The sequence below is a fragment of the Tabrizicola sp. genome (assembly GCF_022842145.1).
Lineage (GTDB): Bacteria > Pseudomonadota > Alphaproteobacteria > Rhodobacterales > Rhodobacteraceae > Tabrizicola.
The window spans coordinates 167,200-223,327 of the sequence record NZ_JALHQD010000004.1 but is presented as its reverse complement, the minus strand read 5'-3'; the positions used below and the strand labels follow the sequence as shown (position 1 = coordinate 223,327).

The 56,128-nt window shown below is 64.1% G+C and carries 52 protein-coding genes and 1 pseudogene (2 of these 53 running past the window's edge); 25 read left to right on the top strand and 28 right to left on the bottom strand.

All coding sequences use genetic code 11. From position 1 onward, the window contains the following. The 8 genes from Q0C42_RS12155 to Q0C42_RS12120 all read left to right on the top strand — a co-directional run. On the top strand, positions 1-283 hold the 3' end of the coding sequence (locus Q0C42_RS12155; protein ID WP_295075906.1) for an ABC transporter ATP-binding protein. The gene continues 464 nt to the left of window position 1, outside the view; the window shows 283 of its 747 coding nt (coding positions 465-747); its start codon lies beyond the left edge, outside the window; its stop codon occupies positions 281-283. A 24-nt stretch (positions 284-307) separates the two neighbouring features. Further along, complete coding sequence (locus tag Q0C42_RS12150) at positions 308-733, top strand: paraquat-inducible protein A (protein WP_295075902.1); 426 nt, start codon at positions 308-310, stop codon at positions 731-733. A 109-nt stretch (positions 734-842) separates the two neighbouring features. Next, positions 843-2,198 carry a DNA repair protein RadA gene (gene radA / locus Q0C42_RS12145; RefSeq protein WP_295075898.1) on the top strand — a complete coding sequence of 452 codons (1,356 nt, stop codon included), beginning with the start codon at positions 843-845 and terminating at the stop codon, positions 2,196-2,198. A gap of 34 nt (positions 2,199-2,232) precedes the next feature. After that, positions 2,233-2,874, top strand: a complete 642-nt coding sequence (locus tag Q0C42_RS12140) for a CvpA family protein (RefSeq protein WP_295075895.1) — start codon at positions 2,233-2,235, stop codon at positions 2,872-2,874. 82 nt (positions 2,875-2,956) lie between these two features. Continuing rightward, entirely contained in the window at positions 2,957-4,420 is a 1,464-nt protein-coding gene (gene purF, locus Q0C42_RS12135) for an amidophosphoribosyltransferase (protein WP_295075892.1), read from the top strand. Positions 4,421-4,467: 47 nt separating this feature from the next. Next, a complete protein-coding gene (locus Q0C42_RS12130) occupies positions 4,468-4,755 on the top strand; it encodes a hypothetical protein (protein ID WP_295075890.1) in 288 nt (95 codons plus the stop codon). 20 nt (positions 4,756-4,775) lie between these two features. Beyond that, on the top strand, positions 4,776-5,141 hold the full coding sequence (locus Q0C42_RS12125) for an iron chaperone (protein WP_295075887.1): 366 nt from the start codon (positions 4,776-4,778) through the stop codon (positions 5,139-5,141). Positions 5,142-5,210: 69 nt separating this feature from the next. After that, positions 5,211-5,867, top strand: a complete 657-nt coding sequence (locus tag Q0C42_RS12120; RefSeq protein WP_295075884.1) for an SDR family oxidoreductase — start codon at positions 5,211-5,213, stop codon at positions 5,865-5,867. 63 nt (positions 5,868-5,930) lie between these two features. Here Q0C42_RS12120 and Q0C42_RS12115 read toward each other — a convergent pair whose 3' ends face one another. The 6 genes from Q0C42_RS12115 to Q0C42_RS12090 all read right to left on the bottom strand — a co-directional run bounded on the left by Q0C42_RS12115 (position 5,931) and on the right by Q0C42_RS12090 (position 15,403). After that, positions 5,931-7,037 (bottom strand): cystathionine gamma-lyase, encoded by a 1,107-nt coding sequence (locus Q0C42_RS12115; protein ID WP_295075881.1) that lies wholly within the window; start codon positions 7,035-7,037, stop codon positions 5,931-5,933. 111 nt (positions 7,038-7,148) lie between these two features. Next, complete coding sequence (locus tag Q0C42_RS12110) at positions 7,149-8,048, bottom strand: NAD(P)-dependent oxidoreductase (protein ID WP_295075878.1); 900 nt, start codon at positions 8,046-8,048, stop codon at positions 7,149-7,151. A 30-nt stretch (positions 8,049-8,078) separates the two neighbouring features. Further along, positions 8,079-9,632, bottom strand: a complete 1,554-nt coding sequence (locus Q0C42_RS12105; RefSeq protein ID WP_295076312.1) for a trimethylamine methyltransferase family protein — start codon at positions 9,630-9,632, stop codon at positions 8,079-8,081. A 5-nt stretch (positions 9,633-9,637) separates the two neighbouring features. Next, positions 9,638-10,468, bottom strand: coding sequence for an oxaloacetate decarboxylase (locus Q0C42_RS12100; RefSeq protein ID WP_295075875.1), 831 nt, complete (start codon positions 10,466-10,468; stop codon positions 9,638-9,640). Continuing rightward, the gene (locus Q0C42_RS12095; RefSeq protein ID WP_295075872.1) at positions 10,465-12,903 is read right to left on the bottom strand and encodes an FAD-dependent oxidoreductase; all 2,439 of its coding nucleotides are present in this window, start codon (positions 12,901-12,903) and stop codon (positions 10,465-10,467) included. Before Q0C42_RS12095 ends, Q0C42_RS12100 begins: the two co-directional genes overlap by 4 nt. Before the next feature lie 73 nt (positions 12,904-12,976). Next, positions 12,977-15,403: an FAD-dependent oxidoreductase gene (locus tag Q0C42_RS12090; protein ID WP_295075869.1), complete on the bottom strand. Its 2,427-nt coding sequence runs from the start codon at positions 15,401-15,403 to the stop codon at positions 12,977-12,979. A gap of 169 nt (positions 15,404-15,572) precedes the next feature. Here Q0C42_RS12090 and Q0C42_RS12085 point away from each other — a divergent pair, with 169 nt between their 5' ends. From Q0C42_RS12085 to Q0C42_RS12070, 4 genes are all read left to right on the top strand, one after another. Continuing rightward, positions 15,573-16,418 (top strand): LysR family transcriptional regulator, encoded by an 846-nt coding sequence (locus Q0C42_RS12085; protein WP_295075866.1) that lies wholly within the window; start codon positions 15,573-15,575, stop codon positions 16,416-16,418. Positions 16,419-16,518: 100 nt separating this feature from the next. After that, on the top strand, positions 16,519-17,664 hold the full coding sequence (rffA, locus tag Q0C42_RS12080; RefSeq protein ID WP_295075863.1) for a dTDP-4-amino-4,6-dideoxygalactose transaminase: 1,146 nt from the start codon (positions 16,519-16,521) through the stop codon (positions 17,662-17,664). Positions 17,665-17,707: 43 nt separating this feature from the next. Further along, positions 17,708-18,250, top strand: a complete 543-nt coding sequence (locus Q0C42_RS12075) for a DapH/DapD/GlmU-related protein (RefSeq protein WP_295075861.1) — start codon at positions 17,708-17,710, stop codon at positions 18,248-18,250. Then, positions 18,247-19,152: a hypothetical protein gene (locus tag Q0C42_RS12070; protein WP_295075858.1), complete on the top strand. Its 906-nt coding sequence runs from the start codon at positions 18,247-18,249 to the stop codon at positions 19,150-19,152. Before Q0C42_RS12075 ends, Q0C42_RS12070 begins: the two co-directional genes overlap by 4 nt. Before the next feature lie 26 nt (positions 19,153-19,178). On the opposite strand, the gene Q0C42_RS12065 is transcribed toward Q0C42_RS12070, so the two are convergent. Then, the gene (locus Q0C42_RS12065) at positions 19,179-19,862 is read right to left on the bottom strand and encodes a GntR family transcriptional regulator (protein WP_295075855.1); all 684 of its coding nucleotides are present in this window, start codon (positions 19,860-19,862) and stop codon (positions 19,179-19,181) included. After that, a complete protein-coding gene (locus tag Q0C42_RS12060) occupies positions 19,859-21,202 on the bottom strand; it encodes a formimidoylglutamate deiminase (RefSeq protein WP_295075852.1) in 1,344 nt (447 codons plus the stop codon). Before Q0C42_RS12060 ends, Q0C42_RS12065 begins: the two co-directional genes overlap by 4 nt. A gap of 67 nt (positions 21,203-21,269) precedes the next feature. Here Q0C42_RS12060 and hutI point away from each other — a divergent pair, with 67 nt between their 5' ends. The 4 genes from hutI to Q0C42_RS12040 all read left to right on the top strand — a co-directional run bounded on the left by hutI (position 21,270) and on the right by Q0C42_RS12040 (position 26,583). After that, positions 21,270-22,475: an imidazolonepropionase gene (hutI, locus tag Q0C42_RS12055; protein ID WP_295075849.1), complete on the top strand. Its 1,206-nt coding sequence runs from the start codon at positions 21,270-21,272 to the stop codon at positions 22,473-22,475. Continuing rightward, a complete protein-coding gene (gene hutH / locus Q0C42_RS12050; protein ID WP_295075846.1) occupies positions 22,468-23,994 on the top strand; it encodes a histidine ammonia-lyase in 1,527 nt (508 codons plus the stop codon). The genes hutI and hutH overlap by 8 nt, the downstream gene beginning before the upstream one ends. Before the next feature lie 81 nt (positions 23,995-24,075). Next, complete coding sequence (gene hutU / locus Q0C42_RS12045; protein ID WP_295075843.1) at positions 24,076-25,761, top strand: urocanate hydratase; 1,686 nt, start codon at positions 24,076-24,078, stop codon at positions 25,759-25,761. Positions 25,762-25,947: 186 nt separating this feature from the next. Then, positions 25,948-26,583, top strand: a complete 636-nt coding sequence (locus Q0C42_RS12040; protein ID WP_295075840.1) for a sulfotransferase family protein — start codon at positions 25,948-25,950, stop codon at positions 26,581-26,583. A gap of 62 nt (positions 26,584-26,645) precedes the next feature. Here the strand turns inward: Q0C42_RS12040 and Q0C42_RS12035 are convergent, their stop codons facing one another. Continuing rightward, complete coding sequence (locus Q0C42_RS12035) at positions 26,646-27,281, bottom strand: YdeI family protein (protein WP_295075838.1); 636 nt, start codon at positions 27,279-27,281, stop codon at positions 26,646-26,648. Positions 27,282-27,529: 248 nt separating this feature from the next. Between Q0C42_RS12035 and Q0C42_RS12030 the strand changes: the two genes are divergently transcribed. Further along, complete coding sequence (locus tag Q0C42_RS12030) at positions 27,530-27,697, top strand: hypothetical protein (RefSeq protein ID WP_295075836.1); 168 nt, start codon at positions 27,530-27,532, stop codon at positions 27,695-27,697. Positions 27,698-27,790: 93 nt separating this feature from the next. Here Q0C42_RS12030 and Q0C42_RS12025 read toward each other — a convergent pair whose 3' ends face one another. After that, entirely contained in the window at positions 27,791-28,741 is a 951-nt protein-coding gene (locus tag Q0C42_RS12025) for a PHP domain-containing protein (protein WP_295075833.1), read from the bottom strand. Between the two features lie 202 nt (positions 28,742-28,943). Here Q0C42_RS12025 and Q0C42_RS12020 point away from each other — a divergent pair, with 202 nt between their 5' ends. Further along, positions 28,944-29,228, top strand: coding sequence for a metalloregulator ArsR/SmtB family transcription factor (locus Q0C42_RS12020; RefSeq protein WP_295076309.1), 285 nt, complete (start codon positions 28,944-28,946; stop codon positions 29,226-29,228). Positions 29,229-29,231: 3 nt separating this feature from the next. Here the strand turns inward: Q0C42_RS12020 and Q0C42_RS12015 are convergent, their stop codons facing one another. The 8 genes from Q0C42_RS12015 to Q0C42_RS11980 form a co-directional block, all read right to left on the bottom strand. Continuing rightward, complete coding sequence (locus Q0C42_RS12015; protein WP_295075830.1) at positions 29,232-29,954, bottom strand: SDR family oxidoreductase; 723 nt, start codon at positions 29,952-29,954, stop codon at positions 29,232-29,234. Then, positions 29,951-31,633: a glycosyltransferase gene (locus Q0C42_RS12010; RefSeq protein WP_295075827.1), complete on the bottom strand. Its 1,683-nt coding sequence runs from the start codon at positions 31,631-31,633 to the stop codon at positions 29,951-29,953. Before Q0C42_RS12010 ends, Q0C42_RS12015 begins: the two co-directional genes overlap by 4 nt. Before the next feature lie 64 nt (positions 31,634-31,697). After that, positions 31,698-32,519, bottom strand: a complete 822-nt coding sequence (locus Q0C42_RS12005; protein ID WP_295075824.1) for a metal ABC transporter permease — start codon at positions 32,517-32,519, stop codon at positions 31,698-31,700. Then, on the bottom strand, positions 32,516-33,346 hold the full coding sequence (locus Q0C42_RS12000; RefSeq protein WP_295075822.1) for a metal ABC transporter permease: 831 nt from the start codon (positions 33,344-33,346) through the stop codon (positions 32,516-32,518). Before Q0C42_RS12000 ends, Q0C42_RS12005 begins: the two co-directional genes overlap by 4 nt. A gap of 147 nt (positions 33,347-33,493) precedes the next feature. Next, positions 33,494-34,345: a manganese/iron ABC transporter ATP-binding protein gene (locus tag Q0C42_RS11995; RefSeq protein WP_295075820.1), complete on the bottom strand. Its 852-nt coding sequence runs from the start codon at positions 34,343-34,345 to the stop codon at positions 33,494-33,496. Between the two features lie 7 nt (positions 34,346-34,352). After that, positions 34,353-35,249, bottom strand: a complete 897-nt coding sequence (locus Q0C42_RS11990; RefSeq protein ID WP_295075817.1) for a metal ABC transporter substrate-binding protein — start codon at positions 35,247-35,249, stop codon at positions 34,353-34,355. An 88-nt stretch (positions 35,250-35,337) separates the two neighbouring features. Beyond that, complete coding sequence (locus Q0C42_RS11985; RefSeq protein ID WP_295075815.1) at positions 35,338-36,360, bottom strand: AbrB family transcriptional regulator; 1,023 nt, start codon at positions 36,358-36,360, stop codon at positions 35,338-35,340. A gap of 289 nt (positions 36,361-36,649) precedes the next feature. Further along, positions 36,650-38,278, bottom strand: coding sequence for a hypothetical protein (locus tag Q0C42_RS11980; RefSeq protein WP_295075813.1), 1,629 nt, complete (start codon positions 38,276-38,278; stop codon positions 36,650-36,652). Positions 38,279-38,524: 246 nt separating this feature from the next. Here Q0C42_RS11980 and Q0C42_RS11975 point away from each other — a divergent pair. Then, positions 38,525-39,735, top strand: a pseudogene (locus tag Q0C42_RS11975) (CHAD domain-containing protein). A gap of 318 nt (positions 39,736-40,053) precedes the next feature. Here the strand turns inward: Q0C42_RS11975 and Q0C42_RS11970 are convergent. After that, positions 40,054-41,070, bottom strand: coding sequence for a GlxA family transcriptional regulator (locus Q0C42_RS11970; protein WP_295075811.1), 1,017 nt, complete (start codon positions 41,068-41,070; stop codon positions 40,054-40,056). Positions 41,071-41,250: 180 nt separating this feature from the next. On the opposite strand from Q0C42_RS11970, the gene Q0C42_RS11965 reads away from it, so the two are divergent. From Q0C42_RS11965 to Q0C42_RS11945, 5 genes are all read left to right on the top strand, one after another. Then, on the top strand, positions 41,251-41,685 hold the full coding sequence (locus Q0C42_RS11965) for a carboxymuconolactone decarboxylase family protein (protein ID WP_295075809.1): 435 nt from the start codon (positions 41,251-41,253) through the stop codon (positions 41,683-41,685). Between the two features lie 77 nt (positions 41,686-41,762). After that, complete coding sequence (locus Q0C42_RS11960) at positions 41,763-43,166, top strand: FAD-binding oxidoreductase (RefSeq protein ID WP_295075808.1); 1,404 nt, start codon at positions 41,763-41,765, stop codon at positions 43,164-43,166. Then, complete coding sequence (locus Q0C42_RS11955) at positions 43,166-43,687, top strand: hypothetical protein (RefSeq protein WP_295075806.1); 522 nt, start codon at positions 43,166-43,168, stop codon at positions 43,685-43,687. Before Q0C42_RS11960 ends, Q0C42_RS11955 begins: the two co-directional genes overlap by 1 nt. Positions 43,688-43,753: 66 nt before the next feature. Continuing rightward, entirely contained in the window at positions 43,754-44,113 is a 360-nt protein-coding gene (locus tag Q0C42_RS11950; protein ID WP_295075804.1) for a cytochrome c family protein, read from the top strand. A 489-nt stretch (positions 44,114-44,602) separates the two neighbouring features. Continuing rightward, positions 44,603-45,538, top strand: coding sequence for a GNAT family N-acetyltransferase (locus tag Q0C42_RS11945; protein WP_295075802.1), 936 nt, complete (start codon positions 44,603-44,605; stop codon positions 45,536-45,538). A 46-nt stretch (positions 45,539-45,584) separates the two neighbouring features. Here the strand turns inward: Q0C42_RS11945 and Q0C42_RS11940 are convergent, their stop codons facing one another. The 7 genes from Q0C42_RS11940 to Q0C42_RS11910 form a co-directional block, all read right to left on the bottom strand. Continuing rightward, positions 45,585-46,139 carry a hypothetical protein gene (locus Q0C42_RS11940; RefSeq protein ID WP_295075800.1) on the bottom strand — a complete coding sequence of 185 codons (555 nt, stop codon included), beginning with the start codon at positions 46,137-46,139 and terminating at the stop codon, positions 45,585-45,587. 436 nt (positions 46,140-46,575) lie between these two features. After that, positions 46,576-47,598, bottom strand: a complete 1,023-nt coding sequence (locus tag Q0C42_RS11935; protein ID WP_295075798.1) for a GlxA family transcriptional regulator — start codon at positions 47,596-47,598, stop codon at positions 46,576-46,578. 218 nt (positions 47,599-47,816) lie between these two features. Beyond that, positions 47,817-48,896, bottom strand: a complete 1,080-nt coding sequence (locus tag Q0C42_RS11930) for an ABC transporter ATP-binding protein (RefSeq protein WP_295075796.1) — start codon at positions 48,894-48,896, stop codon at positions 47,817-47,819. Between the two features lie 4 nt (positions 48,897-48,900). Then, positions 48,901-49,722, bottom strand: a complete 822-nt coding sequence (locus Q0C42_RS11925) for an ABC transporter permease (protein ID WP_295075794.1) — start codon at positions 49,720-49,722, stop codon at positions 48,901-48,903. Next, the gene (locus Q0C42_RS11920; protein ID WP_295075793.1) at positions 49,719-50,564 is read right to left on the bottom strand and encodes an ABC transporter permease; all 846 of its coding nucleotides are present in this window, start codon (positions 50,562-50,564) and stop codon (positions 49,719-49,721) included. The genes Q0C42_RS11925 and Q0C42_RS11920 overlap by 4 nt, the downstream gene beginning before the upstream one ends. Before the next feature lie 67 nt (positions 50,565-50,631). Then, positions 50,632-51,753, bottom strand: a complete 1,122-nt coding sequence (locus tag Q0C42_RS11915) for a spermidine/putrescine ABC transporter substrate-binding protein (RefSeq protein ID WP_295075791.1) — start codon at positions 51,751-51,753, stop codon at positions 50,632-50,634. Between the two features lie 126 nt (positions 51,754-51,879). Beyond that, positions 51,880-52,773 (bottom strand): LysR substrate-binding domain-containing protein, encoded by an 894-nt coding sequence (locus Q0C42_RS11910; RefSeq protein WP_295075789.1) that lies wholly within the window; start codon positions 52,771-52,773, stop codon positions 51,880-51,882. Positions 52,774-52,869: 96 nt separating this feature from the next. Between Q0C42_RS11910 and Q0C42_RS11905 the strand changes: the two genes are divergently transcribed. Continuing rightward, a complete protein-coding gene (locus tag Q0C42_RS11905) occupies positions 52,870-53,646 on the top strand; it encodes a creatininase (protein ID WP_295075788.1) in 777 nt (258 codons plus the stop codon). 137 nt (positions 53,647-53,783) lie between these two features. Here Q0C42_RS11905 and Q0C42_RS11900 read toward each other — a convergent pair whose 3' ends face one another. Next, positions 53,784-54,998 carry a M24 family metallopeptidase gene (locus tag Q0C42_RS11900; protein ID WP_295075786.1) on the bottom strand — a complete coding sequence of 405 codons (1,215 nt, stop codon included), beginning with the start codon at positions 54,996-54,998 and terminating at the stop codon, positions 53,784-53,786. Positions 54,999-55,823: 825 nt separating this feature from the next. Further along, a protein-coding gene (locus Q0C42_RS11895; RefSeq protein WP_295075784.1) for a hypothetical protein crosses the window boundary here: on the bottom strand, positions 55,824-56,128 show its 3' portion. Its footprint extends 145 nt past the window's final position; only the last 305 of its 450 coding nucleotides appear in the window; its start codon lies off the right edge, out of view; it ends in the stop codon at positions 55,824-55,826.

The window sequence follows — 56,128 nt, the reverse complement described above, 5'->3', positions numbered from 1 at the left end:
CGAGATCATCTTCTTCGACGAGCCGACCACGGGCCTTGACCCGATCATGGCCGGCGTCATCAACGACCTGATCCGCGAGATCGTGACCGAGATGGGCGCCACGGCGATGACCATCACCCATGACATGTCCTCGGTCCGGGCGATTGCGGATAACGTGGCGATGCTGCACGGCGGGGTGATCCGCTGGTCCGGGCCGGTCTCGGACCTGGACGCGACGGAAGATCCTTACGTGCAGCAGTTCATCCACGGCCGCGCCGAGGGACCCATCGCCGCCATCCGCTAGAGAAGCCAGCCAGGGGGCACGGCCATGAAATACCTCAACCTCGCCCTCCTCGTCCTCTTCCCCATCGCCTGGTTCGCGCCGCTTCTGCGCGCCGCCCTCTTGCCGGTGTTCGGGATGGACGAGATCAGCGTGATCACCGGCCTTCAGTCCCTGTGGGAATCCGACGCCGCCCTGGCCCTCCTCGTCACCTTCCTCGCGATCTTCGCGCCTTACGCCAAGACCATCGGCTTGGCGCTTTTGCACTGGAACCTCCTCAGCCCCAGAACCCTCCCGGCGCTGGAAATCCTGGGGAAGCTCGCGATGGCCGACGTCTTCCTGATCGCGCTTTACATCGTCATCGCCAAGGGTGCAGGCCACGTCACCGTCGAGACGGCCTGGGGCCTTTACCTCTTCACCGGCTGCATCCTGGCGCAGGTCCTGATTTCCTGGAAAACGAAGCCGACCACGTAAGTCGCGGCCCCAAGTTCCTCGTTCACGGAAATCGACTGGAACCTTCCCCAAGATTCTTGTCGCCCTGACGCCTTGATACTGCCCAAAACACCGGTCACTGTCCCGCATCATGAAACAGAATGCCTCGTTCACCTGCACTGTCTGCGGTGCCGCCTATCGGAAATGGGCCGGCAAATGCGACGCCTGCGGTGGGTGGAACACCATTGCGGAAGAAGCCCCCCTGTCCACCGGCCCCAAGTCGCTTGGCGCCAAGGGCCGGATGATCCCGCTTTCGGACCTTGCGACCGAGGAGGCAGCACCGCCCCGCGCGTCGTCCGGCATCGACGAGCTGGACCGGGTTCTTGGCGGCGGTCTTGTCCCCGCCTCGGCCATTCTGGTGGGCGGTGACCCAGGCATCGGCAAATCCACGCTTTTGCTGCAAGCCACCGCAAGCTTCGCCCGCAAGGGTTTGAAATGCCTTTACATCTCCGGCGAAGAAGCCGCGGCCCAGGTTCGGATGCGCGCACAACGCCTTGGCCTGACCGATGCCGCCGTCCAGCTCGGCGCCGAGACCAACCTTCGCGACATCCTGACCACGCTGGATGCAGAACGCCCCGCCCTGGCAATCATCGACTCGATTCAGACGATGTGGCTGGACAGCGTCGAGGCGGCTCCAGGTTCCGTGTCTCAGGTCCGCGCCGCAGCGCATGAGCTTGTCACCTTTGCCAAGCGCCGCGGCGTGGCGATCATCCTCGTCGGCCACGTCACCAAGGACGGCCAGATCGCCGGCCCGCGCGTCGTCGAGCACATGGTCGACACCGTCCTTTATTTCGAGGGCGAGCGTGGCCACCAGTTCCGCATCCTGCGCGCCGTCAAGAACCGCTTCGGACCTGCGGATGAAATCGGCGTCTTCGAGATGACCGGTGGCGGCTTGGCCGAGGTGCCGAACCCCTCGGCCCTGTTCCTGGCCAACCGCGACCAGCCGGCCCCGGGATCTGCCGTCTTCTCCGGGATCGAGGGCACCCGCCCCGTCCTGACCGAGATCCAGGCCCTCGTCGCCCCATCCACCCTTGCGAGCCCGCGTCGTACGGTGGTCGGGCTGGACAGCGGCCGCGTCTCCACCATCCTCGCCGTGCTTGAGGCTCGCTGCGGCATTCCCTTCGCCGGGCTGGACGTCTTCCTGAACGTCGCCGGCGGGTTTCGCGTCTCCGAGCCCGCCGCAGACCTAGCCGTCGCCGGGGCGCTTCTTTCGGCGCGCGAGGACGTGGCGATACCGCCCGACATGGTGCTTTTCGGAGAAATCAGCCTTTCCGGGGCCTTGCGCCCGGTCGGCCAGACCGAAAACAGGTTGAAAGAAGCCTCGAAACTTGGTTTCTCACAGGCAACCGTGCCGTCCCATTCGAAAATCGAAGGGGCCGCAGGGCTGACGGTCAGGCAGATGCCTGATCTGACGGCGTTTGTGGGCGAAATGTTCGGGGCAGGATAAGCCCTTGCAAAGAATGGGAACGGGGACGTAAGCGATGGAAAACCTGACCGCAGTCGACGGTGGTGCGGCGCTCATCATCATCATATCGGCCATTCTCGCCTTCTCGCGCGGTCTGGTTCGCGAGCTGATGGCGATTATCGGCTGGATCGGGGCGGCCATCGCCGCCTACTACTTCGCCCCCGGCGTCCAGCCGCTGGTCAAGGAACTGCCCGTCGTGGGCGAGTTTCTGTCCGACAGCTGCGAACTTTCGGTGGTCGCCGCCTTCGCCGGTGTCTTCGTCGTGGGCCTGATCATCGCCGCGCTTTTCACCCCACTGTTCTCTGGCGCCGTCCAGCGGTCGGCCCTCGGCGGGATCGACCAGGCGCTTGGCTTCCTGTTCGGCGCGGCGCGCGGCATCCTGTTGATCGCGATCGCCTTCATCGTCTACGACCGCGTCCTGTCGGGACAGGAAATCGCGATGATCGACAACTCGCGCACGGCGCTTGTCTTCGCCAACTTCCAGGCCCAAATCGACCAGAACATCCCTTCGGACGCACCGGGCTGGATCGTGGACCGCTACAACGACCTGACCAATGTCTGCGCACCCGGTGGCGCGCCGACGATCGAGGCGGCACCAGCAACTGAAGCACCCGCCACCGAAGCACCCGCACCGGCCGCACCTGCCACCAATCCGTGATCCCCAGGGGCGTTTCGGGGCGTGACAGCCCCGACCCGCTGCCTTAAACAGCGGGCCTAAGCCCAAGGTAGGATTCGGACGCATGGCTCCCTTCCGCTCGCACCCCTTCGATGACGACAAGCTGAAGGAGGAGTGCGGGATTTTCGGCGTCGTCGGCGTGGCCGATGCATCGAACTTCGTGGCGCTTGGCCTGCACGCACTGCAGCACCGCGGGCAAGAGGCGGGTGGGATCGTCTGCTACGACCCCGAACACGGCTTCAACTCGGCCCGCCGCTTCGGTTACGTGCGCGACAACTTCACCAAGGCGGACGTGATGGACACCCTGCCGGGGTCGCTGGCGATCGGGCATGTCCGCTATTCCACCGCCGGGTCCAAGGGTGCCACCGCGATCCGCGACGTGCAGCCCTTCTTTGGCGAGTTTTCGATGGGTGGCTGCGCCATCGCGCACAACGGAAATCTGACGAACGCCTCCGCCCTGCGCCGTGAACTGATCGAGCGCGGGTCAATCTTCCAGTCCTCGTCGGACAGCGAATGCATCATCCACCTAATGGCGCGGTCAATCCAGAAGTCCCTGGCCGAGCGGATCAAGGATGCTCTGCGCAGGGTCGAGGGCGCTTTCAGCGTCGTCGCCATGACCCGCACCAAACTGATCGGCGTCCGCGACCCCCTGGGCGTGCGTCCTCTGGTCCTGGGCCGGATCGGTGACCACGGCTGGGCGTTGTCCTCGGAAACCTGCGCCCTCGACATCATCGGCGCCGACTTCGTGCGCGAGATCGAACCGGGCGAGATGGTGGTGATCGAGGGCAACAAGGTGGAAAGCACCCGCCCCTTCACCCCCGCCAAATCGCGCTTCTGCATCTTCGAGAACGTCTATTTCTCCCGACCCGACAGCATCATCGGCGGCCGTTCCGTATATGAGACGCGCCGCCAGATCGGCGTGGAGCTCGCCATCGAAGCGCCGGTCGATGCCGACCTCGTCTGCCCGGTGCCCGACAGCGGCACCCCCGCCGCGATCGGCTACAGCCAGCAATCCGGCATCCCCTATGCAATGGGGATCATCCGCAACCAGTACATGGGCCGCACCTTTATCGAACCGACCGACAGCATCCGCAACATGGGCGTGCGGCTGAAGCTGAACGTCAACCGCGCGCTGATCAAGGGCAAACGCGTTATCCTGGTCGACGACTCGGTCGTGCGCGGCACCACCAGCCGCAAGATCAAGGACATGATCCTGGAAGCCGGCGCCGCAGAGGTCCACTTCCGCATCGCCTCACCGCCCACCGCCTGGCCCTGCTTTTACGGCGTAGACACGCCCGAACGCTCGAAACTCCTGGCCGCCACCATGTCCGAGGACGAGATGCGCGACTGGATCGGCGTCAATAGCCTGAAGTTCGTAAGCCTCGACGGCCTTTATCGGGCGGCGGGCGAAGTGATGGGCCGCGACATGGCCAACCCGCAATACTGCGACGCCTGCTTCTCGGGCGACTACCCGGTCGCGCCATCGGACAAGATCGAGGAAGGCTTCGAGATGAAGGCGGCGGAGTGACGGGTCAGTAGCTACCCGGTCCTTGCCCCTAAAAAGGAATCAAGGGGATGAATCTCATCGGCGTTCATTTTATTGCGTTCGTCTTGGCGGTCTTTGGCGTTGGATTGCGCCCGTTCAGTCGTCCTCCCTTTTTGCGACTAGCCGCACCATCATTCTTTTTCGACTGGGTCATTCAAGCAGCAACGAGAAGCAGATTGCGGGAAAATGAAAGCTGGCGTGACAAATTCGTCTACCGTGAAGGCGATAGGCCGCGACCTCAGGATATAGCTCGCACCCAAGTTCTATTTATTGCCAGTTTTGGCATCATGCTCATCGTTGCGTTAATAGCGAACTAAGTACCCTGAAGGCGGCCATGATGACAGTCGAAATAGACGCCTTCATCGCCGCCCTCCCTCCAGGCCAGCGTGAGGCCCTGACCGCCCTCCGTGCCCGGCTGAAGGCCCTCCTCCCCGACCACCTCGAAACCATGTCCTACGCCATGCCCGGCCTCCGCCAGCCGGGGCCAAAGGGCAAGATGGTCGTGGGCTACGCGGCCTTTTCGAAACACCTTGGCCTCTACCCCCATTCCGGTTCGGTGATCCCGCTGATCGACTGCACGCCGTTCAAGACGTCGAAATCCGGCGTTCTCTTCACCCCGGAGCGCCCCCTGCCCGACGCGCTCCTTCATCAGATCATCGCCGTGCGTCAGGCAGAACTTGCCGCAGGCTACGGGCGTCACTGACCCCTTGCCCTTTCATCTTTGGACAAATATCCCCGCCGGAGGCTCCGACGCCTGCCAGAAGGACCAACCATGACCGACAAGATCGCCCTCGTCACCGGAGCCTCCCGCGGCCTTGGCTCGGCTCTGGCCGAACAGCTGGCCCTGCGCGGCTGGCACGTCGTGGCCGTCGCCCGCACCGTGGGCGGCCTTGAAGAACTGGACGACCGCGTCAAGCGCGCCGGTCTGCCGGGCGCGGGAAGCCTGACGCTGGCACCGATGGACGTCACCAACGACGACGCGATGCGCCACCTGTGCCGGTCGCTCCATGACCGCTGGGGCGGGGTCGGCCTCTGGGTCCATGCCGCCATCCATGCGGCACCCTTGGCCCCGGCCGGTCACATCGATCAGAAGGACTGGGAAAAGTCGCTCGCCACCAACGCCCGCGCGACGGGGATGCTGATCCCGATGGTCGAGCCGCTGTTGAAGGCTCACCAGGGGACCGCCCTATTCCTCGACGACCCCCGCGCCGGTCAGCCGTTCTTCGGCTCTTATGGGGCCACCAAGGCCACGCAAATGGCTCTGGCGCGCAGCTGGCAGGCCGAAACTGCAAAGCACGGGCCGCGCGTGGTCATTACAGCGCCGCAAACCCTGCCGACCGCCACCCGCGCCAGGTTCTTCCCCGGCGAAGACCGGACGAAACTGGCCGATGTCCAGGCCGAGGCTGCGCGGATTCTGGATAGTCTGTAAGGCCGGAAGCCAAATTCCTTAAGCAAGGAATTTGACAAATTTCTTCCTCAAGAAATTTGGTCCCTACCCCGCCAGTGCCGCATCGATCGCGGCCCACAACACCTCCACCGGCTCCACGCCGATGGACAGCCGGATGAACCCCTCGGCCACCGCATCTCCCCACCGCGCCCGGCGTTCGGCAGCGGTGTGGACCCCGCCGAAACTGGTGGCCTGTTCGATCAGCGGGCAGCGGGCCAGGAAGCCCTCCGCCGCCGTCTCTCCGGCCAATTCGAACCCGATGAGGAAGCCGCCGTTGGCCATCTGCGCCCCGACTGCCCCATGCGAGGCATCACCCGGCAACCCGGGGTAGCGTACCCCCTGAACCTTCGGATGCGCCGCCAGCCTTTCGGCGATCACGGCGGCCGAGGCACACATGCGGGTCAGGCGGACCTCCAGCGTCTCCAGACCCCGGTGGACAAGATAGGCCTCGAACGGTCCCGGTACCGACCCGGACTGCCGCCGCCATTCCCGCACGCGCGCCATCAGGTTCGCGTCGCGCCCCGCCACATGGCCGAAAAGCGCGTCGGAGTGGCCCGCCGGGGCCTTGGTGTCCGCCGCCACGACAAGATCCGCGCCAAGGTCCAGCGGCCGCTGGAGGAGCGGCGTCATCGTCGTGTTGTCGGCGATCAGAAGCGCCCCCGCGGCGTGGGCCTTCCGGGCCAGCGCGGCGATATCGACGGTGTCTAAGCCGGGGTTCGACGGGGTCTCGATATAGATCACCTGAAAGCCGGTGAAGTCCGCTGTTTCCATCTCCAGCGTCGGGACCTGCACGACCTCGACTCCGTAGACCTGTAAAAGATCCCGGCCAAGGAGGCGGGTCACGTAGTAGCCGTCCGACGGAAGCATCACCTTCGCCCCCGCCTTCAGGCAGCAGATAAGGGCGGCGGTGATCGCGGCCATCCCGGAGGGGAAGGACACGACCTCTGCGGCCTCCAGGATCGCCAGCTGTGCCTCGACGGCGTCCCAGGTTGGCTGGCCGGAGCGGCCGTAGTAATGGGCGGCCCCCTGGGCTTGCGGCAGGTGGAAGGTGGTGGCGACCGAGATCGGCGGCACGACGGGCTCGCCCAGGGCAAGGCCCGCCTTCCGGTGATGCAGCAGGCGGGCGATGCGGGCGTCGGTCTCGGCGGTCATGGCGGCTCCTCGGCTGTCCACGGTGGACAAAAGCTGACCCGCTGTAAAATCAATAGCTTGGCTGCGGGCGTTTACCGAAACTTAACGGGTTGCCGACGCCCCCTCAAGCCATCATTCCAGCCGCGCCGGGAAGCCGTCGGCCCGCAGGTCGGTGCCAAGCAGATCCTCCAGCAGCTTCGCAATCATCGGGGACTGCGCCTCGCCACCATAGGCCGCCTTGGCCGCGATGTAGGTCTGGTTGGTCATCGATGCGAGGTCCAGCGGCACCCCGAACTCCTTGCCGAACCCCAATGCGAACCCCAGGTCCTTCAGCGCGAGGTCGATGTTGAAGGCGATGTCATAGGACCCGTTCAGGATAAGCGCGCCTTCGGTTTCATGCACGAAACTGTTTCCAGAACTGGCTGCAATCGCGTGCCATGCCTGCCCCAGGTCCAGCCCGCCGCGCTTGGCAAGCATCAGCGCCTCGGAGGTCGCCTTCAGGTGGATGAAGGCCAGCATGTTGGTGATGACCTTGATGATCGAGGACGACCCCAAGGGACCCATGTGGAAGATCCGGTCGCCCATCGCCTGCATCGCCTTGTAGTGCAGGTCGTAAAGGTTGCGGTCCCCGCCCGCCAGCATGGTGATCTTGCCCTGGTAGGCCAGATGCACGCCACCCGTGACGGGCAGTTCCATCATCTGGACGCCTCCTGCTTCTGCCACGGCGGCCAGTTTCAGCACTTCGTCGCGGCCAAGGGTCGACATTTCCACCCAGGACGCAGCCGGCTTCATGTGCGGCAGGATGTTCCGCAACACGCGCTCTGACACCGCAGGGGATGGCAGGCAGGTGATGACATGATCCACCGACGCCGCCAGGTCTTCGGCGCTGGTGGCCAAGACCGCACCTTGGGCAACCAGAGGTTCGGCGAGGTTGCGGTTCAGATCGAAGACCGTGACCTTGAAGCCGTCCTTCACCAGACAGCCCGCACAGGCCGCACCAAGGTTGCCAAGGCCGATGTACCCGTAGTGCATTTTGTCCCTCTTTCCCGTACTTTGGCGGGATCAGTTGAAGTAGATGTTGTACCGCTTGCGGATCGCTGCGTCGATTTCCGCGTCAACCCGACACCCGGCCTTCGCAAGGATCATGTTCTTCCGGGCGATGGCGGTATCCAGAAGCAAAGGCTTCCCGGCCTCGTTCCATTCCTTGGGCGACATGCGGTTGCCGACGTTGGGGTAGATGTATTCGGTCTGCATCAGTTTCAGCGTCTGGTCCGAGCCAAGGTAATGACCCGGCCCGCCAAGGCAGACCTCCTTCATCGCCTGGATGCTGGTGGAATCGGGCGTGACATCAATCCCGCGGACCAGCCGCATCGTCTGGCCCAGCAGGTCATCCCCCAGCACAAGGGATTCCAGGCAGAACCCCAGAAGCGAGGCGTGCATCCCGACCGCCTCGTAGCACATGTTCAGGCCCGCAAGACCGGCAAGGGCGTTGGTGATCCCCTGCTCCCAACCGGCCTGCATGTCGGGAAGTTTGGAGTCGGAGATGCCCGAGGCCGCCCCGCCCGGCAGGTCGTAGAAGCGGTGCATCTGGGCGCAACCGGCGGTCAGAAGGGCCTGTTCCGCGCTACCTCCGGACATCGCACCCGTTCTCAGATCGGAAACAAAAGGCCAGGTTCCGAAGATCGCGGGCGCACCGGGTTTGATCGCGTTGACGTAGACGACGCCCGCCAGGCATTCGGCGACAGCCTGCACGATGGTCAGCGCGATCGGCGCCGGTGAGGTCGCCCCAGCCTGCCCTGCGGACAAAAGCAGCATCGGCATTCCACGGCGGATGCAATCTTCCATCGTGATGCAGCTTTCTTCCGCAAACTTCATGGGCGGCACGACGAAGCAATTGGAATTGCTGACGAAGGGCCGTTCCAGCCACTTCTCCTCGCCGCCCGCAACCATGTGCAGCATGTCGAAGCAATCGGCGACGTGCGACGGGTCGGAAATCGAGGTGCCGACGTGCTTCACCGTCCCGGCAAGGCTGCCGTACAGGGTGTTGAGGTCCATCTCCTTGTTGTCGACGACGTCGCGGCAGACCATCGTGCGCTGGTAGAAGTGGATGTTGTCCAGGTTGTCGACCAGGCGAGCCGCATCATACAGGTCCTGCGCGGTGGATTCCCGGTATTCATGGGTCACCGGATCGACGATGTGCACCGCCGCCCCTGCCGTGCCGTAATGCACGTTGGTGCCGCTCAGGTGCAGGTCGTACTTCGGGTCGCGGGCATGCAGCGTTATGTTGCGCGCGGCGATGGCCAGCATGTCCTCGACCAGCGCGCGGGGAAAGCGGATGCGTCCGTCATCGCCCAGGATCGCGCCCGCCTCGGTCAGAAGCTTCACGCCCGAGGGCGGGGCTTGCGAAAGGCCGATCTGCTCCAATGCGTCCAGCGCCGCGGCGTGGATCTGCTGGACTCCGACCTCGGTCAGGGGTTTGTACTGGCCGCCCGGCAGGCCCGGCCGGACAGGCTTCACGTCGTCGGCAAGCGGGGCGGAGCGCAGGGCGACGCGGGCGGTACGGCCGCCGGAGCGGCGGTTGCGGGCGGGTTCGCAGGTCTCGCCGATGTCGGGCATGTCGGTCATTGGGCTGATCCCTTGAGGAGGAGTGCATCGATCTCGTCGCCGCTGGCGGTGTGGGCCAGCGGGGCGAAGGAGCCGTCGGCAAGCATGGCCGTGGTGGCGTCGCGAATGGCGGCGTGGGTCAGGCGCGCGATCTGGCTGCCGGTGGAGATGCGGCGCACCCCCATTGTCGCCAGTTCCGCAACGGTCATGGTCTTCAGCGGCCCTGCTGCCAGGGCGTTCACCGGCTTGGAGACCGATCCAAGGATCCGGGCCAGTTCGGCTTTTCCGGGTGGCACGGGACAGTAAAGCAGGTCCGCGCCCGCCGTCTCGAAAGCTTGCAGGCGGCGGATGGCTTCCGTCAGATCATAGGTGCCATGCATGACACCATCGGCGCGGGCGCAGAAGATGAAGGGGCGGTTCAGCGCACGGGCCGCCGCAGCACCCGCACGGATGCGTTCCACCGCAAGATCGAAGCCGTAGGGCGCATTGCCGGGGACCATTGTGGTGTCTTCGACGCTGATGCCGGAAAGGCCGATCTCGGCAGCAAGTCGGACCGTCTCGGCCACGTCTTCAGCCGTGTCGCCGAACCCGTTCTCGAAGTCGCCCGATACCGGAAGATCGGTCGCGGCAATCAGGTCCTCGGCGTGGGCAAGGGCCTCGTCCCGGGTCACACCGCCAAGGTCGGGGCGGCCCAGGGTGAAAGCGTGGGCCGCAGAACTGGTGGCGAGCGCCTTGGCGCCGAGCGCCGCCATCATCCTTGCGCTGCCCCGGTCCCAGGGGTTCGGGATGACGAAGCAGCCGGACTGGTGCAGGTCGTGGAACGCCTGGTGGCGCTTGGCCAGCGTCATGCGCGCACCCGTTCGCTGACGGGGTCGTACATCGGAGCAAGCGAGGCGATGGCGGCGTGGCGCTGGCCAGCGACCTCAATCTCGTAGGTCGAGGACAAAAGGTCGCCGTCCGTCTGACCTTTGGCCGGGACATAGCCGAGACCCACCGCACCACCCAGGAAGTGACCATAGTTGCCCGAAGTGACCGGACCGACGATTTTCCCATCGCGGACAATGGCTTCGTTGTGGAACAGCAGTGGTTCCGGGTCCTTGAGGCGGAACTGGAGCATCTTGCGGCCCAGCCCTTCCTCTTCGCGCCGCAGCACCGCGTCGCGGCCCGCAAAAGCCGGTTTCTTGCGGCTGACGGTGAAGCCGAGGCCCGCTTCCAGCACGTGATCTTCATCGGTGATGTCGTGGCCCCAGTGGCGATAGGCCTTCTCGATCCGGCAGCTGTCCAGCGTGTGCAGGCCGCAGAGTTTCAGGTCCGGGACCGCCTCCATCAGGCTTTCAAACACATGGGCGGTCTGGTCGGTCGGTATATACAGCTCCCATCCCAGTTCACCCACATAGGTGACGCGGTGCGCTCGGGCCAAGCCCATGCCGATCTCGATTTCTTTTGCCTGCCCAAAGGGATGCGCAGTGTTGCTGAAGTCATTCGGCGAAACCTTCGCCAGCACCTCTCGCGCCAGCGGCCCCATCAGGCACAACACCGACTCCGCCGCAGTAACATCGGTGATGACCGCGAAGTCGTCACCGACATGGGCGCGCATCCAAGCAAGGTTGCGCTGCAGCGTCGCGCCAGGGACAACAGCCAGATAGGCGGTTTCACTGAGGCGCGTCACGGTAAGGTCTGCCTCGATCCCCCCGCTGGCATTGAGGAACATGGTGTAGACGATCCGCCCCACCGGGACATCCATCTGGGCCGACGAAATCCGGTTCAGGAAGGCGCAGGCGTCACGACCTTCGATCCGGATCTTGCCGAACGAGGTCATGTCGAACAGACCCGCCGCTTCGCGCACCGCCATATGCTCGGCGCGCTGGTTGTCGAACCAGTTCTGCCGCTTCCAGGAGTAGCGGTACTCCCGCTCCTGCCCCGCATTGGCAAACCAGTTCGCGCGTTCCCAACCCGCGACCTCGCCGAACACCGCCCCGCGCGCTTTCAGATGCTCGTGGATCGGTGACCGCCGCACCCCGCGCGAGGTGACCACCTGACGGTAGGGGAAGTGGTCGGCGTACAGAAGCCCCAGCGTCTCGGTCACCCGCTCTTGCAGATAACGCCGGTTCTTCTGGAACGGCTGGGCGCGGCGGATGTCGACTTCCCACAGGTCAAAGGGCGGCTCGCCTTCGGTGATCCAGTGCGCCAGCGCCTGACCCGCGCCGCCGGACGACACGATTCCGATGGAATTGTATCCGGCCGCGATCCAATAGCCCCGCACCTCGGGCGCCTCACCAAGGTAGTAGCGGTCGTCGGGGGTGAAGGACTCGGGTCCGTTGAAGAAGGTGTGAATGCCCGCGGTCTGAAACAGCGGCATCCGGTTCATCGCGTGTTCCAGGATGGGCATGAAGTGATCCCAATCCTCGGGCAGCGTGTCGAACTCGAAGTCCTTGCGGATGCCATCCATGCCCCAGGGCTTGGCCTTGGGCTCGAAGGCGCCCAGCATCATCTTGCCGGCGTCCTGCTTGTAGTAGGCACATTCATCCGGCACCCGCAGGACCGGCAAATCCTTAAGGCCGTCAACGGGTTCGGTGACGAGGTAGAAGTGTTCACACGCGTGCAGGGGCAGGGTTACCCCGTTCTGCGCCGCAAGGTCACGGCCCCACATGCCACCGCAATTGACGATCACGTCGGCCTCGATATGCCCCGGTCCCTCGGAGGTCTCATAGTCGACGCCCGTCACGCGGCCCCCGGCAGTCGTGACCTTCGTCACCAGCGCGCCCTCGAAGATCTTAGCCCCCCGCATCCGCGCGCCCTTGGCCAACGCCATCGCGATATTGGCCGGGTCGCACTGGCCGTCCAGCGGCAAGGCCACAGCACCGACGACTCCGTCGATGTTAAGATGCTGATAGCGCGCCTTCACCTCGGACGGCGAAATCTCGTGCACCTCGACATCGAAAATCCGCGCCACGGTGGCCTGCCGCAGCAATTCCTCATGCCGCTCCGCCGTCAAAGCGACGGAAATCGACCCGACCTGCTTCATCCCCGTGGCAACCCCGGTCTCCGCCTCGAGCCCGCGGTACAGATCGGCGGAATACTTCGCCAACCGCGTCATGTTCGCCGACCCGCGCAACTGCCCGATCAGCCCGGCCGCGTGCCAGGTGGTTCCGGAGGTCAGCTTCCGGCGCTCCAGCAGCACCACATCGGTCCAGCCCGCCTTGGCCAGATGATAGGCCACTGAACAGCCCGAGACCCCGCCCCCGATCACCACCGCCCGCGCTTTCACCGGAATCTCAGCCATCACTCAGGTCTTTCATCTTTGCAAAAATATCCCACGGGGGTCCGGGGGTGTGAAACCCCCGGTCCGCCGGATGTCACGCGCGTATGCGCTCGTTCTTCGCGTCCCAGGCCGGACCGTCGGGCAGCACCACGGCCTTCACCCGGTCGCCGAAGATTTCCACCTCGACCTCGGTTCCCGCCACCGCAAGCTCCGCGCGCAACATGCCCAGCGCCATCGAATGCCCGACCCGGTAACCCCAGGCAGCCGAGGTCGTCTCGCCTACCACCTGCCCGTCGTGCCAAAGCGTCGACATATAGGGCGCGTCACACTCTTGCGCGTCCACCTTCAGCGAAACGAAGCGCTTCTTCACTCCGCGCTGCTTCTCCGCCGCCAGCGTCGCCTTGCCCGGGAAGTCATGGCCCCAGTCGATGAACCGCTCCAACCCGCCCTCCAGCAGCGAATAGTCCGTGGAAAGATCGCCTTTCCAGGCCCGGTAGCCCTTCTCGATGCGCAGGGCGTTCAGGGCCTTCATCCCGAAGGGCGTCGCGCCCTGCGCGAGCAGGGCGTCATAGATCGCCGGAGCATCCTCGCGGTCACAGTGGATTTCCCAGCCAAGTTCCCCCGCAAAGGAAACCCGAACCAGAGCCACGTCACGGCCCGCGACCTTGGCTGCGAACTGGACCGAGAGCCAGGGCAGCGTCAGGTCAGCTTCGGCGATCCCTGCCAGCAGGTCGCGCGACTTGGGGCCGGTGACGATGAAGCAGTGGATCCTGTCCGACCAGTCTTCCAGCACCACCCCTTCGGGCAAACCCTTGCGCAGAAGGTCGGCGTCATGACTTTGCGCGACGGCGGCGGTGATGACGCCCACGTCGTCGTCGCTGGCCGGGATGCAGGTCATCTCGGTCACGATCCGGCCCCGGTCGTCCGCGAAGTAGATCAGCCCCATCCGCCCCGGCTGTGGCAGCTTCGACGCGGTCAGCGAGGCCAGATGCGCCCGTGCGCCCGGCCCAACCAGCCGCAGCCGGGTGAAGCCCGGCAGGTCCAGGACCCCGATCCCATCGCGCACCGCTTCGCATTCCGCCTTGATCCGGACCTGCCAGGGACCGGCACGGCCCCAGGTCTGCGTCGCCTCCCAGCCGGTATCGTCGCCGGGTGCCGCAAACCACTCCGCCCGCTCCCAGCCGTTGTAGGGCGAGAACTGTGCGCCCAGCGCCTTCAGCTTGTCATGGACCGGGGAAAGCCGACGATCCCCACCCGCAGGCCAGCGCGCCATCGGGAAATGCATGCCGTATTCGTGGCCGTAGACTTCCTTGCCCTTGGCGACGAGGTAATCGTGATCCTCCCACCCGGTGAAGCGCCGCGGGTCACAGGACCACATGTCCCATTCGGTGCCACCTTCTGTCACCCATTCCGCCAGCACCTTGCCCGCACCACCCGCCTGGCAGATGCCGAAGGTGAAGACGCAGGCCTCGAAGGCATTCGGGACCCCCGGCATCGGGCCGATGAGGGGGTTTCCGTCAGGGGTATAGGGGATCGGGCCGTTGATCACCTTGGTCAGGTTCGCCTGCGCCAGAAGCGGCACCCGCGCCATCGCGTCGTTGATATGGAACTCCAGCCGCTCCAGATCGTCGGGGAAAAGCTGGAAGCTGAAATCCTCGGGCATCGGATCGTCCGGCGTCGCCCAATGCGCGCGGCAGGGGTTCTCATAGGGGCCGAGGTTGAAGCCCATCTTCTCTTGCCGCAGGTAGTAGGAGCTGTCGACATCCCGCAACAGCGGCAGCTTGTGGCCGGTCTCCTTCGTCCAGGCTTCCAGCTCGGGGATGGTGTCGAACAGCATGTACTGATGGCTCATCACCATCATCGGGACCCGGCGTCCGAACATGGCACCAACCTGTGCGGCATAGTAGCCGCCCGCGTTCACCACGTATTCGCAGCGCACCGTTCCCTTCGGCGTGGTCAGCACCCATTCTTTGCCGGTCCACTCCGCCGCCGTGACCGGACAGAACCGCTCCACCCGCGCACCCAGCTTCCGTGCACCCGTGGCCAGCGCCTGTGTCAACTGCGCGGGGTCGATGTCGCCATCATAGGGGTCGTACAGGGCCCCGGCCAGGTCATGCGTCTCGAGGAACGGATAGCGCGAGGTGATCTCGTCTGGCGTCAGGATATCCAGGTCCATGCCCTGATACCGGCCCATGCCGACGACGCGCTTGAACTCCTGCAGCCGCTCCTTCGAGTGTCCCAGCCGCACCGATCCCGTCACATGGTAGTTCATCGGATAGCCGACCGCCTCGCCCAGCCCGCGGTAAAGCGAGGCCGAATAGCGCTGCATGTTCATGATCGACCAACTGGCCGAAAATGTCGGCACGTTCCCCGCCGCATGCCAGGTCGACCCCGCCGTCAGCTCGTTCTTTTCCAGGAGAAGACAGTCTGTCCACCCCGCCTTCGCCAGGTGATACAAGGCCGAGGCCCCGACGGCCCCACCGCCGATGATAACCACCCGCGCCTGCGCAAATTCAGCCATGACCGCCCCCCAGAATTGCACTCACTATCAGCCGACGGGCGCAGGCTTTCAATTCGGCCGGACGTGCGCTATTGATCGATAAACCCGATCACAGCCCATTCTCTTTCCGCCAATATCCTCCGGTGGTCCGGGGGTGGAAAACCCCAAGGGCCAGCCATGAGGTGCCACGATGCAGATCGATCTCCTCGACACCTTCCTCGACCTTACCGAGACCCGCAGCTTTCACCGCACCGCGGACCGGCTGCGGATCACCCAATCCACCGTCTCCGCACGCGTGTCTGCTCTGGAGCAAGCGGTCGGCCAGCGCCTCTTCGACCGCTCGCGCGCCGGGACCGATCTTACGCCCGAAGGCAAACGCTTCGAGCCCCACGCCCGCGCCCTTCGCCACGAATGGAACGAGGCCAAGCGCCGCATCCAGATCCCCCAAGGGGCCGCGCAACTCCTCCGCCTTGGCATCCAGAACGACCTTGCCGCCGTCTACCTCGGCGACTGGGTGGCCGAGTTCCGTGCGGCCTTTCCCCAGACCGCCTTCTACATCGAGCCCGACTATTCCAACCAGATGTGCGCCGACCTTCTGACCGGCATCCTGGACTTCGCGGTGATGTTCAGCCCCAAGCCGCATCCCGACCTGCATTTCGACAGCGTCGGAGACGTGACCTACCGCATGATCTCCACCGATACCCCGCACCTTGCCGAGGTTCGGCCCGACCGCTTTGTCTTCGCCCACTTCTCCCCCGCTTTCGAGGAGATGCACCGCCAGCTTACCCCTGACCTCGCGACCTCTCCGGTGTCCGTCGGGCAGTCGGGGTCCGTCGTCTCGCTTTTGAATGCGATGGGGGGTTCGGGCTACGTGCTGGAGAAGACCGCTGATGAGCTTATCGCCGGGGGACGCTTCATGGCGGTGGCAGATGCACCCGATCTTCGCCAGCCCGTCTTTGCCGCGCTGCACATCCGCCACCGCACGCTGCCGCTGCACCGCAAGCTGACGCTACTGGTTGCCCGGCATTTCGGCTGACTGATGCGGATGCCGTTCGTACAACCATTGGTTCTTGACCCAGCCTGCTCTACTGGTGAGAAGGAGGGGATGCCGTTCCTGAAAGGCAAGGCCCGCCCCGATGCTGAATATCCCCTTTAACCGCCCGTCGATCCTGGGCCGCGAGCTTGCCAATGTGCAGGCGGCAGTCGATCTGGGCCAACTTTCGGGCGACGGGACCTTCACTAAAGCGTGCAATCAGCGCATCGCCGAGATGACTGGGGCGAACGCTGCGTTACTGACCCATTCCTGCACCGCCGCGCTGGAGATGGCGGCCCTCCTGTGCGACCTCGCGCCGGGGGATGAGGTGATCATGCCCTCCTTCACCTTCGTGTCGACGGCTAATGCGGTGGCGCTGCGCGGGGCGGTGCCGGTCTTTGTGGACATCGATCCCGAGACGCTGAACATCGATCCCGAGGCTGCCGCCCGTGCCGTCACCTCTCGTACGAAAGCGATTTTCGCGGTCCATTACGCGGGCTTTCCGGCGGCGATGGACCGGCTTGCGGAAACCGCGCGTGATCATGGGCTGATGCTAGTCGAGGATGCGGCGCAAGCACTTGGCTCGACCCTTAACGGACGCGCTGCGGGATCGCTTGGGGACATGGCGGCCTTCAGCTTTCACGAAACCAAGAACATCATCAGCGGCGAGGGCGGCGCGCTGACGCTTATGCGCTCCGATCTGATCGAACGCGCCGAGATCATCCGCGAGAAGGGCACAAACCGGTCACGTTTTCTGCGGGGTCAGGTGGACAAGTACACCTGGGTCGATCTCGGCTCATCCATGCTGCCGGGAGAGCTGATTGCAGCATTCCTGGCAGGCCAGCTGGACATGGCCGAGGCGATCCGCGCCCGCCGGTTGGCGATCTATGACCGCTATTGTGCGGGTTTTGCCGATCTCGAAGATGTGGACCGCGTTCGGATGCCACATGTCCCGCAAGGGGTATCGGGCAACGGACACATGTTCTACCTTCTGCTGCGTGATATCGAGGACCGCGACGCCTTCATCGCCCATATGCGCGCCGGGGGGGTTGTCACACCGTTCCACTATGTACCGCTGCATTCCGCCCCCGCGGGACTGCGCTATGGTCGGGCAGATGGCCCGCTGCCGGTGACCGATGATACTTCGGCCCGCTTGGCTCGGCTGCCGATGTTCTGGGCGCTGGAGGATGACGGGGTCGACGAGATTATAGCGCTGGCGCGGGACTACCTGTTCGTCAGGCAGAATTAGCGAGGGCGCGTTGGCCTATCTGACCCAAGACGCATTGAAAAAAATGGACTTCGCCAGTCTGGGCAAGAATGTCCGCATCTCGGACAAGGCGGCGATCTATGGCGCCGATCAGATGCGGATTGGTGACCACAGCAGGATTGACGATTTCTGCGTCGTCTCGGGCCTTGTCGAGATCGGGCGCAACGTACATGTCGGGCCCTTCTGCCTTGTCGCGGGTGGCACTCCCGGCATAAGGTTGGAGGACTTTTCGGGCCTTGCCTACCGTGTCACGGTTTTCGCCCAGTCGGACGATTACTCGGGGGCCACGATGACCAACCCCACCGTCCCCGCCTGGTTCAAGCAAGAAATGCGCCTGCCAGTGCGCGTCGGTCGGCATGTGATCGTCGGCACGGGCGCGATCATCGCGCCGGGGGTGGAGCTAGGCGACGGGTCTGCCGTCGGGGCGGGGTCGCTGGTGCTGAAATCCTGCCTGCCCTGGTCGATCTTGGCAGGGATGCCCGCGCGGAAGATCAAGGAACGGCGTCAGGATCTGTTGCAACTTGAAGCCACCTATCTGACCGGCGACGGATCGGGCGGTCAGGAATGACGCCGCGCTATCTGATCGTCGCCCCGCCCTACAGTCCCGATAGCGGCGGGTCGATCTTCCTGCACGAACTTGCGCGCGCGCTGAACAGCCTCGGGGCACCAGCCGCTCTTTGGCCGATCACGCGCCGTCCAAGCGGGGACTGGCCTGGGCGCCTGCATGACGTCCTGCGTCGCCCTTCGCTGCTTTGGAGACCTCGGGCCTTCGTGATGGCGCCTGGGTCCGACGTGCCTGTCGCGGCGCGCCATGACCTTACGCCGGACAGCATTGTGGCCTACCCCGAGATCGTCCTGGGAAATCCGCTGCGAGCGCGAAACGTGGTGCGCTGGCTTTTGTACCGACCAGGCTTGCGCGATCCGTTCCAGTTTGGTCCGGACGAGATGTTCTTTCGTGCCGGAGAGATGTCTGACCTGCCCGAGCTTACCGGAGGAGCGCCCGACCTGTTCCTGTGGAAGATCAACCCAGTATACCAGAAAGAAGGCCGCAAAGACCGCACGGGGGCTTGCTTTCTGGTTCGCAAAGGTTCGGACAAGCCGCGTATTCCCGAGACGGCCGATGCGGTGCAGATCGACGGGCTTTCACATGAAGACATCGCCGCGCATTTCAACCGCTGTGAGGTGTTCTATTCCTACGACGAGGCAAGCTTTTACTCGCAGTACGCCGCGATCTGCGGCTGCCGCAGCGTGGTGGTGCCCGGCCTTTATTCGTCACGCGAGGCGTGGGTGAAGGAACATCCCGTGGCCAGATTCGGGGTAGCCTATGGCTTGCAGGACCTCGCCCATGCCGACGCGACGCGCCATATGGTCATCGACCTATTGCGCGCAAAGGAAGCGGCAGGGCTTGAGACGGTGCGCCGGTTCATCGCCCTAACGGAGGCCCGGTTTACGCATCGGCGGGGCAGCTGACGCATCAGGGATGCGGGTGCCCAGCCTTAGAACAGCATATGCACGCGATGCCCCGGCGCATGGGCAAGGCGGACCCAGGTCACTGCCCCCGCGATCCCGTGGGTCGTGCGTTCCGCCACCAGAAGCGGCGTCCCCGGGGTCAGCCCCATGACCTTCCCCTCGCGCGGACCGGCGGGTTCGGCGGTGAAGGCGATGTCACCAGAGACCAGGCTGACATGCGTGACCAGCCATTCGTTGGCGCTGATCGCGGCGAAATCCGGCAGGGGCGAGGGCAGGACTTCGGGGTTCAGCCAGCGTGTTTCCAGCACATAGGGCCGGCCCCCGGCCAGGTGGAGGGTTTCAAGATAGCGCATCGGACTCCCCTCGGGCAGGCCCAGCCGGGCGGTCACCGGGACCGGGGCCGGGGCAAGCCGGTCCTCCAGAAGCTTGAAGTCGTAGGCAAGGCCGCGGGCGACAACGTCCAGCCGGATCACCGGGATCTCCAGCCTGGCCCGTCTGACCGGCAGCTCTGCCACCCGTGTCCCGGCCCGCTTCTTTCGCTCGATCACCCCCGCCTCGGCCAGCGTGGTCAGCGCCCGGTTCACCGTGGCGCGGGCCACGCCGAATTCTTCGGCCAAAGCCTCCTCGCCGGGGATCAGCGCGCCCGGCGGCCAGTCGCGGGCGCGGATGCGGCGCAGAACCTCGGCGCGAATGTCCTCCCAGCCGTTCACAGCGCGTCCCGCAACCGGCGCATCGTGGCGCGAAAGCCGGTCTGGACCGCGTCGCGGGCGACATGCCGGCCCTCCTTCACGATGTGACGCCCGGCGGACCACAGGTCGGAGACAAGTCCGTCCCGCCCGGCAAAGATGAAGGCATCCAGAAGCTGGTCGCCCTGCAACCCCTCCAGCCGCAGATCGTTGGTATCCAGCGCCAGCAGGTCCGCCCATTCGCCGACCGCGATCCTGCCTCGCCCCCGCCCTGAAGCCTGGGCACCGCCCTGCGAAGCGCCGTCCCACAACAGCCGCCCGGTCGATCGGTGATCCGCCATCACCGCCCGCGCCTTGCCATTCAGCCGTTGCGAATACTCCAGAAGCCGTAGCTCCTCGGCCAGCGAGATGCGCACGTTGCTGTCCGTCCCGACGCCGAACACCCCCTGTGACGCCAGCCAGCCCGGCGCGTCGAAGATCCCGTCCCCCAGGTTTGCCTCGGTGATCGGACACAGTCCCGCGACAGCCCCGGTTCGCGCCAAGGCCGCCGTTTCGGCAGGCGTCATCTGGGTCGCGTGGATCATGCACCAGCGCGCATCGAGGCCCAGGTTTGCAATCGCCCATTCGACCGGACGCGCTCCCCAGGCGGCCCGGACCTCGGCCACTTCCGCCATTTGTTCGGCGATGTGGATATGCACCGGTCCATCCGGCACAAGGTCCGCCACCCGGGCCAGCGTGTCCCGGCTGACCGCCCGCAAGCTGTGCGGCGCAACCCCCAGCACCGCGTCCGGCGTCCCCGCCAGCGCCCGTCCCGCCCCCTCCAGCACCGCAGCATAGACCTTTGGCGAAGCTCCAAAGCGCAACTGTCCGCCCGCCAGCGCACGGCCATCGACCCCGCCCTGTTCATAGATCACCGGCAGAAGCGTCAGGCCCAACCCGGTCGCCGAGGCCGCCGCAACGATCCGACCCGACATCTCGGCCGGATCGGCATAGGTGCCGCCCCCGACCGGGTGGTGCAGGTAATGGAATTCGCAGACCGCCGCGAACCCGGCCTCGGCCATCTCGACCATGGCCTGCGCGGCGATTGCCTGCACATCCTCGGGCGAAAGGCGGTCCAGGAAGCGGTACATCAGAGCACGCCAGGTCCAGAAGCTGTCCTGTCCGGCCGTGCGCCCCTCGGTCAGCCCGGCCATCGCCCGCTGGAAGGTGTGGGAGTGCAGGTTGACCGGAGCGGGCAAGAGGCAACCATGTCCGCGCCCTTCCACACCCGTGGTGACTTCGGCGATCCGGCCCCCATCCACGCGGATGCGAACGTTCTTCACCCAGCCTTCCGGCAGCAAGGCAGTGGCGGCGTGAAGGATCATGGCGACTCGCTTGACTTGGGATTATGTCTAGACATATTAGCCAATAGACCACGCATAAGGCAAGCCGATGCTCCTGACCCACGCCACTCTTGCGACGATGGACACCCGGTCGGGAACCGACGGCTACGGCCTGATCCCGGACGCCGCCCTGGCCCTGGACGGCGAGCGGATCGTCTGGGCCGGGCCGATGGCGGACCTGCCCACCGCCTATCACGCATTTCCCGCAGAGGACGTTCAGGGCCGCCTCGTCACGCCGGGCCTGATCGACTGCCACACCCACGCCGTCTTCGCCGGACATCGCGCCGTGGAGTTCGAACTGCGCCTCAACGGGGCAAGCTACGAAGAGATTGCCCGCGCTGGAGGCGGCATCCTGTCGACCGTCTCGGCCACCCGCGCGGCGTCCGAGAATCAGCTTCTGGCCAAGACCCTGCCCCGCGTCGACCAGTTGATCGCCAGCGGTGCCACCACCATCGAGGTGAAATCCGGCTACGGACTAACCGTCGAGGATGAGTTAAAGATGCTCCGCGTGGCGCGGCGGATCGGACAGCAGCGCCCGGTGACAGTCGTCACCACGCATCTTGCGGCCCATGCCGTTCCGCCCGAATACAAAGGCCGTGCAAGGGACTACATCGCCGACGTGGCCCTTCCCTCGCTGCGTGCCGCCCATGCCGAGGGTCTGGTAGATGCCGTCGACGCCTTCTGCGAGACCATCGCCTTTTCGGTGGACGACCTCGCACCCCTATTCGCCGAGGCCCGCGCGCTTGGCCTGCCGGTGAAACTGCACGCCGAGCAGTTGACCGATCAGGGCGGCACGGCCTTCGCGGCCAGCCATGGGGCGCTGTCGGCGGATCATCTGGAGTACCTCTCCCCCGACGGCATCGCCGCAATGGCCCGGGCCGGGACCGTGGCGGTGATCCTTCCCGGCGCCTTCTACACCCTGCGCGAGACGCAAACCCCCCCGATCGCAGCCCTCCGCGCAGCCGGCGTGCCGATGGCGGTGGCGACCGACCTCAACCCGGGCTCCTCGCCGCTTGCCTCGCTGACCCTGGCGATGAACATGGCCTGCACGCTGTTCCGCCTCACGCCGCAAGAGGCGCTTCTGGGTACCACCGTCCATGCGGCGCGTGCCCTGGGTCTGTCCGACCGCGGCCGCATCGCACCGGGTCTGCGCGCCGACCTCTGCGTCTGGGACGCCGACCACCCGGCGGAACTGGCCTACCGCATCGGCGCCACCCCGCTTCACACCCGCATTTTCGGAGGCCGCCTTGCTTGAAACCCTGATCCCCGGCCAGGTGACCCTCGCCCAGCTTGAGCGAATCTTCCGCCAGCAACGTCCCGCCCGGCTTGACGACAGCGCGCGCCCCGGGATTGAACGTGCCGCCAGCCACATCGCGGCAGCAGCGCGGGGAACCGCGGCGGTCTACGGCGTGAATACCGGTTTCGGCAAGCTTGCATCAGTGAAGATCGCCCCGGAAGATACCGAAACCCTGCAGAAAAACCTCATTCTCAGCCATTGCTGCGGCGTCGGCGCTCCGATGCCGGAAGACGTGGGGCGGTTGATGATGGTGCTGAAACTCCTGTCGCTGGGTCGCGGTGCCTCCGGAGTGCGGCTGGAGGTCGTCGGTCTGATCGAGGCGATGCTGGCCCAGGGCGTTACCCCGATCATTCCCGACCAGGGGTCCGTCGGGGCCTCGGGCGACCTCGCACCCCTTGCGCACATGACCGCCGTGATGATCGGCCACGGCGAGGCCATGGTGGACGGGAAGGTGAAATCTGGCGCGGAAGCCCTTGCGATGAAAGAGCTTTCTCCCATCACCCTGGGCGCGAAAGAGGGTCTTGCCCTCATCAACGGCACCCAGTTCTCCACCGCTTATGCTCTCGCCGGTCTTTTTCAAGGCTGGCGCGCAGCACAGGAGGCGCTCGTGATCTCCGCGCTGTCCACCGACGCGATCATGGGCTCCACTGCACCCTTGGAGGCAGAGATCCACGCCCTGCGCGGCCAGCCCGGCCAGATCGATGCCGCGGCGGCCATGCGGGCCCTGCTGGCAGGGTCGGAAATCCGCGAAAGCCACCGCGAGGGCGACACCCGCGTGCAGGACCCCTACTGCATCCGCTGCCAGCCGCAGGTGACGGGTGCCGCGATGGACGTCCTCCGCATGGCCGCCCGCACGCTGGAGATCGAGGCGAACGCCGCCACCGACAATCCCTTGGTACTGTCGGACGGCCAGATCGTCAGCGGTGGCAACTTCCACGCCGAACCCGTTGGTTTTGCAGCCGATATGATCGCGATGGCCCTCGCCGAGATTGGCGCGATTGCCCAACGCCGGGTGGCGCTGATGGTGGACCCGACGCTGTCCTTCGACCTGCCCGCCTTCCTCACGCCAAAGCCCGGCCTCAACTCCGGCCTGATGATCGCCGAGGTGACGACGGCTGCCCTGATGAGCGAGAACAAGCACCTCGCCCATCCCACGGTGATCGACTCGACGCCCACCAGCGCCAACCAGGAAGACCACGTCAGCATGGCCGCCCACGGCGCGCGCCGCTTGCGGCGGATGGTGAAGAACCTGAACGTCATCCTGGGGGTCGAAGCGATGTGCGCGGCCCAAGGCGTGGAGTTCCGGGCGCCGCTGAAAACCTCCGCCCCGCTGCAGGCGGCCATCAAGGCCTTCCGCGTCGAAGTCCCCGCCCTCGGCGATGACCGCTACCTCGCCCCCGATCTCGCCCGCGCCGCCGCCCTCGTGGCCGCAGGCTCCTTCTCCCATGCCACTGGCACCCCCCTTCCTATGCTCTGATTTCATCTGTCCAACAAATATCCTCTGGGGGTCCGGGGGGCGAAGCGCCCCCGGGGTCTCCACCCGCCAAGGAGCCAAACCATGACGAACCCCCGCCACAACCGGCGCGACATCTATCCCCCGACCGGCCCGGAAAAGACCGCCAAGACCTGGGGCGGCGAAGCGGCGATGCGGATGCTGATGAACAACCTGCATCCCGACGTGGCGGAGAACCCGCACGAACTGGTCGTCTACGGCGGCATTGGCCGCGCCGCGCGCACCTGGGAGGATTTCGACCGCATCGTCGCGGGCCTGAAGGACCTCGAGGCGGATGAAACCCTGGTCGTCCAGTCCGGCAAGCCCATCGCCATCGTACGTACCCACACAGACGCGCCGCGGGTTCTGATTGCCAACTCCAACCTCGTGCCGCACTGGGCGACCTGGGCGCATTTCAACGAATTGGACCGGAAAGGCCTGATGATGTACGGCCAGATGACCGCGGGGTCATGGATCTACATTGGCACCCAAGGGATCGTGCAGGGGACCTACGAGACCTTCGCGGAAGCCGGGCGGCAGCACTATGGCGGCGACCTCACCGGGAAGTGGATCCTGACCGGCGGCCTTGGCGGGATGGGGGGCGCGCAGCCTCTGGCCGCGGTGATGGCCGGGGCTTGCTGCCTGGCGGTCGAGGTGGACGAGACCCGCATCGATTTCCGCCTGCGCACCCGCTACGTCGACGCGAAGGCGCGGACGCTGGACGAGGCGCTGGCGATGATCGCCGACTGGACCTCGCGCAGTGAGGCGAAGTCGGTCGGCCTTCTGGGCAACGCGGCCGAGGTCTTCCCGGAACTCCTCGCCCGGATGAAGGCGGGCGGGGTGCGGCCGGATATCGTGACTGACCAGACCAGCGCCCATGATCCGCTGCACGGCTACTGCCCGCTGGGCTGGACCGTGGGCGAGTGGCGGGCCAGGCAGGAGACGGACCCGGCAGCGGTCGAGGCCGCCGCACGGCATTCCATGCGCGCCCATGTCGAGGCAATGGTGGGCTTCTGGAACGCCGGGGTCCCGACCCTGGACTACGGCAACAACATCCGCCAGGTCGCGAAGGAGGAGGGGTTGGAGAACGCCTTCGCCTTCCCCGGTTTCGTCCCGGCCTACATCCGCCCCCTCTTCTGCAAGGGGATCGGCCCCTTCCGCTGGGTGGCCCTGTCGGGCGATCCGGAAGATATCCGCAAGACCGACGCGGCGATGAAAAGGTTGTTCCCCGAGAACGCCCACCTCCACCGCTGGCTGGACATGGCGGGCGACCGGATCGCGTTCCAGGGTCTTCCGGCCCGCATCTGCTGGATCGGCCTCGGCGACCGGCACCGGGCGGGGTTGATGTTCAACGAGATGGTCGCGAGCGGGGAGTTGAAGGCGCCCATCGTGATCGGGCGGGACCATCTGGACAGCGGGTCGGTGGCGTCCCCGAACCGGGAGACCGAGGCGATGCGCGACGGATCGGACGCGGTCAGCGACTGGCCCTTGCTGAACGCGCTGGTCAACACCGCCTCGGGGGCGACCTGGGTTTCCATCCACCACGGTGGCGGGGTCGGGATGGGGTTCAGCCAGCACGCCGGCGTCGTCATTCTGGCGGACGGCACGCCCGAGGCGGCGCGGCGGCTGGAGCGGGTCTTGTGGAACGACCCGGCCTCGGGGGTCTGGCGGCACGCGGATGCGGGGTATGAGACGGCCATCGACTGCGCGAAGGAGCACGGGTTGCGATTGCCCGGGATTCTGGGGAACTGATCCGGCGGGAGGCTGCCCACGCGGGACGGCCCCGTCCAGTCAACGTTTTCAACAGGTTGAGCGCGGGTCTTCAGGTTGCGTTTACCATGCCAAGGCTGCGCGATGCTGCATAGTGGTATTCGCATAGTACTAGACAGAGGACGCTTTGAGGCGGACCGTCGTCCCATCCTAAGGGGAGGACGAGACATGGCACTTGACGTGATCGGCTCGGGATTTGGCAGGACAGGAACGAAATCCCTGAAAGTCGCATTGGAACGCTTAGGTTTTGGCCCCTGTCACCACATGCATGAGATCGTCGCCGATCCCAGCCAGGTGGCGGATTGGCAGGCGCTGGCCGCCGGCAAGCCGGTCGACTGGACCGCCGTCTTCGCGCACTACCAGTCGCAGGTGGACTGGCCCGGTGCGCATGTCTGGCGCGAGTTGGCCGAGGCTTTCCCGAAGGCGAAGGTGGTCCACACCGTCCGTCCCGAAGAGAAATGGTGGACCAGCTTCGACAGGACCATCGGGAAGCTGATTGCGCGGCTGGACACCCTGCCGATGCCACCGCATGTCCGCGATGTCCTTTTGGCCTGGAACGAGCTTGCCGGCAAAGGCACCTTCGGCGGGGTACTGGACGACCGCGAGGTTGGACTGGCCGCCTACCGCAAGCGCACCGAAGAGGTGCGTGAGGCCCTGCCCGCGAACCGGCTCCTGATCTTCGATGTGGCCGAGGGCTGGGAGCCTTTGTGCGCCTTTTTGGGCGTCTCCGTGCCGGATGAGCCGTTTCCCCACCGCAATCTGCGCGCCGATTTCTGGGAAGAGCTTGGCGGGGAGCCGGCATAGCTTCGCCGCTACGGCAGTCAGTTGGCAGGTGGCTGAGCCAGGGTCATGCCCACGCTGCCAGACTAGCGCTCGGTGGCGCCCTTCCCGGCCAGGATCTTCGGGCGGGATTTCTCGATCCGGGCAAGCTTCGTCGGGGTGGTCTTGGCATCGTTCAGAAAGAGAACGAAGCTTTTCTGCCGCCCTTGGGTCAGGCCCGCGAAGGCCTCGGCAAGTTCGGGGTCGGCATCGAGTGCGTCGAGGAGTTCGGGCGGCAGGTCGACGACCGTCGGCTCCTTCGCCGGAAGAAGACCCTGTTCGGCGTAGGCCATCGCCTCGGCCAGATAGGTACGGATCGTGGGCTCCACGGCGGTGGGGGCATCATTGTCGGTGAAGCGGATGCAGTCCGGGTGCTTCGTGTTGGGCCCCTGTCGTTCCAGGATTGCCTCGGGGTCCTTCAGAAGCGCCGCGTTCATGAAGGTGAGGCGGAAATCGCCCCGGAAGGCGCCCAGAATTGCGATGTTGCGGCCCGCGTGCAGGTAGACCGGGTGGCCCCATTTCGCGACCTCGCTCAGGCCGGCGTCGCGGCAGATGCGGCGCAGGCTGACAAGGCCGGCCAGCCAATGGCGGGCCGAACAGTCGGCCGTGGCATAGCGGTCGCAACGTCCGCACCCTTTGGCAAAGTAGATGTCCGGGTCTGTGATCATCGCGCGGTCGGGCATCGGCTTTCTCCCGGACCGCAGTGTCGGCCATGGGGCCGAACGGCGCAAGTCCCGCTGTGGCGAGCAGGTTTTCCGGCCAGCCTTTGCCAGAAGACGAAACAACCAGAGCGATTGGGTAGGATCGTCCCCGTCTCTGCCGCAGTTCACGATATCGCCATGATCTTCGCTGGAAATCTCCTTGGATCGGCCACGTCGAACTCAACTTCTGGATGAGTAATAAGTTAACGAAACCGCGGAGGGAGAGCGCCATGACCGGATCGAAAGCAATTCTCAACTGGTGCCTTCGGGCGATGCGGCGCGAAGACCCGATGTTGCGGCGGATCGGCATGCTGAAGGGCGGCGGCTCTGACCGGTCGGGGACCGCGGTCCCGGTGTTCTTTGCCCGGAAGGCACGGCTGAGCCAGACCATCGCGTGACGAGGCGACCCCGGACGGTGGGCGGGTGGCAGCCCCCCTCACCCCGGCGCCCTCTCCCCCGCGGGGGAGGGGGAACGCCCGGGGGTACCCGCTTTACAGGATGCGGGGGTTCTTGCCGGCTTCGCGCCAGATCGGGTTTGACCAGGCGCGCTTTCCGGCCGCATCGATGACCGAGATGCGGACCCAGGGGGACCCAAGGAGGCGGTCAAGCGGCACTTCGGCGCGGGTCATGGAATGGCCGTGCACACTCCGCGCGCCGGTGCCCCAACCCAGAGCCACGACCGATGCGGCAGCCGAGCATTCGACATAGGCCGTGTCACCCTCGACCCGGACGTCGTGGATCTGCGGACCCTGACTGGAATAGAAATCGCCGCGTTTCAGGGCGGCCAGCAGCGCCTCGGGCGTATTCTCGGTCGATTTCACCATGACCCAGCCGCCGAAATGGTCCGGCTCGTGGAAATGCGCGTCGTCGGTGGCGATCAGGGTCAGGTGGCGGCCTTCGGTCAGCAAAAGGTCGGCGATCCCCGCACCGTCGGGACGGTCGCAGCCGGTGGCGCAGCCGTGGTTGTAGATCTCGACCGCGTGGGCGGCCTCGATCGTGCGGGCATCGGCCAGCGTCAGCCCCGACCATTGCGGATGGGCGATGGCGACAAAGGCCCCGGCAGCGACGGCGCGGGCAGCAATCTCGGGGCCGGTTTCCTGCCCCGGTTCGGCGACGAAGCTGGTCGTGGCGGGGGGCGCGAAATCATCGGGCAGGCCGACGGCCAAGATGTGCCACAGCTCGCCATTCGTTTGCGCGCCGGAGTGCAGTTCCGCGCCGATCAGCGTCGTGAAGCCCGCGTCGCGGTAGGGCCGCGTGTCGGTCATCGGATAGCCGTAGATGCCGATGAAATGGTCGGTGATCGCCAGGAAGTCATAGCCCTCGGCCTTGTAGCGGCGGCAGACTTCCTCGGCAGGGAGGACCCCGTCGGAATTGGTGCAATGGGTGTGCAGGTTCCCGCGCCAGAAGTGGCCGGGCGCGGTGAAGGCAGAGGGGCGAAGCATGTCGGTCCTTATGGGTCGTTTCGGCGGAACCTTGCGCGGCAGATGGTATCAATGGCAAGGGACTGTCGTGACTTGCAGGCGAACATGATATCTTTATGCAATGTTTGGTTGTGTGAGGATGGTTATGTCACTGGATCGGTTCACCTTGGATAATGCAGTTTACAAGATCGGAACGCCCGAATCCGGCGGACTTGCCGGGCGGATGGCAGAGCATGCCGCTCCGGTCGCCGCCTTTCTGAAGGCGCTGAGCCATGAAGGTCGGCTGATGATTCTGTGCCATCTGGCCGCGGGCGAAAGGTCGGTGACCGAGTTGGAAGACCTGCTTGGCCAGCGTCAGGCGGCGGTCAGCCAGCAACTGGCGCGGCTGCGGCTGGAAGGACTGGTCTCGACCCGGCGCGATGGCAAGGCGATCTACTATGCGGTCCGCGATCCCCGGGTGCTGGAGCTGTTGGGCCTGTTGTCGGGAATGATCGACCGCAAGGCCTGAGCCTTAGCCACGCCCGATATAGGGCATGTCCCGGGCCATGATTGTCACGAAGGGCGTGTTCACCTCAAGCGGCAGGCTGGCCATGTGCAGCACCATCCGCGCGACATGATCGACGTCCATCACCGGCTCGACGCGGATGTCGCCGCTGGCCTGGGGGACGCCTTGGGTGAACTTGGCGGCCATGTCCGTCAGCGCATTGCCGATATCGATCTGCGCGCAGGCGATGTCGAAGGCGCGACCGTCAAGGCCCAAGGTCCGGGTCAGGCCGGTCACGGCGTGTTTTGACATGGTATAGGGGGTGGACCCCGGCCGCGGAACATGGGCCGAGATCGAACCGTTGTTGATGATCCGCCCGCCGCGGGGGGACTGGCGCCGCATCAGACCAAAGGCCGCACGGGCACAAAGGAACATCCCGGTGATATTGGTGCGGCTGACCTCCAGCCACTTTTCCACCGGGATCTCGTCGATCGGCGCGGCGGGGGCCGAGATGCCGGCGTTGTTGAAAAGGACGTCGAGGCGGGGAAGCTGCGCGAAGGCTGCGCCAACCTCGGACGGCTCGCCGACATCGGCAGTCAGGATGCGCGCTGACTGTCCGGCGGCCGTTTCCTCAAGCGCCGCGCGGCGACGGCCGAGGAGCGTGACCTCCCAGCCTTCCGACAGGAACAGGCGCGCGGTGGCACGGCCGATGCCGGCGCCCGCGCCGGTGATAAGGATGGATCTGGTCATGGGATCTCCGTCAGGTAGCCGTATTTGAGAAGCCAGAGTGCGGCACGCGCCACTACGGCCTGCGGCAAACGGGCGGTGGCGGCGATCTCGGCTTCGGTCGCGCCGTCCGGGCCGGTGGCGGCATAGGCGGCAAGGATCGACGCCAGCCGGGTGGGGTCCTCGACGAGGCGGCGGCGGGAGGCATAGTTGCGCAAGCCGAACATCTCGGCCGGCGCGAGGGTCGGTCCCGGCGTCGCGGCAAGACGGCGGTCGTCCGGCGCGAAACCGGTCGGGTAGCCCGCGAACATCTCGTCCACCGCCGGGCCGACCGGTACAAGCCCGGCGGGCAGCGGGGCAAGCGCGGCGCCACCCTTCTGGCGGGCATGCGCCAGCATCGCGGCCTGTTCGGCCCAAAGCGCCTGCATCTGCGGGATCACCGCCGCCCAATCGTAAAGCGCCCGCGCCCGGGCCTGACCCGCCGCCCCCATCCGGGCGCGCAGCCCGGGGTCAAGCGCCAGCGTCACCAGCGCCCGCCGGAGCGCCCCAAGGTCAAGGGGTGTCAGGGCGGAAACCTGGCTCAGGTACTGGACATAGCCGTCCGTACCGCCAAGATGCCGTTGGCTGATGTAGGTCGACAGTCCCGGTCGGGGAAGTTCGGTCGGGATGCGGAAACCCACCTCGGGCGTCACGCTGTCCTTCAGTCCGTCCCAGTCCGACACGATGACCGGCAGTCCGGCCGCCATCGCCTCGATCGGCGCGAGGCCGAAGGTCTCCTGCAGGTTGTCGATGGGGAAGACGAAGATGTCGCCGCCGGAAAGGGTGGCCTTGCGGTCCTGCGGATTGCCCCCGTCCAGAAGGTGGTAGCCGCAGGAGGGCATCAGCCGGGCCGCGGCCTCGGCGAAGATCGCCTCCCAGCCGGGTTCCTTGAACTGGCCGCAGAACACCAAGTGAAGCTTGCCGCCACCCTGCCCCGCAACCTCGGCAGCGGCGGCTTCCATCGCCAGGAACAAAGGCAGGGGATCGAACTTTTCGTCCGGCGTCAGGCGGGCGATGGTCACGGCAAGAATGTCGCGCGGCCCCGCCCCGATGCGGTCGCGCAGCCCCTGCCCCAGCGCGGCGTCGGGCAGGAAGTCGGCGCAATTGATGCCAAGCGGCACCACGGGCAAAAGAGGCCGCGGTGGCAGGGATGCCCCGGCGAAGCGGCGGCTCAGGTGGACCTCGGCCAGTTCCATCAACCGACGGACCGAGGCCTGGACCGCCCGGGACGTGCAGATCACCGCATCCCAGGGCATCTGCGGAGCGGACCGCAGTTCGAAGAGGGTCTGCATCACGTTGCGGGTCGCCGTGGTGTGGGTGATCCCGCACAGCGCCCAGGCGGCGGCACCGTGGGGGCTGCGCCGCCAGCATTCCACCGACGAGATCGGCGCGGGGTAGGAGACCACCTCGACCGGAGGCAGGCCACCGGGCGCGTCCAGCCGGACCGCGCGCAAGGGCCGGGTCACGCCCTGGGCGGCGGCGATCCGGGCGAAAGCGGCATGGTCGCCTTGGGTATGGCTGATCGAGACGAACTCGTCGACGTCGGCGTGGTTGAAAAAGCCGCGCAGGAAGCTTTCGCCCGCGACCCGGCGGCCGTTGATCCCCCTGGCCTTCGGATCATAGCCGTCCGACGAAAACCAGATGGCGGCGTTGGTGGCGGGCATGCGGGGCTTTTTTCCTGACGCGATGGCTTATGGGTAGAGGCTGGGCCTCAGTCCCGCAAGGGGATCAGGCAGTGCGGGTCAGAAGCACGCGGCGCAGGAAAGCCAGAAGGAACATCGCGGTCAGGATCAGGATCACCGTCGGCGCCGGGGCCGAGTCGAGGTAGAAACTGGCGTAGACGCCCGCGCTCATCGCGAAGAGGCACACCAGCGTCGCGGTGATCAGCATGGCCCCGAAGCTGCGGGTGACAAGAAAGGCGATGGCCCCGGGCGCGATCAGAAGGCCGATGGCGAGGATCAGGCCGACCGAGGACAGCGTGGCAACGATAGTCAGCGCGAGGATGGTGAGAAGCCCGTAGTGAAGCAGCCCCGTCGGCAGGCCTGAAACCTGGGCCTGGGCCGGGTCGAAGGCATGCAGCATCAGGTCGCGCCATTTGAGGGTCAGGATCAGCGTCACCGGTGCGGCGATCAGGGCGGCGGTGATCAGGTCGCCCTGCCCCACGCCCAGCATGTTGCCGAAGAGGATGTGATCCAGGTGGACGTCGCTGGGAAAAGCGGTGTGCAGCACGATCCCCAGCGCGAACATGGCCGAAAAGACCACCCCCATCACCGTGTCGCGCTTGATCCGGCTGTTGTCGGCCAGCCAGCCGGTCAGAAGCGACGAGCCGAGGCCGGCGATGAAGGCGCCCAGCAAAAGCGGCAGGCCCGCCATGTAGGCCAGCACGATGCCGGGCAGGACCGCGTGACTGACCGCATCGCCCATCAGCGCCCAGCCTTTCAGAACCAGAAAACAGGACAGAAGTGCTGTGGGCGGTGCCACGATCAGCGCGATGAGGAACGCGTTTTGCATGAAGGGAAACTGGAAGGGCTGAAGCGCCGCCTCGATCATGTCCGCGCCCTCCGTTTCGCGGCCAGAAGGCCGTGCTTGGGCGCGAAGAGGAAGGCGAGCGCAAAGCAGGCGGTTTGCAGCAACACGATGACGCCCCCCGTCGCACCGTCGAGGAAGTAGCTGAGATAGGCGCCCGCGAAGGCAGTGGTGGCTCCGATCCCCGACGCAAGCGCCAGAAGGCGCGGGAAGCGATCGGTCAGGAGATAGGCCGTCGCGCCAGGCGTCACGACCATCGCCACGACGAGGAAGGCGCCGACGGTCTGCATCGCGGCCACGGTCGAGGCGGACAGAAGCGTGAAGAAGATCACCTTCAGCCGGTCGGGCCTGAGGCCGATGGTGCGGGCATGCGCCTCGTCGAAGAAGGTGACCATCAGGTCCTTCCAGAGGACCAAGAGCACGGCTGCCGAGATGCCTCCGATCAGGACGAGTTGCACCGTGTCCTCGGGCGAAATGGCAAGGATGTTGCCCATCGTGATGGTCTGGATCGACACGCTTGTCGGGTAGATCGAGATCAGGAAAAGCCCGAGGCCGAAGAACGAGGTGAAGATGAGGCCGATGATGGTATCGGTCTTGAGGCCGGTGCGGTTGGTTAAAAACAGCATGGCCGCGGCCGCGAGGCCGCCCGACAGGAAGGCACCAAGCGCAAAGGGCAGCCCGAGGATATAGGCCCCGGCGACCCCCGGCACGACCGAGTGCGAGAGCGCGTCGCCGATCAGGGACCAGCCCTTGAGCATGAGGTAGGCCGAGAGGAACCCGCAGACGCCGCCCACCAGGGCAGAGACCCACATGGCGTTGGTCATGTAGCCGTAGGCGAAGGGCTCAAGCATGGCGACCGGCGCGCGGGTTGGGACGGTTCCTGAATCGAGCGCCTTGCGGCGCGCTGCTTTGTCTCGCCTCTGCGCGCGAAGGGCGCGCAACCGGCTCGGCGCTGCCTCCGGCGGGGATATTTGGGCAAATGTGAAAGGCGGGATGGGTCATCTGTCGCCCTTCCGGCCGTACTGGACGAAGGGACGTTCGTCGTCGGTGAGGATCGAGATTTCGCGGCTGTCGTCGTCTTCGTGCAGGTCGGTTCCGCCAAGGGTGAAGCGCCGCAGCACACCGCCGAACGCATATTCAAGGTTGTCGCGGGTAAAAGTCGTCTCGGTCGGCCCGTAGGCAAGGACGGTGCCCTTCACAAGGACCGTCCGGTCGCAGAAGTCGGGGACCGAGCCAAGGTTGTGGGTCGAGACCAGCATCACGTGGCCCTCGTCGCGTAGGGTGCGCAAGAGGGTGATGATCTGCTCTTCGGTCTTGACGTCGACGCCGGTGAAGGGCTCGTCGAGGAGGATGATCCGGCCTTCCTGCGCCAGCGCCCGCGCCAGGAAGACGCGTTTCTTCTGGCCACCGGACAGCTCTCCGATCTGGCGGTGGCGAAGGTCAAGAAGCCCGACGCGGGACAGGGCTTCGTCGACCTTTGCGCGGTCGGTGGCGGAGGGGCGGCGGAGAAAGCCCATGTGGCCGTAGCGGCCCATCATGACGACGTCCTCGACCAGCACGGGGAAAGACCAGTCCACCTCCTCGGCCTGCGGGACATAGGCGACAAGGTTCTGGCGCAGCGCATCGCGGACCGGCAGGCCGAGAAGCCGGATCGTGCCGCGGGCGACCGGGACAAAGCCCATGATCGCCTTGAAGAGGGTGGATTTCCCCGCCCCGTTCACCCCCACGAGCGCGGTGATCGTGCCTTGGGGGATCTGGAAGCTGGCGTCGGTCAGCGCGGTCAGGCCGTTGCGGTAGGTGACGGTGACGCCTTCGGCGAAGATGCCCTCGTTGACCTGGCTTTCCTGCATCATGCCCTCAGTTCGCCGGGGTCAGACCCTTGGCGATGGTTTCGGTGGTGACCTTCAAGAGGTCGAGATAGGTCGGGACCGGCCCGTCGCCAGCGCTGAGACTGTCGACGTAAAGCACGCCGCCGAAGGCCGCGCCGGTTTCGCGGGCGACCTGCTCGGCGGGGTCCGAGGCCACGGTGCTTTCGCAGAAGACCGCCGGGATCTGGTGTTCGCGCACCCCGTCGATCACGGCGCGGACCTGGCGCGGGCTGCCCTGCTGGTCGGCGTTGATCGGCCAGAGATAAAGTTCCCGCAGTCCGAGGTCGCGGGCGAGATAGCTGAACGCTCCCTCGCAGGTGGCAAGCCAGCGGCGGTCCTCGGGCAAGGCGGCGATCTGCGCCTTCAGCGGGTCAAGCGCGGCCGCGAGTTCAGCCTTGTAGCCTTCGGCATTGGCGGCATAGGTCGCGGCGTTCGCCGGGTCGGCCTTCGACAGGGCGGCCGCGATGTTGTCCACGTAGATCAGGGCGTTGTCGATGCTCATCCAGGCGTGGGGGTTGGGCTTTCCGTCATACTCGCCGCCCGAGATCGAGATCGGCTGGATCCCGTCCGTCAGGGTGGCCGAGGGCACGTCGCCAAGATTGGACAGGAACTGCTCGAACCAGCGTTCAAGGTTGAGCCCGTTCCACAGGATCAGGTCGGCGTCGGACGCGCCGACGATGTCCTGCGGCGTCGGCTCGTAGCCGTGGATCTCGGCCCCGGGCTTGGTGATCGAGACGACCTCGACGCCGTCGCCGGCGACGTTGCGGGTCATGTCGGCGATCACGGTGAAGGTGGTGACCACCTTGAGCGGGTCCTGCGCCTGTGCGGCAAAGGGCAGCGCGGCGGTCAGGGTGGCAAGCAACAGGAAACGGCGGGAAAGCGGCATGGGAGCTCCATCGGCTTTGAGAACACTAGAATGTAAATGAGAAGCATTTGCAAGAAGACAAGCCCCCTGCCCGCGCGACAGGCCGGACTTAGCTCTTGTCCGGCAGAAAACGCACGAAAAGCGGAGCCACGACCAGGACGACAAGGATGCGCGCGACGTGATGCAGGGCAACGAAGGCCACGTCGGCCTGGATCGCCAACGCAATGAGGCCCATCTCGGTCAACCCGCCCGGAGCGAGTGCCAGCAGCGCCTGGTCAAGGGAGACGCCCGCCGCAGCCCCCATCGCCAGCCCCGCCACGGCCGCCAGGGCCAGGGCCAACACCGTCGCGCCAAGGCTCAGAAGGCCCGAACGCGCCAGCATCGCCGGAGCAATGCCCAGGAATCGGCATCCGAGGATCGTGCCAAGGACAACCTGGGCGGCATTGACCAGCAATGTCGGCGGCACGCTTTCGGTAAAGCCCACCAGATGAACGGCGGCCGACAGGATCAGCGGACCAAGGAACGTCGGTGCCGGAAGCCGCAGCCTGATGCCGAGAAAGCCGCCCAGCACGGCCGACCCGGTCAGGATCGCCGCATCCGCAAGCCCGAGCGCCGGCCCGGTTCCCGTGGCTGCGGCCCCGACCTCATGGCCGAGCACGACCCGAAAGAGGACGGCCATCAGCGCAATGGTGATCACGATGCGCAAGGAATGCGCCAGCACGATGACCGGGACATTGGCACCGCGTGCCTCGCCGAACTCGATCATCTCTGAGAGGCCGCCCGGCATGCCGGCGAAATAGGCGGTCGTCCAGTCCTGCCTTCCGACGAACCGGTAGAAGGGCACGACGACCACGGCCACGCAGATCAGGTAAAAGGTAAGGATCGCGAGGGTCACCGCCGTGTCGCCGATCTGTGCCATAACCTCTGGCGTGAAGCGCGACCCGAGGAGGACGCCGATGATCGCCACGATAACGGGGCGCAGACGCATGGGCCCCGCCACCGGCAGACCCGCGACCGAGGCGGTCATGGTGGCAAACAGCGCGCCGAGCATCCAGGGCAAGGGCAGTGCAAGGGCGTAGAATGCAAGGCCGCCGAGGGTTCCCAGCGCCAGTCCCGCAGTTGTTCGGGCCAAGATCGACACAGCGGTCCAATGCGTCACGACGCGCCGCAAAAGTCGACAAAGGGACAGAGCGGACGCAGGATTGGGGTTTGGTGCACCCAGCACGATTCGAACGTGCGACCTTTGCCTTCGGAGGGCTATTCTAGGCCATTTGTTCACTCTGAGTTCCTTGTTTACACCCGGTTTCGTTCCGTTTCGCAAGGGTTCTTTTGCCCTATTCCGCACCGTAGCGGAACCGGAGACCCAGCTGATGGTGGGAGATCAAGGCCAAGATGCCCTGGTTCTGATCAGTTGATCAGGTTCACCCACGGTGCAGGCTCGGCGCATTGAACGCCATGCCCGGTCCGACCGAGTAACCCAGGCGGCCGTCACCAATCACGCTCAGCATGTTGTCCTCGATGGGCGAGCCCAGCGTCATCCCCGGCACGTCCGGGATCAACGGGTTGCCCACCGAGAGCATCAGCGCCCGGAACGGGTGATTGCGCATGTGGTTCAGTGCCACCTTGATCGAGCGGATCTTGAACGCCCAGAACCAGGTGAGGCCCATGTTGTCGGCATAGCTCCGGGTCCGGCCAGGCAGGAGGTTGTAGTTCACGAACTCCTCGCTGATCCCCTTCAACGCCTCTTCCTGGGTCTTCCCCTCCTTGGCCAGGTGATCGTAGAGCACCCCCTTGGCCAGGAAGTCGCCATACTGCATGACCCGGGCCATCCCCTGGAACAGGGCCGTGTCCCGCGTGATGAAGGCATAGCGACCCAGGGTTCCGGCTTTGGCCGGGATCCTGTCCATCAGCCCCTGGATATACTGCGCCCATTTACCCTGGCTCAACGCCGCATCCACCTCAGTCAGACCCTCGGAGATCGTTGCGAACTCCCCGGCGTCGATGAGTGGCCAGATCGACATGCGGCGATTGGAGTCCTCGAGCGATTTCAGCTCGGTCTCCAGCCTGCGGACAGCATCCGGTTTCCCCCTCTGGGCCGTGATCTCCGCCTTGATGTCGATCGCCCGCTTCAGGTTCTTCTGATACTTCGTGATCTCCACCAGCTTGGTCTGGTAGCCCGACGCCATGTCCCGGATCGACACCCCGTTCAGCGAGAGCTGGAGGAAGTTCGAGGCCAGGTTGGCCATCGGGATGATGATCGAGCGCACCACGATGGTCGACTTGACCACCGACACCCCGGCCGGGATCCCCTTCTCGGCCGTGGCCAGGTAGGTGAAGGCATCCTTTCCCATGATCGCCGTCACCACCTTCACGAAGCCCTCCTGGTACTTCTCGTCCATGCGGCTGATCCCGGTCCAGGGATCGGTGATCGATGCCGCCCGGTAGCCCACGGCGTTGTTGATCATGTCCTTGCGGATCGGGAACCCGTCGTCTCCGAAGACCTCCTTGATGATCGCCCGAAGGTCATTCGGCACCATGTCCCAGCTGTCGGTGTGGATCTTGTCCTTGGAGTCCGAGATGTCGACGAACTCGTTCCCCCGCTTGGCCTTGTCCCGGTCCCAGATGGTCTTCAGGTTGTCGACCAGCATCCGGTTGTATTGCTGGGCCAGCTCCTCTTCCGCCTGACGGCCGGCCCACGCCCCGAGCATCTCGCCCATGTGGCTGTTCCGCTCCAGCGCAGCCAGCGCCTTGGGGGCCATGTGACGCTCGTAGGCCACCACCTCACCCTTGGCGTTGTAGATGGGCAGGAGCGCCTCCTCCGGCCCTCTCTGGGTCATGGCAAGCCGCTGCTTGATCACCCCGAGGTATTTCCCGTGGATCACCCCAGCGGTCGTCCCAGTGACCGTCCTGCCGGTCCGGGGATCCACCCCCGAGGCACTCTGCTGGATCGTCTGCATGGCGCCCTGGGTGTAGAGCCCGTTCCCGGAGACGGTCGAGAAGTAGTAGCTCTTCTTCCCGGTCTCTACGCCAGCACCCTTGTAATCACCCATACGCTTGTAACCACCTAAACCTCCCCTAAAGACAGGGGCTCTACTACAGGCAACGTGACTGAGTCTGTCGAAACTACCAAGCACCTCAGATAAATCCAAAATTTGCGCGGCCGGTTGGTACAGATCAGTTCGTATTCCTAGTAGATCTCCTAAACCCTAAAATCTTCAGAAGGTTCGTCTTTTGCCCTAAAGGCATCCTAAAGCATACAGGCCGATGATGTTCCCGTTGTCGACGACGCTTCGCCGGTGCACACTTTGCTTGGCGGAGCAGTAAATGATTTGATACGGGTATTTGAGGTGAAGGTGACGCGTCGGATCTGGGATGTCCAGAATGGCGACACGGCTATCGAGGTCGTGCTTGACCGCGGCACCATCAGCGCCGGAGACTGGCACACCTCCATCTGCGAAATGGAGATGGAACTCAAGTCGGGACAGCCTCAGGCACTTTTTGACTTGGCGAGAAAGTTGGACGGTGCGGTGCCGGTCCGCTTGGGTGTCTTGACGAAACCCGAGCGCGGCGATCTTTTGAGGCAGGCGCTGTGGGGTGTGGTCAAGGCGGGGCCGGCGGCGCTTGACGACGAGATGACCACCGCGGAGGCATTTCAGGTCATCGTGCAGGCCTGCATCAAGCAATTCAGGCTGAACGAGGATCTGCTTCTAGTGTCCCGGTCGCCCGAGCCTCTGCATCAGGCCCGCGTTGCGTTGCGTCGGCTCCGATCTGCCTTCTCGATCTTCAAGCCGCTTCTTGGCATTGATGCCGCTCGCGGACTGAGTGATAGTTTACGGGAGCTTGCCGGAGAGCTTGGACTCGCGCGTGACCTTGATGTGCTGTTGCAGCGCGCAAGACCGGGTCCCCTGCGAGACCGGCTTCAAACCGAGCGTGAAGCGGCATATGACCGGGTCCGAGAAGTCCTTGGTCAGGCACGGCACGAGCTCTGATGCTGAATCTGGTGGAGTGGGTCCACAGCGACTCTTTGCTGGCCAATCCGGACACTGAAGCGACAAGGACCCTGCCGGTCCGCACTTTTGCTGCCCGAGCCTTGAGCCGTTTACGACGCAAGGTCAAGGAGGGCGGCCTCAACCTCAGGGGCATGGACGACGAGGCGCGACACGAACTCCGTAAAGATGCCAAGAAGCTGCGCTACGCCGCGGAATTCTTCGCACTCTTGTTCGACGGGAAGGGCGAAAAAGCGAAGCAGAAGAACTTCATTATCGCTCTTGAGGCCGTTCAAGATGAGCTTGGGGCGCTTAACGACTTGGCAACGGCCCCCATGTTCTTGACCGCCTGGGTATCGCCCACGATCCGGAAGCGCCAGCGCTGTTGGCAGGGGGCAAGAAAAAGGCTCTTATCGCGGCCGCTGCTGACGCGCATGGCAATCTCATCGACGGCGGCCGTTATTGGCGGTGACGACTACCTGGACCGCCCTCCGAACTCCGCAGCGATGCCCCAAGCATAGATTGGTGCAACGGCAGCAACGTCCGCGAAGCGGTCATATTCGGCGCGAGATTGCTTCAAACCGACCAACGTCCGCTTCCGGCCGATCACGTCGTGCTGCCGAAGAGATGCGATGGGCGGAAAGCGGACGTTGAATGAGCATACAAGCTCCCCGACACCGCAGCACGGACACTTTGACTACTTGTTGAGCGCTGACTGCAGACCCGATGGGTCTTACCCCAGCCGATTGTTGACGTGAATTCATAGTGGACGTCGTTCATCAGCATTCGCGGAGTAGCTTTCGAGAATTTTACTGGAACGCGCGAAGTTGGTGCGGCCGTCAGTTTGACGGAACCGGGTTTGCAAAGCGCCGACGATACTCGGCGGGAGTCATACCCGCTAGCTTTCGGAACGTACGCCGAAAAGCAGCTGGGTCCAGATAGCCCACCGAGTTCGAAAGATCGTCAATCGGGTGGGCGGTCGTCTCCAGCATCTGTTTGGCCTCTTCGATCCGGACCTGCTGGACATAATCGATCGGTGTGTTGCCAGTCGCAGCGCGAAACCGGCGCGCGAATGTACGCGTGTTCAGCCCTGCGATTTCAACCATTCTCTGAACAGGGTTGGCCTCTTGGTAGTTCAGGGCGACCCATTCCTGACATCGAGCTATGATCCTGTCGGAACTGCTTCGACATCGGTTGATCGCGGCGAACGGTAGCTGGCCACCCTCATGACCTGCCAGCAAGTGAACTTTGGCCGTCTCGCGCGCGGCAGGCGCACCACAGAAGCGAGCAATAAGGTAAAGGGCAAGTTCCTGCCAAGAGGTGACACCCCCTGCCGTCACGATGCCCTGTGCCTCGGCACTGAGACAAAGGATGCTGTCACGACGCAATTTCGCAAGGGGATAGACGCGGCTGAAGAGTTCGGCATAGGCCCAGTGCGAGGCCGCCTCCCTGCCGTTCAGCAGTCCCGCCTCGGCGAGTACCAGAGCGCCCGAGCAGACCGATGTGAGCAACACCCCGTCGCTGTGCAACGAAGTCAGCCAGCAGGAGAACGCCGCATAGTCCTCGCGCGGGGGCTGGTGGATCGAGCTGTACATGTCGCAGATCACGACGGCATCCACCGGACCGAGATCGGCGATGCTGTGGTGCGGCTCGACAAGAACGTTGCCGAGGCAACGGAACGCTTGGCCGTCCAGCGACACGATCCGGATGTCGAGCGCTTCGGTCCCCGGCTTGCCAAGCGTCATGTCGGGAAAGACCGCCCCCGCCGACATCAGTACATCGTAAAGGCCGTAAAGCACCGCCGCCGAGGTACTTGGGGCGGTCAGCAGCGCAATCCTCGGGCGGTGGTCGGGCATCTAGCGGCTCCAGTCAAATCCGGAGATTTGCATGAATGTGTCTTGTTTGGACCGATCCTGTCAATTCCACCTCTCGGACGCGGCGGCGGGATAGCTCATCATGCATCCAGCGAGGGGCCGGCCCCTGAGCCCGCCAAACGAAAACTATAAACCAGTAATCCAGTCAGAAGGGACATCGCCATGAAAGTGCTTCACATGCTTGCCGCAGCGCTTTGCATCGCCCTGCCTGCCGCGGCCCAAGACAAAAGCGCCGAGGACATCCGTCAGGCCGCGCGCGATGCGTTCGGCGTAGCCTTGCCCGACATCGAGAACTATCCCGACAGCATGGTGGCGGGCGCCTGGGCCTGGATGTCGGATGTCGAGGATGGGAAAGGCGCGCTGGACCCCAAGACGATGCAGCTGATCGGCCTTGCCGTCGCCTCGCAGATCCCTTGCGAATACTGCACCTACTACCACCGGGCGGCAGCGAAGTCGCTTGGCGCATCGGATCAGGAGATTGCCGAAGCGGCCGCAATGGCCGGATATGTGCGCAACTGGTCTGCGGTGCTGTACGGGACGGGCGCGGATGTCGAGGCCTATCAAGCGATGGTAGACGGGCTTTACCCGGCCAATTGAGAGCCGGTCGCGGGACAGACCCAGTTCTTCAGCGTCCCTGCCTGCGCCGCAGCAATAAGCCCATGAGGGAGACTGCGATGAAACCCGATACCCCTTCGCTACCGTTCTCCGACCTTGCTCACGCCGCCACGGGGGATGTGCTCTTGCCCGGCGAGGCGGATTATGACGCCGCGCGGGTGGTGTGGAACGGGATGATCTCGCGCAAACCTGCGGTGATCCTGCGCTGCACCTCCCGCGGTGATATTGTGGCCGGGGTCCGCTTTGCGGCACGCCATGGCCTTGCGGTTTCGATCAAGGGGGGCGGGCACAACGTGGCCGGACATGCGGTGGGCGAAGGGTCCCTGATGCTGGACCTGTCGCAGATGCGCGGCGTTACGGTCGATCCGGCAGCACGGACCGCCTGGGTCGATGGCGGCGCAACCTGGGCCGAGGTGGACGCGGCCACACAGGCGCACGGGCTGGCGACACCAGGTGGGCTGATTTCGGAAACCGGGGTTGGCGGGCTGACACTGAGCGGAGGCGTCGGCTGGCTGCGCAGCAAGCACGGGTTGACCATCGACAACCTGATTGCGGCCGAGGTCGTCACTGCAGATGGATCGGTGATGCTGGCCAGTGCCACCGAACATCCTGACCTTCTTTGGGCCCTGAAGGGTGGCGGCGGCAACTTCGGCGTTGTGGTACGCTTCTGCTTCGCCCTGCATCCCTTCGGACCGGAGGTGATGTTCGCGCTGCCGATCTACCTTGCGGCAGACGGCCCGGGCCCGATCCGTTTCTGGCGCGACTTCCTGGCCGACAAGTCGGACACCGTGGCCTCGCTGTGCGAATTTTCCACACTTCCGGAAAGTCCCGATGTCCCCGCAGAGCATTGGGGCAAGCGCTGTTTCACGCTGGCGGCGATCTATGCCGGGGATGCCACCGAGGGCGAACGGGTCCTAGCACCCCTGCGCGAGTTGGGAAAGCTGGCGGCGGATTTCTCGGGCCGGATGCCCTATGTGGAGGCGCAGAAGCTTTTCGATCCGCTGTTCCCCACCGGAGCCTACCGCTGCTACTGGAAGTCCCATCTCCTGACTACGCTGGCCGACGAGATGATCGACGAAGGTCTGGCGAATGCCACCGCCTCGCCCTCGGACCGGTCGATCAGTTCTTTCTGGAACTTCGGCGGTGCCACTGCCCGCGTGCCAGCTGCGGCCACGGCCTTCGGCGATCGGTCGTTCGGCTGGATGTATTCGCTCGACTCGGTCTGGGAAAAGCCGGAGGACGACGAAAAGGTGATGGGTTGGACTCGGAAAGCGTGGACAAGGTTCCGCCGGCATTCGCACGAAGGCCGACTGTACTTGAATTTCGCAGGCCAGGATGCGGACAGTGCGGACCTTACCAAAGATGCCTTCGGGCAGACCTATCAGCGGCTGGCCGCGATCAAGCGGCGCTACGATCCCGGAAACATGTTCCGCTTCAACCAGAACATCCAACCAGCGCAATGATGGAGACCGCGATCATTGAACTTTCCAGACGTTCGGTGCTGTGTGCCCTTTCCGGATCGGTGGCGCTCCTCGCGTTCAATTCCTCCGCTGCGGCCCAAACCATCGTCAAGGTCTCGCTCTGGGACAAGGGCGAGGCATCTATGGACGGAATGGAGACGGCCGAGATGGGCTTGGCGATGGCGGGCGCCGACATGGATATGGCGACAATGGGGATCACGGTAGACATGCCGGAGATCCCGGCGGGCGAAATCACCTTCACGGTGATCAACGACTCGCAGGAGTTCTATCACAGCCTGTCTATCGCGCCGGTTGCCGATGTAGCCACCGAGCTTCCGTATCTGAGTGACAAGATGATAGTTGACGAAGCCGCTGCGGGGACCGTTGCGCGGGGCAAAGAACTGCGGCCACATGCTTCTGGGTCTGTCACCGTCGAGCTGCAGCCCGGGATCTACATCCTTTTCTGCAATGTCGGGGGGCATTACGTCATGGGCATGTGGACACTCATCACAGTGACCGGGTGATCTTATACTAATTCACCCGAATGCAATCGCGGGGGTAGAGAGATGACTTTCACTCGACAGGGCTGCTTGCTTGTCATCGCTGTTGCGCTGGCGTCGCCCGTTCTTGCAGAGGGCCCGGATCCCGTGCGTGGGGCCGAATTGTTTCCGATCCGGTGCGTGGAGTGCCACGTGATCACCGATGGGGCAGAAAAGAAGATCGGACCAAGTCTGAAAGGCTTGATCGGTCGGACCTCAGGCACCCTGGAGGGATACGATTATTCCGACGCCATGAAGACGGCCGGAATAGTCTGGTCGGAACAAACACTGAAAACCTACCTCGTTGCGCCGCGCAAGATGGTTCCGGGAACCAAGATGAACTTCAACGGCCTGAAGCGTCCGGGAGAAGTCGAGGATGTCGTGGCCTATCTGCTGGAAGCCGGCACGTAGCAACGCCGGGGGGCTGGATCTTACATGAAAGGGCAGTGTCCTGACAAGCGATGGGCGAGGAAATGGAGTGGTCGGATTGGCGGCTCGCGCAGCCGCAGACCTATTCCAGCGACATTGCGGCATCGCTTAGGTCCACGTCGGACAGACCCAAGAGTGTTCCAACTGGTCGGCCTTGGCCGGTCCCATTCCAATCGGCAATATCTTGGCGGGCATGTCGAAGGGATGGCTCATGAATGCTAAGACTGACCGGCAGCTTTGGGCCGCCATTGCAGCTAGCCTGGTCTAAGGGTGTCATATCCGATGCTGCGCGGCGCCTCGACAAAGGGAGCCCTGAGCGGGCCTTCGCCCAGAGCATGGCGCGATCGAACAACACGTAGGTGCAGCAACGCACCGTGGCCGAAAGCGGAAGTTGAAACCTGTCACATGGCTCATTTCACGTAAGCCGCTATGTGCTACGCTGGGACAGTTTCCGATCAATCGAGATGCACAATGGGACAGTTCACGATCCGCCGTGCCGTCGTCGACGATATCCCGCCAGCATATGCCATGTTCCGTAGGTCGCTGTTCGACTACCTTTATCGGATGGGAGTTGTTGGCATCGCGCTCGCGAAGGATCCTCCCATCACTGATGCCTGGCGGCGGCAGTCCCCTTGGGTCGAGCACCTCTGGACTACCGCTAAGGAGAACTGGGTTGCACTGGACAATGCTGGACAACTGATCGGCTGGGCTCTTTCCATAGAGCGGAACGAGCATCTCGAGCTTTCGGTCTTCTTCGTGGACCCTGGTTTCCAAGGCAAAGGTTTGGGCCGGGAGCTCGTAAGTAGGGCAGTTCCGCAGAGTGGCTGTCGGCATCTAACGATAAATGCAACCCAAGATCCTCGTGCGCTTTCAGTTTATCTCCGTTCTGGCGTCCGGTTTGCCTCTACCTCAGTCGACGTGCTTGTTCGACCGACCTCGGTGGAGAAGACTGACGACCTAACCTTTGAACGTCTTGCTCCATGTGAAGACGCGGTCGAGGAGATTGTTGCCGTGGAACGGGACATTCTGGGATTTGCCCGTAGAACCGACATACGTTTCCTTCTGCAGCGCAGACCCGCGTGGATGGCCTTGCGCGGTGGCAGGCCCGTCGGGTTTGCTTTCGGGGTCCAGCCCAATCCCCCGGATACTGATGACGTTTCGCCTGGCTGCGGGCCGATGGCGGCGCTGAACCCGTCGGATATTCCCAGCCTTGTTGACCTTGTCATTCGAAGCGCCGTCGGTATCGAGGAGTTTACGGTCACAGTGCCGCTGGCAAACCATCGTGCAGTTCAGCACTTGCTACATCGGGGCGGACAGATTGACCCCTTCTACATGATGACCCTGACAACTTCGGACGACCTTTCCTTGGACCGCTACGTCCACACCTCGCCACCGTTCATATTATAGCGATCAGCGCTTGGTCGCGTCTCGCTTCTTTGTACGAGCGGCAATGTCAGCCTGGGATGTTCAAATAGAATCTGGCAAGTCCCGCTTCTTCTCTGACGAACACTGTAAGCCTCGCCTGCGTGAAGGGCGCAATACCGTTCTTTGCGTTTGCCGAGATGACAAGCTCGTAGAGGTGCTCGAAGCTGCCGTAGATCGATGGATCGGAGGTGGTCTCGCGGCACCGCTTGATCTGGTCGACAAGCGACAGCCAAAAGCCTTCAATGAAATACCCGAAGAACCGAACGACATGGCCCTCGTCCACTTGTCCAGTCCGGATCGCAATCCCGATGTCGTTGAAATATTGAGCGATGGTATCTTCGTGCGGCCTGAGATTGCCGTCCACCTCGCTTGAGTTTCCCAGAAAACTCTGGCGCGCACGCAGGATTGGCTCGGAAAGCCAGAGTTCGCGGAAGTAGTTCAGATGCGAGATCGAGTTTTGCTGCTGTGCCAACTTGATCTGGCGGACCACAAAGAAGAAGCCTGTGACAAGCGCTAGCGTTTGCATAGCGCTCCAGATCCATTGCCACTCAGGTGCGCCCAAAGCCGACAGGAGTTCGTTCAATCTGCACCTTTCTACAGCTTCGTGTCCGCAGTTTACCGTCCCATTCATGCTTCGCAAAGCTTTTGCACCCATGCTCCAAGAAGCAACCTTGCCTAGCCGAGGCGCCTGCGAGTAGCGATCCAGCAACCGCAGCCAACGGCAAGAAGGTCCGCATAGCCGACATTGCTCCTCAGAGGATGCTGCGACCCGCATGAACGTCCGGTCTGGGGATGCACAACGAGACGCGCACCGAGGCACGACTGGCAGCTTTGGGCCGAGAGCGATCGCTAGGTCACTTTGGGCGGAAAGCGGACGGTCGACTTACAAAGAAATCTGCGCATAAGGCAGTAACTATTGTGTCACTTGAGGTCGCCAGTAGATTTCGTAGCCCCCGAAGTCCAACAGACTGCAATGATTCATCGATAAGGATCGATCTAGTTCATCAGGGGGAAGCAGGTCATATGGGCTTTGTGGGGCTCTTTCCATACCTAATCTTATATGCCTTCGAGAAACTTGATCGCGAGTTGAAGCCTGTTGATACTGCAACTTCCAAGACCGACAACGCCGTCTCCGACAGCAGGCTCCGAGCCTCTTCCAAGCGCAATCCAAGGTAATAGCTCTTGGGTGTTTCCCGCATGACCGACTTGAACGTCCGTTCCAAGTGTCGCGTGCACCGGCCAAAGATCTGCGACAACTCTCCCTGGTCCAAAGGCGTTGCGACGTTTGCCTTCATCGCGCTAATGACCTTTGCAATGCCGGGATGGCGGATTTCCATTGCGGTCGGATAGATTGCCTTTTGTGTGACGCTGGCTTCCCTACGACGTGCATGCAGGCACATCTCGGCCACAGCATTTGCAAGTCTGGCTCCGTGGTCCTTCTCGATAAGCGCAAGCATCATGTCCACGCCCGCTTCGCCGCCGGCGCAGGAGAAGTGCCTGGGTCCAATCGAGTAGATTTGCTGCAGGGGTTCGAGATCGAAAAGCTCGCGGAAGGCAGGTCGGTTCTCCCAATGCACGGCGGGAGAGTCGCCGCCCAGTAGCCCCGCACGCGCAAGAGTGTAGGCCCCGGTGCAGATCGCCCCTATCCGTCCACCCTTGCGCTCGTGGGTGCGCAGCCAGGACAGGACGCTACGGTCGGCGGCCAGAGAGGCTTCGGTTCCCGAACACACGACGACTGTGGCATCTCGCTCGAGGGGTATTAGACCCAGATCAACTTCCACCCGAACTCCGGCCGAGCTTTCCACCGATTCGCCGTCCCTGCTAAGCAGGCTCCAGCTGTAAAGCGGCTGCTGCGTCAGTTGGTTTGCGATGCGCAGTGGTTCGATGGCTGAACTGAAAGCAAGAAGCGTGAAACGCGGCAGCGCAAGAAAAGCAAAATGCCGCGTCTTGTCAGAAGAGCCAGCAAGCCGAAGAAAGGCCACCCCGCGCGGGATGACTGCCGCCGCGTGAGACAAACGGTGTACGTCTTCGTGAATCGACATCCTGACCCCCGGATCAACTCGATCTGCGACGCAAGAAAAGCTTGGCGGCCCAACGCGCTAACGTGATCCGCCACCCTTTCGGGTCCAGAGGAAGACTGTCCAGTTGATCTTGTGACAATCCCCCTCCGTGAAGAAAGACGATGCTCATGTCGGGACCCCCTTGGAGCGGTAAAGGCTTAAGGCGCGAATGGTAGAAGGGATAGAGTGCCGACATCGGACTAGCCTTCGCCGACAAGGTGGCCGTCTTCCGGATTCCACCAGACATAAAGCGGCTGACCGATCCCAAGCGGCAGTCCGGTAAGTTCGTCATGGCTCTTCTGGACCCGGATTTCCTGGCCCTGGGCGGTTTCCAGGTAGACCGTGGCCGTTGCACCGACGAATTCCTCGCCGATCACCTTCACCGGCACGGCGTTCACACTCCCGGCCGGGGCGGTGGTGCTGAGATGTGTCTTCGTGTCCAGAACGGTCAATGTCGCAGTCTCTCCGACCGTCGCAGGCGAGGCGAGGCGCAAAGTGCCGACAGCCGCGTCGAGTTCGAAACCCACAGTGCCAGACCGGACCTTGCCGGAAAAGAGGTTCGACGATCCCAAGAAATCGGCCACGAAGCGGGTGCGCGGAGTACGGTAAATCTCTTGCGGGGTGCCGATCTGTTCAATCACCCCCCGGCTCATAATTACCACGCGGTCGGCCATCGAGAAGGCCTCTGACTGGCTGTGGGTGACGTAGACGAAGGTGATTCCCGTTTCGCGCTGAAGGTTCTTCAAGACCGACTGCATCCGCACCTTAAGCGCGGCGTCCAGCGCCGAGAGCGGTTCGTCCAGCAGGAGGATCTCCGGTTCGACCACCAGCGACCGGGCCAGTGCCACGCGCTGGCGCTGGCCGCCGGAAAGCTGGCTGATGTTGCGCTCGGCGAACTCGGTGATCTGCATCCGGTCGAGCCACTGTTCCGCCCGCCGTCGCCGTTCCGCCTTGCCGACGCCACGCATCTTCAGCGCAAATTCCACGTTCTCACGGACGTTGAGGAACGGGAAGAGCGCGAGGCTTTGCCAGACCATCGGGGTGTCGCGGCTCCAGGTCGGCAGGTCGTTGATCGGCTTGCCGGACAGGCGGATCACGCCCTCGGTCGGCGCCTCAAGTCCCGCCAGCATCCGCAGCGTGGTGGTCTTGCCGCAGCCGGAGGACCCCATGATCGCCAGGAACTCACCCTTCTTGATCTCGAAGTCCAGCTTCTTGACGGCCACGAAGCCGCCGAAGGTTTTCACCACGCCTTCAAAGGAAACAAGGGTGTCGCGGCTCATGGGGTTACTCCTGGTCGGCGGGCTTGGCGCCGCGACCGGACAGCAGAAGCTGCGCCAGGATCACAAGCGTCATGGAAAGAATGAAGACGAAGGTGCCGATCGCGTTGATCCGCGGGCTGACCTGGCCTTGTAGGAAGCCCAGCACCTTGACCGGCAGCGTCTCGTTCAGGCCGGACACGAACCAGGCCACGGCGAATTCGTCGAAGGACACGGCCATGGTGATGAAAAGCGCGCCGAAGATCGCCGGGGCGCAGAAAGGGACGATGACATGCCGCATCGCCATCCATTCGGACGCGCCAAGGTTCCAGGCCGCAGGCTCCAGCGCCGGGTCCATCTGGGACAGACGCAGCCGGATGATCGCCATCGCGAAGGGGGCGCAGACGACGACGTGACTGATGATCACGGAAAGCGCATTGCCCGACAGGTTGATGCGGGACAGGTAGGCCAGCATCGCCAGGCCCAGGATGATGACCGGGATCGTCGGCGGCAGCAGCGCGAGGGCCAGGTAGACCTGCTTGCCCGCGAACTTGTAGCGATAATCGGTGTAGGCGGCTCCGAAGCCCAGCGCGGTCGAGCAGATGCCGACGATCACGCCGACAAACAGGGTATTGCGCGCACCTTCCCAGACCAGGGGGTCGGTGGCGACGGCGCGGTACCAGTCCAGGGAAAACTCACCCAGCGGGATGGAGGGGAAGCGGTCCGAGTTGAACGAGAAGACGAAGCTTGCGGCGATGGGTGCGAAGACGAAGACATAGGCTAGGACCACGTAGACAACGAGTGCCCAGTCGACGGCACGGTTGCGGTTCATGTCGAACGAGCCGCTCATTTCGATTTCCCTTTGTAGGCAAATTTCACGGCGGCGAAGGCGACAACCATCAGCGTGCCGATCATCGTCAGCGCAATCACGGCGGCGCGGGGCCATTGCTGGCCGGATTTCGTGGTGTCGGTGATCAGGATCGACAGCGTCGTCGGCTCACCCCCGCCGAGGTACACGGGGCTCACGAAATCACCGAACGCCAGGATGAAGCAGAACAGCGCGGCGATGACCAACCCGGTGCGGGCCGAGGGTATGACCACCTCGAACACCGTGCGCAGCCGCCCGCAGCGCATGTTGTGCGCGGCCTCGATCAGGGTGCGGTCGATGAAGACCAGACTGAAGAGCTGCAACAGGACCACGAGCGGGAAGGCGAGCGTCAGGTAGCCGATCATGGTGGCACCGACGGTGTTCAGCATCTGGAAGGGGCCAAGCCCGATCCAACCGAGGATGACGTTGATGATGCCGTTGTCAGAGAGGAATATCTGCCAGGAATAGATCCGGACCAAGTAACTCGTGAAGAACGGGATCACCATCAGGAAGACCGCCCAGCGCCGGGCCGTGTCCGACATCTTGAACGCGATGGCATAAGAGGCCGGGAAGGCGAAGATGCTGGTCAGCACCGCAGCCGCCGCAGCCAGCGCCAGAGTGTTCCCATAGGCCTGCCAGAACACGGCGCGGCCATACATCGTGGTCCAGTTCACCGTGTCGAAATCCGGCGACATCACGAAATTCTTCACCGTCCAGAAGGACAGCGCGACCAGGAACAGAAGCGGGAAGACGAAGAACAAGACCTGCCAGATCAGAAGCGGCAGCGAGAAGGTCAGACCGTAGAGGGTGATCGGGCGTCGCATCGGCGGGCGCTCTCCTGCAAAGGACTGCGGGCCGGGGGATCGCCCCCCCGGCCCGCATCGTCAAGGCTCAGGCGCCTTTGTATTCCGACCAGAAGTCGTTCCAGGTCTCCAGGTCCTGCTGGACCGGCCACTGGCGATACTTGATGCGGCCCGCGCGGATCATGTCCATCGCGTTGCCGGCATCCTTGGTCATGCCCTGGCGCTTGGCCTCGTCGGGGTTCTCGGCCTGCAGGACCTCCCAGCCCTTGGCGTTCGGGATCAGGGCGGGATAGGCCGCCATCTGGGCCGATTTCGCCTGACCCTTGGCCGAGGTGATGTACTGGATCCACTTCTTCGCGAGATCCGCCTTGGCCGAACCCTTACCGATCGAGAAGCACTCCGACCACTGCAGCCCGCCCTGTTCCGGGATGACCGATTTCACCTTGGCCCCCGACTTCTCCAAGACGCCGGTGATCCAGTCGCCGATGCCGCAGAACGCGAGCATCTGGCCGTCGTTCAGGGAGGAGAAGGTCCCGCCATAGTCGAAGAAGCCGCCGATCTGGGGCCGCAGCGACATGGTTTTTTCCTGCACCGCCGCCCAGGCGGCTTCGTCGATGTCATAGGGGTTGGCGTTGCCGGTCAGCAGGCTCATCTGTCCAAGGTTCGGCAGGTGCCAGTCGAAGTGCCCGACCTTGCCGGTCAGCTTCGGATCCCAGAAGACGTTGTAATTGGCCGCTTCCGCCTCGGTCAGGGCATCGGTGTTGTAGGCGACACCAAGGAACCCAAAACGGGTCACCAGCGAGAACAGCTTGCCGTCCTGCCAGTTGCCGGGGAACTGCTGGAACTCGGGGAAGAACTCGTCCAGCGCATAGTCGGCGGGGTCCAGCTCCTCGACATAGCCCGCGGCGTTCAGCGCCTGGACGTATTCAGCGTCCGACAGGATCACGTCGAACGTGCCGGGGGGCGACTGCGAGATCAGACCCAGCATGTTGTCGCCGCCGGTATAGTATTTCGGGATGAACTTGACGTTGTTCTCGGCCTCGAACTCGGCAACCATGTCGGGCTCGGCATGGCCGTACCAAGCCAGCATGGTCAGCTCTGTCGCCTGCGCAAAGGCGCGGCGCGACAGCATGGGAGTGGCCAGCAGGGCCGCCCCCGAGGCAAGTAGCGAACGGCGGGAAAGACCCATCGCGGTATCGATCTTGGTCATCTTCGTAGTCCCCATTGTCGTTATGTCGGCGATCTTCTTCCCGCGACGTTAGGGGATCGCTGCGGCCGGACAAAATCGGTTCTTGAAATCCATTGATTAGCGCCCGTTATGCTGCCCGCAGTTTCATCATCCCTGCAGCGGGCGGACGCCGGACCCCACGCTTTCCAGTCCTGCCACCAGGTCGCTGACCAGTTGCAGACCCGCCGGCGACAGGCGCGGGTGCTTGTAGAAAAGGCCGATCCGCAGCGGCTCAAGCTTAGGAAATCCCTCGGCTTCCCGCAATTCGCGCATTCCCGGCATCATAGTCGCCCGCGTCAGCGCCGTGACACAGAGCCCGTTCAGCACCGCGTTCTGCAGGCCCGAAATGCCGGGGCCGGTGTATACGATCCGCCAGCGCCGTTCGGCTGCATCTAGCGCCTCGATCATGCGCGAGCGGTAGTCGCAGCCTTCCAGATGTGCTCCCAACGGTACCGGACGGGCATGCGACAGTTCAAGCGACTCGGCGGCTGCCCAGATCGGCTGTTCGTCCCAGACGCGCGACAAGTAGGGCATCCTGGCTGTAGGCATTGTGGCCACGATGATGTCGAGGTCGTCCGAACGCAGGTGTTGGTGCAACTCGCGGGAAAGGTCGCAGTGAATCTCCAGATCCACGTCCGGGTTCTGGTGCAGGAATCTGGTCAGCGTGTTCTGCAGAAATGCCACCGCATAGTCCGTCGGCAGACCGATCCGTAGGACGCCCTGCACTTCTGACCTATGAAAGTAACGCACGGCCTCGTCGTTGATCCGCACCATCTCGCGCGCATATGACAACAGCGCCTCGCCTGCGGGAGTGGTGTGGATCGCCCTGCCCTCCTGGGCTAGCAGAGGCGTGCGGACCAGTTCCTCCAGCCGTCGGATCTGCAATGAAATCGCTGGCTGGCTGCGCCCCAGGACCGCCCCGGCCTTGGAATGCCCGCCGAGTTCGACCACCGCTATGAAGGTTCGCAACAGGTCGGTCGGAAGGTTGGTAAGGAGCGCCACGGATTTGCTCCAGCAATGGAACCATTGTGACTATCTATTTTCCTTATGCAGGCCCGGCAACATAAATTTGGCCATCACTCATTTAGGTATTGGCCCATGAAACACGAAACTGCCTTCGCCTCGGAACTGACCTGGCCGGACTACCACGCCGCGGTCCACAATGGCGGGACGCCGATCCTGATCCCCCTCGGCTCGATGGAGCAGCATGGCCACCACATGCCCCTGCATGTCGACGTGTTGCTGCCGACCGAATTTGCCAGGCGCGTCGCGCCCCAGATCGGCGCCCTGGTCGCGCCCGCCTTAACCTACGGCTACAAATCGCATCAGAAGTCGGGCGGCGGCAATCATCTGCCGGGCACGACCAGTCTGGATGGCGCGACCCTCGTCTCGGCGCTGCGGGACGTGGTCAAGGAATTCGCCCGCCACGGCGTGCGCAAGATCTGTATGGTGAACGGCCATTTCGAAAATTCCTGGTTCATCATCGAAGGCATCGACCTGGCGCTGCGCGAACTGCGCTGGGACGGGATCACCGACCTCAAGGTCGTGGTCCTGTCCTACTGGGACTTCGTCCACAAGGAGGCCATCGCCCAGCTTTACCCCGGCGGCTTCCCCGGCTGGGACGTGGAACACGGCGGGGTGCTGGAGACCTCGCTGATGCTGGCGCTTTACCCCCAGCACGTCCACCTCGACCGCGCGATGGATCATCCGGCTGCGACCTTCCCGCCCTATGACGTCTACCCGGTGAAGGCAGAATGGACGCCCTGTTCCGGCACGCTGTCGTCGCCCAAGGACGCCTCGGCCGAGAAGGGGCAGATCCTGCTCGAGGTTTGCACCAAGGGAATTGTCGATGCCCTGAGGACCGAGTTCGCCTGACATTCATTTTACTCCCCGGTGAACCCCTGGGGCCCTTCGGGGCCCCTCTTCTTTACGCCGAATGCTGACGCTGCGGGCGGATACAAAAAGGGAAAGGGGCCGGAAACCCGGCCCCTTTCGACGTCTCCTCTGCGGGATCAGTTCTTGATGATGTTGTGCTCGGGTCCGAAGGGGAAGCCGGTGATGTTCTCGGCCCCGGTCTCGGTCACGATCAGGATGTCGTGCTCGCGGTAGCCGCCCGCGCCCGGAACACCTTCAGGCAGCATCACCATCGGCTCCATCGACACGACCATGCCCGGCTTCAGTTCCGTCTCGATATCCTCGCGCAGCTCCACCCCAGCCTCGCGGCCGTAGTAGTGGCTGAGGACGCCGAAGGAATGGCCGTAGCCGAATGAGCGGTACTTCAGAAGGTCCCACTGCCGGTACATTTCGTTCAGTTCCAGCGCGATCTCGTTGCACTTGGCGCCGGGTTTGATGAGATCGAGGCCCCGGCGGTGGACGGCGACGTTCTTCTCCCAGATGTCCAGGCTCGCGTCATCGACGTGGTCGCAGAACAGCGTCCTTTCCAGCGCGGTGTAGTAGCCGAAGATCATCGGGAAGGTGTTCAAGGACAGGATCTCGCCCGACTTAACCTTCTTGTTCGTCACCGGGTTGTGCGCCCCGTCGGTGTTGATGCCGGACTGGAACCAAGTCCAGGTGTCCATCAGTTCGACGAAGGGGAAGGAGTTCGCGATCTCGCGGATCATCGCGTTGGTCCCAGCGATGGCGACCTCATGTTCCGGCACACCGGACTTGACGGCGCCCGCCACGGCCCAGCCGCCCACATCGCAGATGCGCGCGCCGGTGCGGATGAGGGCGTGTTCCTCGGCCGACTTGATCGACCGCATCCACATCGAGGGCTGGGCGATGTCCACGAACTCTACGCCTGGCAGGGCGGCTTCCAGCGCCTTGCGGTAGTCGAGGTTCACATGGTCAAACTCGATTCCCAGCCGCTTGACGCCCGGGGTCAGCTGCCGCACCGCGCGGTAGAAGTTGTCGCGCCGCCAGTCGGTGTAGGTGATGTTGCCGCCGAAGCTGCGCCGCCAGGGCTGACCTCCGTCGATCCCGGCCGAGATGGTGGTGGCATTGTTCTGCGTGATGACCATGCCGTACTTGCGGCCGAAGTAGCAGTAGAGCCAGCCGGAGTAGTAGTTGATGCAGTGATAGGACGTGAACAGCGCTGCGTCGACATTGTTCGCAGCCATCCAGCCCCGCACGTCATCCTGCCTGCGCTTCATCTCGGCATCGGAAAAGGGGGAATAGTCCTTGTCCCCATTGTGCCATTCCGTCACGTGCAACATGTCTTCAGTCATTTGATCCCCCATGGAAGGTGCGAATTCATTGGGAGGACCATACTTTGCGGCGCCTGCAGCCTGAAATTTGTTCTGAAAATCCTTCCATTTAAGAATTCGAGAAAGAGCGTCGGCGTCGCACCAACCTACAGCGCAGGCTTCACTCATTGAGTTTCTACCTGATTGAAAGTATCTCAGCCAAGCAGCCCGGATCTTGCGTGTTGATGGAGGCAGCTGCCGCGTATTCTATGGGTTGGTGAGCCGCAGGTGACCGCGCCATCAGCCAGCATTGAATGGCAGCTTAGGGCCGAGAGCGATCGCTAGGTCACTTTGGGCGGAATGCGGACCTTGGCCGATGTGAGCATATGTCCGCTTTGCGCTTCAAATTAGACCTGCAGTCCTATCCCGTCTCATCTCCACGGAGTCCACAACTACCTAACCAACGTTAGGCGGTTGTGTACAGGGGGCGGGAATGGCGGGATTGCATCGGCTGGTGGCCTACGAGCGGGTGTCGACTTCGAGACAGGGCGCGGGCGGACTTGAGCTCGAAGCGCAGCGCAAGCTGATCGAGGACTTTGCGGCCTTGCGCGGAGCCGAGGTTCTGGCCGGTTCATGGAGGTCGAGAGCGGGCGAAAGGCCGACCGGCCGGAACTCATGAAGGCGCTGCACCTTGCGAAGGTCACGGGTGCGACGCTTGTGATCGCAAAGTTGGACTGGGTCTCGCGCTACGCTGCGTTCCTGCTTGCCCTGCGCGACAGCGGGCCCGGTTCGTGGCCGTCGGGCTCGGAACCAAGGTCTAAACTGGATCGCCAGAGTCTGTCCCTGAAACAAGCAATCTTACATTCGTTAGTTGGGCACCCATATCCGTCCCACCAGCGCGGGGTCATTGCGGGCAAGCTCTGCCTTGGCACAGAAGGCGGTCGGGTCGGCCTTGCCGACGGCGATTGCCGCGCCAAAATGCGTGCCGAAGGCGAACATCACCTCTGACCGCAGCAAGACGCTTTCATGCGAGGCGTACTTCAGGTCTTCGTCCCGCATCGGTACGATCTGTGACAGGAATTCTATGCGTTTGTCCGAGTCGGTCTTGAAGCCCGGGCAGATGACCTCCACCCCCTCCTGGTAGGCAAGCGCCCGAAGGATGGCCAACTGCT

Bases quoted from the DNA above. Each gene is read 5' to 3' on its own strand.
- Q0C42_RS12150 (WP_295075902.1), top strand. From the start codon at position 308: ATGAAATACCTCAACCTCGCCCTCCTCGTCCTCTTCCCCATCGCCTGG.
- radA (WP_295075898.1), top strand. From the start codon at position 843: ATGAAACAGAATGCCTCGTTCACCTGCACTGTCTGCGGTGCCGCCTAT.
- Q0C42_RS12140 (WP_295075895.1), top strand. From the start codon at position 2,233: ATGGAAAACCTGACCGCAGTCGACGGTGGTGCGGCGCTCATCATCATC.
- purF (WP_295075892.1), top strand. From the start codon at position 2,957: ATGGCTCCCTTCCGCTCGCACCCCTTCGATGACGACAAGCTGAAGGAG.
- Q0C42_RS12130 (WP_295075890.1), top strand. From the start codon at position 4,468: ATGAATCTCATCGGCGTTCATTTTATTGCGTTCGTCTTGGCGGTCTTT.
- Q0C42_RS12125 (WP_295075887.1), top strand. From the start codon at position 4,776: ATGACAGTCGAAATAGACGCCTTCATCGCCGCCCTCCCTCCAGGCCAG.
- Q0C42_RS12120 (WP_295075884.1), top strand. From the start codon at position 5,211: ATGACCGACAAGATCGCCCTCGTCACCGGAGCCTCCCGCGGCCTTGGC.
- Q0C42_RS12115 (WP_295075881.1), bottom strand. From the start codon at position 7,037: ATGACCGCCGAGACCGACGCCCGCATCGCCCGCCTGCTGCATCACCGG.
- Q0C42_RS12110 (WP_295075878.1), bottom strand. From the start codon at position 8,048: ATGCACTACGGGTACATCGGCCTTGGCAACCTTGGTGCGGCCTGTGCG.
- Q0C42_RS12105 (WP_295076312.1), bottom strand. From the start codon at position 9,632: ATGCCCGACATCGGCGAGACCTGCGAACCCGCCCGCAACCGCCGCTCC.
- Q0C42_RS12100 (WP_295075875.1), bottom strand. From the start codon at position 10,468: ATGACGCTGGCCAAGCGCCACCAGGCGTTCCACGACCTGCACCAGTCC.
- Q0C42_RS12095 (WP_295075872.1), bottom strand. From the start codon at position 12,903: ATGGCTGAGATTCCGGTGAAAGCGCGGGCGGTGGTGATCGGGGGCGGG.
- Q0C42_RS12090 (WP_295075869.1), bottom strand. From the start codon at position 15,403: ATGGCTGAATTTGCGCAGGCGCGGGTGGTTATCATCGGCGGTGGGGCC.
- Q0C42_RS12085 (WP_295075866.1), top strand. From the start codon at position 15,573: ATGCAGATCGATCTCCTCGACACCTTCCTCGACCTTACCGAGACCCGC.
- rffA (WP_295075863.1), top strand. From the start codon at position 16,519: ATGCTGAATATCCCCTTTAACCGCCCGTCGATCCTGGGCCGCGAGCTT.
- Q0C42_RS12075 (WP_295075861.1), top strand. From the start codon at position 17,708: ATGGACTTCGCCAGTCTGGGCAAGAATGTCCGCATCTCGGACAAGGCG.
- Q0C42_RS12070 (WP_295075858.1), top strand. From the start codon at position 18,247: ATGACGCCGCGCTATCTGATCGTCGCCCCGCCCTACAGTCCCGATAGC.
- Q0C42_RS12060 (WP_295075852.1), bottom strand. From the start codon at position 21,202: ATGATCCTTCACGCCGCCACTGCCTTGCTGCCGGAAGGCTGGGTGAAG.
- hutI (WP_295075849.1), top strand. From the start codon at position 21,270: ATGCTCCTGACCCACGCCACTCTTGCGACGATGGACACCCGGTCGGGA.
- hutU (WP_295075843.1), top strand. From the start codon at position 24,076: ATGACGAACCCCCGCCACAACCGGCGCGACATCTATCCCCCGACCGGC.
- Q0C42_RS12040 (WP_295075840.1), top strand. From the start codon at position 25,948: ATGGCACTTGACGTGATCGGCTCGGGATTTGGCAGGACAGGAACGAAA.
- Q0C42_RS12035 (WP_295075838.1), bottom strand. From the start codon at position 27,281: ATGCCCGACCGCGCGATGATCACAGACCCGGACATCTACTTTGCCAAA.
- Q0C42_RS12030 (WP_295075836.1), top strand. From the start codon at position 27,530: ATGACCGGATCGAAAGCAATTCTCAACTGGTGCCTTCGGGCGATGCGG.
- Q0C42_RS12025 (WP_295075833.1), bottom strand. From the start codon at position 28,741: ATGCTTCGCCCCTCTGCCTTCACCGCGCCCGGCCACTTCTGGCGCGGG.
- Q0C42_RS12020 (WP_295076309.1), top strand. From the start codon at position 28,944: ATGGCAGAGCATGCCGCTCCGGTCGCCGCCTTTCTGAAGGCGCTGAGC.
- Q0C42_RS12015 (WP_295075830.1), bottom strand. From the start codon at position 29,954: ATGACCAGATCCATCCTTATCACCGGCGCGGGCGCCGGCATCGGCCGT.
- Q0C42_RS12010 (WP_295075827.1), bottom strand. From the start codon at position 31,633: ATGCCCGCCACCAACGCCGCCATCTGGTTTTCGTCGGACGGCTATGAT.
- Q0C42_RS12005 (WP_295075824.1), bottom strand. From the start codon at position 32,519: ATGATCGAGGCGGCGCTTCAGCCCTTCCAGTTTCCCTTCATGCAAAAC.
- Q0C42_RS12000 (WP_295075822.1), bottom strand. From the start codon at position 33,346: ATGCTTGAGCCCTTCGCCTACGGCTACATGACCAACGCCATGTGGGTC.
- Q0C42_RS11995 (WP_295075820.1), bottom strand. From the start codon at position 34,345: ATGCAGGAAAGCCAGGTCAACGAGGGCATCTTCGCCGAAGGCGTCACC.
- Q0C42_RS11990 (WP_295075817.1), bottom strand. From the start codon at position 35,249: ATGCCGCTTTCCCGCCGTTTCCTGTTGCTTGCCACCCTGACCGCCGCG.
- Q0C42_RS11980 (WP_295075813.1), bottom strand. From the start codon at position 38,278: ATGGGTGATTACAAGGGTGCTGGCGTAGAGACCGGGAAGAAGAGCTAC.
- Q0C42_RS11970 (WP_295075811.1), bottom strand. From the start codon at position 41,070: ATGCCCGACCACCGCCCGAGGATTGCGCTGCTGACCGCCCCAAGTACC.
- Q0C42_RS11965 (WP_295075809.1), top strand. From the start codon at position 41,251: ATGAAAGTGCTTCACATGCTTGCCGCAGCGCTTTGCATCGCCCTGCCT.
- Q0C42_RS11960 (WP_295075808.1), top strand. From the start codon at position 41,763: ATGAAACCCGATACCCCTTCGCTACCGTTCTCCGACCTTGCTCACGCC.
- Q0C42_RS11955 (WP_295075806.1), top strand. From the start codon at position 43,166: ATGGAGACCGCGATCATTGAACTTTCCAGACGTTCGGTGCTGTGTGCC.
- Q0C42_RS11945 (WP_295075802.1), top strand. From the start codon at position 44,603: ATGGGACAGTTCACGATCCGCCGTGCCGTCGTCGACGATATCCCGCCA.
- Q0C42_RS11935 (WP_295075798.1), bottom strand. From the start codon at position 47,598: ATGTCGATTCACGAAGACGTACACCGTTTGTCTCACGCGGCGGCAGTC.
- Q0C42_RS11930 (WP_295075796.1), bottom strand. From the start codon at position 48,896: ATGAGCCGCGACACCCTTGTTTCCTTTGAAGGCGTGGTGAAAACCTTC.
- Q0C42_RS11925 (WP_295075794.1), bottom strand. From the start codon at position 49,722: ATGAGCGGCTCGTTCGACATGAACCGCAACCGTGCCGTCGACTGGGCA.
- Q0C42_RS11920 (WP_295075793.1), bottom strand. From the start codon at position 50,564: ATGCGACGCCCGATCACCCTCTACGGTCTGACCTTCTCGCTGCCGCTT.
- Q0C42_RS11915 (WP_295075791.1), bottom strand. From the start codon at position 51,753: ATGACCAAGATCGATACCGCGATGGGTCTTTCCCGCCGTTCGCTACTT.
- Q0C42_RS11905 (WP_295075788.1), top strand. From the start codon at position 52,870: ATGAAACACGAAACTGCCTTCGCCTCGGAACTGACCTGGCCGGACTAC.
- Q0C42_RS11900 (WP_295075786.1), bottom strand. From the start codon at position 54,998: ATGACTGAAGACATGTTGCACGTGACGGAATGGCACAATGGGGACAAG.